A 57,671-nucleotide genomic window follows, 5' to 3' on the forward strand; every position below is an offset into this window, starting at 1 on the left:
TGCATTAACTGCTTCTTTATTAACTGGGTCAATTTCATCATATACATGTGCTGTTACTTCTTTCGATGTTCCAGCTGCTGTAGCGAATTTTACTTTGTGATCGCCAATTGTTGTTGGCAATACTGATACTACTGTTACAGGTTCATCTGTTGCTGGATTATTATTTAGATTAAATCCTTTTGCTTCTGCTCCTGCAAGTACATTTGTTGCATTAACATCACTTAACTTAATATTAAAGTCATGTGCATTAACTGCTTCTTTATTTGTAGGATCAACTGAATTGTAAACAGTAATTACTAAGGCTTTTGTAACCTCATTATTGTGGGAATCCTTTAATTTGTATGTAATTGTTTGTGATCCCAAGGTGCTTGTATTAATGGTTGAAGGGGAAATTACTACATCATTTGCAGTCAATCCGTCTTCAATATCTGAAGCTGTAGCAATATAATTTTTCAAGTTAACAATTGAATTAATTTCGACCGCTTCATTACTTGAAGTAAGAGTTAGTACAGGAATGTTATTCTTAACAACTTCAACATTAATTGTTTCTGTTGCAACATTTCCATACATGTCTTTAATAGTTACTGTTACTACTGCATTTCCAGGTTTTTTACCTTGAATAACGCCATTCGAAACCGTTACTGTTGAAACATCAGAGCTACTCCATGTAATTGCTCCATCAGTGTCTTTAATTGTATCAAATATACTTGGTGAAATTTTAATTGATGGTGCTAAATCTTTTTCGAAAATATTTGCACCTAATGATTCCAATATTTGTACATTTTTATCGTTAGTTGTTACATCTAACTTAGATACATCATATTTAATGAAACCTACTGTAACTTCTTGACCAGAACTTTGGGTAGAACTAATATTCTTAACAATACCACGATCTGTTCCTACAATTGAAACATCTGAATCCTTCATCGGATCTATTCCAACACCTTTAAATGTAAATTCTTCATCTGCTTTCTTAGCACTATTGAAATCTACGGTGTAGTTTCCATTGTTTAGTCCTGTAAATTTGTAAGAACCATCAGATTGCGTTGTTGTAGTTGAAGTGGATTCACATCCTGTTCCAGAAGCATCAACCTTACATAAATCAACTGTACGTCCAGTCGCTGGTGTATCTCCGGCGTCATAAATACCATTCATGTTCTTGTCTTCAAACACTACACCTGAAACTTCACCAATTACTAATTCTGCTCCTACACGAGTCCCATGTTCAACGCCTTTGTTTCCAGTGTCTTCAAATGAGTAGAATGGACGGAAGTCATTAATTTTACCAACTTTTGTAATATCCGTTTCACTAATTTCGAAGTCAAACTTCAATTCAGCATGCTCTCCCGCCTCAATACTATTACTCGTATTTGTTACTCGAATCATCTTAGTATCTGAGTCAAATGAGTTACCATAAGACGCTGTCTTATAATTTGTTGAATCAATTGCATCACTCGTAAACTCAATAACATAATTTCCTGATTTTACTGCTGTAACATCATTTCCTGCTGCATCAGCCACCTTGATTTTTGGTGAATTTGCCAGAGTCATATCCCATTCGAACTTATTATCTTGGAAATCAACTCCAAGATTCATTCCTGTTTTAGGTACTGGAATATATGTAATAATTTCTTTTACTGTATCTTTTCGATTATTTAAAATATTTACATAGTACGTTGACATTGAACCTGGGATAAAACCGACAGCATTCTGTAGTGTTGCATCATAAGCTGGTTGGCGTGATCCACCTTGTGGAACAATATATGTATCAATCGAAAGTTCCTCTTTTGGAAAAATAATTAATGGGATTTTATGAACAGGCAATAGATGGTCAGTTATCGATCCATCTCTATTTAAATCATCTACGTCATTAATAATTTTAGGATAACCATTAAATTCAACTAATTTTTTTGCGTCTAAAGACCAAAACGCAATTTCTGAATAGTATGAATTTATATTAGCAATTCCAGTTGATTTTAATTCAATATCGACTAAAGCTTTAAGCTGAGCTTTGTCAAAAAACGTCCCAAAATTTCCCTTAATATTTATTTCTACTAAATTGTCAATTCCATTAGGATGTAATCTTCTTTCTACATCAAACGACAAATCTTTTAATTCACCAGTTTTTACATCTTGTGATCTTATTTTAATTTTTTCAAGATCATAGTAATATCCGGCTTTTTCAACCAGCAACAAAGTAGGGTTTTTGGTTGCAGCATTATCTGCATAATAGTAGTGACTATTATCCAATGTAAATCTAACATACTGTGAATCTCCAGCAACCATTGGACTTACCATTACTTCTGGTCGCATCGAACTCTTAGTATCATTCAAATTTTTTCTAGTAACTATTCCTGTCTGTTCAGTAATACTTGATGTATCAATAGTATTGGATGAATTTTTAGAGTATGTTTTTATTTTAACCTTGGCACTAGAAACTCCTGGTTTTAGTTTTGAACTAATTATATTGCTATCGTTTGCTCGTATATAATTAATACTGGAATTAGTTGAATAATTAGGTTTGAAATCACCTAATTCAGCTTCGATAAACGTTATATGTTCGTTTTGTCCTAATCCGAGTGATTTGTTGTTAATTTCAAAATAACTATTTGTTTTAATAATTTGTGGCCCGACGGCTTTTTTAACTGTAGAACCAGAAATATTAGTTCGATAATTTACAAAATTTACACTATTATTTCCAGAAGTTCCAATTGGAATACGAACCTTATCAACAATCAAGTCAGGCTCGATATCTAATGAAATAAATTGGTTTTTAACCTCTTTAGCTTTAGTTTCAAATCTGAATCTTGGTCCAGCTATAGTGTAATTTGGAGAAATATCTGCATATATACCATCGTTAACCACTATATTAAGTGAATTCGGCAATACACTAGTATCAATAATTTTTATATTTTGACGACGATTGATATCAACTGTTTTTTGAGTTCCATCGTGGAAAGTTACCTTAACCTCATTATTATTAGGTGCGAAATGATCGCCTTCAGGTAAATCACGAACATCTACATCAATCCCGACCCATTGATTTCCTTGTGGATTCACCAATTTATACTTAACGAAACCTTGAGCATCATTCACCTCAGTTACTGTCGCTGGATTGCTAGTATCAGTAAACCCAACAAATTTTGCACCGATTGGATAATAACGAGTAAACTCAACTTCATCATAATATTTTATGGTGTTGATAAGTTGATCGCCTTCTTTTCTGGCAATTCGACCAAGCACCTGATATTTACCTAGACTTAATGGATTAGTTTCCCCTAGTGAAGCTTCAATATCATAATATCGATTCCCTTCAAGTGTAGAAATTAAAGTAATAAACTTACCATCCAAATCGACAATTGATTCAACTGAATCAACTTTTACACCAGCTTTACTCAACTCAGCCTCTAGTTTAATATTTAATACATTTTCAGGATTTAGCGTACTAATATGAGGGGCTACTGAAAATTGTATTTCTGCTTTTTCAGTTGTAGGCTTAAATTTATAGGTAATTGTTCCATATGAACCATGAAAATCCATATTTGCGGATTCTGAAGTTTCAACCAAACTATCAAGAACTCCAGACATTGTTTCTTCAATACCATTACTTGGCATTCCCTTCACTGGATATCTCTTATACTCAAATTCTGATGGAATTGTTATTTTTAGGATTTTATCAGAACTTGTTTGATCTTTAAAATCTACATTGATTTTAACATTTTTTTGATCTAGCAGGTTCCATCCTAATGCAGGAGTATAATCTTCAATATCTACAGTTACAGTACCATCAACACCATAAGTGGTGATTCCATCAGCAGAAGCTTTGGGTACATCCACAACATCTTCGTCAGATACTGGTTCTTGAACCTTAGGTTCCTCTGCCTTTGGTTCTTCAACTTTAGGTTCTTCTGCTTTAGCTTCTTCGATTTCAGTTACATTAACTTTAAAGTTATGTTTTTCATCGCGGTTAATTGCTTCAGCTTCACCTTCCGCTGCTTTGACCTCTTTTGAATAGTTCAGTTCAAATTCAACTTCGCCATTCTCAGATACAACCATTTCATACTCATTGGTTTTATCTTTTACAAGATCAAGTTTCTCGTTCTCCTTTCCCTCGTCTTTGAATACTTGTGATAAGTCACTTACTACTTTAGGAGTAGTAGGATTTTTATCTTCAAGTTTGATTTTTAAATCTAATGTAAGATCTTTGGGGTTTAGTTTTTTATTCACTACGATATTGAAGTCATCGTTTCCCAGTGGCGCTTCGTCAGCAAGTGCTGGAGCGATACCGAGTGATGTCATCATCAATACTGCAGATAATAAAGTAACTAAGTGTTTTTTAATACCCTTCATATCTCATCCTCCTTCTAACACACGTTGGGTGTGCTTACAAAAGCATCTTAAATTACGGGGTATATTTCTTGCGCAATTTGTCATAAACAAAAGGGTATATGTTATAAAAAAAATAATGAATTATGTAGATAATTAAGTACACAATTTAAACAATGAGTATTCTAAGAAATCAGTAATAACCACTTTAAAGTGGCTATTATCAATTTTATATAAATATATCAAAATAGAATAAACGAATATTTATCTTCATAATTCACTTAATTATCGACTTTTTCACTTAAAATTCTTATACTAAATTCAAAACCTATTATGGGTTTTAATTATGAGGTTATTGGCTTTTTTGTTCTTCAGTATTTTTCTTATTCGTTAAGAAAACGAGAAATAAACAAAAGAAATGTATTTTATCACTAATAAGAGGTGTTACATTAGCTGAAACTCTTATTAAAGGGAGTGAACCGGTATTGCTTCCATTTCATAAAGCGTTGCTTGTTCCGTAACATAAACCACTATTTCCTTTTCCATCAGATACTCATTTTTAATCATCAACATAATTCAATTTAACTTGATTATTAATTCAAGAATATCTTTGACCTATCTAGCAAGTTCGAACAAATTTTGTAATTTAAGACAATGTTGTAAACGCTAAGTTCGTTCTTACAAAGTTCATCAGTTTAATAATCTGCATTTGTTAATTATCTGTATCAATATTAATCCATCTTTGAAGTCATCAATTGCTTTATCGGTCTAATAAACGTTATGTTATTTTCGCCTACAAGATCTAGCTAATTAATTGAGTTTTTACCTTTAATAACTATTTTATTCTTAGATACTTTTTCAATCCTGATGTTGTACCCCAAAAATGCTGACTTTTTCTTTATTCCTCGCTTCTTCTTTTAGTAAATTACAATTCATGGCTAACTACTTTTTTAGAAAGTAGGTTCGTTTGAGTTCCATTCTTTATATAACTAAAGATTTCTTGATACTCTTCATGTCTAACTTTTTTCAATAGTTTGCAATAACCTATTATCACATTACTATCAAAATGCCGATTCTTACTGCTGACGCAATTATGTAATGTATGGTTCTCTAAATGTCATAAACATATTATATATTTTTCATAAAACACTCTTTTTCATTGTATTTATTTACTTATTACATATTATCAATCCAATGTTTCATCTTTTCTATTTTTTATTACATTTTTGAATATTTATATATCATTTTATAATCATATGTAGAAAATGAAGATAGGATAATCTTAATTATAAAGAGGTGTATTTATGAAAAAAATATTGTTTGTTGAAGATGATGTCGAATATTCAGATTTCTTAAGGGAACGGCTTGAGAAGGTTCCTTATGATGTCGATTGTGTTTATAGTGGAATTGATGCGATGGAAAGTTTAGCATTAAACCATTATGATTTATTATTAACTGATCTTGAATTAGATGTGCTTGATGGTTTACGTCTTGTAGAAGCATCACGAAAAATGTCTCCAGGTACCCGTTCTATTATTTTAACCGGAAAACCAAGCAACAGTACTGAACTTGAATCGCTTAAACTGCACACAGATTTATATATCGAGAAAACAAAAAGTTTGAAACTAATTCTTCAGTATGTAGCCAATATATTAGATCGTGAAGAAGTCCCAATCACTCATATTAAATTTTTAGCCTCAAGTGTTGAAAACATTATGATGGATCTACGTCTTAGAAGTGTCTATAAGGACAATGTTGAATATCATCTAACTCCTACTGAATTTGGTCTTCTTGAATATTTTTTAAGTCACAAGTCTGAATTAATCACGCGCGAAGATTTGCTTAGAGCTGTATGGGCCGAAGAGCCTACTCCTGAAAACATCCGAAAGGTCGATGTACATTTGAAAAATTTGCGTACTAAAATGGGTATTTTTTCAATTGTGACCGTCCGTGGATGTGGTTATAAGTGGAATGAAGCGTAATAAGAAAAGTTTTCTATTCGGAATCGCGCTCTCCTTAGGCTATGTATTAATCGTAGCTTATTATGCAATAAACCTCAGCAACCTTCCTGCTCAATATCGACTTGAAGAGTCAAAAGCTGTTGAAAAGATTGAAGCTGAAGTGAGTAAATCTGTTGATGATTATGCTATAACTAAAGAAAATCGTTTTGATTTTCTTGCTGATCGTTATCCGCTCGATCTTCTTGTAATGGAAGATGGGAAAGTTATTTACCAATCTTCAGGAGCACTCGATGATCAGAATTTCTTTGACATTGTTTCAGCTAAAGCAGTACTCTATGAAGCAAAAGGCAATATGAGTTCTCATGACTCAGATTATCAATTTTTTATACGTTTGTATAATTTCCCTGATGATGTTTATTTAATGCCTTTCCTTGCGAAGCAAATAATTATTTTAAGTTTATCCTTTATCATTATTACATTAGCGTTCTTCTTTATTATGAATTCGCTCTTGCAACCTTTGAAGAAGGCAAAAGTTTCGCTCGAACATCTTCAAAATTATGAATTTGATCAAATCAAAGACAGTGATGATGTGATTAATCAGAAGCTTTCAAACGTATCCTCTCAAATTGATAATGCAATGACACAAGCATCACATCGTTATACTGATTTTGAGAAGGATTTAGAGATTAGTCGACAACGCTTAAACAACTCTTTGGTTGTTTCACGTTCTTTTGTTCATGATCTAAAAACGCCAGTACACCAACAAATTATGATGAATGAATTGGTTCTTGATAACATCGATACAACGGATTCTCCATCATCGGTTGCATCAATGAATATGAAACAAAGTACTAAACTTATGGATCGTATTAATGAAATTTTAAAGGTACTTAACCAAGACAATTTAACACTTGAAAATAATATTTCGAATTTTGATTTAATTGCCCTAACCTACACAACTTTACGCTATTTTGGACAGAGTTTTTCTAAAAGAGGACTTATGGTGGAAGTTGATGGACCTGAATCATTAAATATTAAATCAAACAAAGTAATTCTTCAATTGCTGATCCATAATTTAATGTCAAATATCGGACACTATGCACTTCCTGATTCAACCGTCACGATTTCGATTCACGAACATTCTGATTCGGTTGAAATGGTATATGAAAATGAAAGTAGTCCTAATAATCTCAAACGCATGAAGAAATCCGAATTCTTATTTAATGTCTTAAATGAAGACAAAGAACATCAACATAGTAGTGGAAACGGACTATTTTTAATTAAAGATCTCGCAAATTTGGCTAATGGGTCATATAGCCTTAAAACAAATGATAAGGATGTATTTATTTCAATTGTGCTTCCTAAAGAAACTGGAGAACCTGATGAAGAAACTCACTAAGATATTTACTACAATGATTCTATTAGTAATTACTTTAGTGCCTGTTTTTGCCTTTGAAGATGAAAAGATTTACGATTCGGTTGAACAAATTACTGAACCAGGTCAATATCGAATTCGAATCTACTACATCGATGATAAGGGTTTTGAAAATTCCGATATCATCACATTAACCATAACTGAAGATGATTTGACACAAACATCCAATCCCAGCATAAAGCCTACGTTAGAACTCCAAACTGAAACTCAAGAACTGAGCGATATTACCGAAGTCATTGTTGCTTCTAACATAGAAATTACACAAGGAACATTTGACCGCCTTACTGATCAACGTTTAATTGAATTAGCCCACGCTAAGGCTTGGGTTAAAGAAACCGGCGAAGTCATTCCAATTCTTAAAGTAGTTAAGGAACAAAACGGTGATAGTATTACTGTCACTTTCGAGACAAGTAATCATACGAGCATTAAAGTTAAAGTTTTAGAGGTGAGTGAAAAGAAAGCAACATGGGCCGCTGTGAATCGTGATGTTTCTTCTAATGGTGAAGAGAGTCCATTTCAGACTATAAATGCTACAAGTATCACCATTACTGTAATGGTCTTGCTATTGATACCACTGCTCATTATTATATTAATTTATCTCTACATTCAAAAACAGTTTAAAAATGTCGATGAACTTTTATATCAAGATTCGAAAAAAAATCAGAACCCGTAAGTTCTGATTTTTTAATATTTAAGATGATTAATTTTTACCCTTCGTTGATAATGATCCATCGTCATCCAGTCGAGATGGTGCTCATCAAATTCATTAATAACACCTTTTTCTAAACCGTACAATTGTTTTGTTAAACGGTCGATAATTACAAGTCGTAATCCACTTTCCACGCGCATACGACTGACCAACATGCGTTCATTATAGACGACTGGAATAACATCATCAAACTCGAGAGGAGCCATTTTGTTATTTGAAAAGTCAAAACGATTTAACCAAACGTGCAATCCTTCTCTTAGACCAAAAATACCGTCGTCACCATTAATCGAAACTTCATTATAAAATATTTCAGAATGATGTGTGATGATTTGTTCACTATCGACTGAAAATTCATAAATACCTCGAACAAAGTGAACTTGGTTGGTTGCCTGCATTTTTCCGAAAATAAAGGTACTCTGATAACGCGTTAACTTTCCTGCATTAAGAATCATTTTGAATGTTGTACGCGTTAACGTGCTATAGCGATAAATATCAAATGATCTTGGTTTATGTGTTGTTGCACAGAAGAATAAATCCTTACCAATTAGAACAGCTTGATCTAATAAAGTAACCTCATCACTAAACTCTGGTTTTACGCAATCAATCGTATTTGTATTCATATTGTAAATGAGATAAACATCATCACAATGCTGGTTTTCATATCCATGATCAACAAAGAAAATGAGATTATCTTTGTTACGATCTAGAAATGAAACTTTTGTAATGCAGTTTGATTTAAAAATATCATTTTTTTGATTTGTATTTATGTTAAAACGTACGATGCGACTTTCATGAGTTTGTGGATTTGCCGAACAATAAAATAAATATTGCTCTTGAAGGGTTAACAGTTCAAGAATCTCATGAAGAGGTTCTTGAATATTAAGAAACTCGGTGCATACTTGACTGCTTACTTCTTTGAATAAGGGTTGCGTTTTGTTTTCTTTATATTCAGATAACAATTTCGCATCCACACCCCATTCTTTGAGTAAGTTTGCCACATCTTCTTTTGGTAAATTTTTCATGCCACTAAGTGCCACGGAACGGTTCATACATGGAAGGGCATTTGGAATATCTTGCAATGCATCTTCCACATTTTTATAGTTTCCCCATTTTAGATTGCGATAGTAGTTTGGTGCCTCAATGCGTACATCCCCATATCGTTTTTCGCCCACAACTTCAATTAATTGTGGAAATTGTGCATTTTTATAAGGAATATGTGTCACGACATCTCCCAACATATCGGGATTGTCTAAAGCAGTACAAAATGCGCCATATCCTTGACTTATAATCCATAAGTTAAAGTTTTCAACTACTTTATATTCAACGGATTCATTGATCAGTTGACATAGCATCAGTGGCCAAACACTTTGATTTAAGGCTTCTAAGTAACCATAAAAATACAAGTTAAAGTTTTCTAAATCTTGGGGAGCCATGTTATTTACATTTTTTTGGAAAAGAAAATAAAACAATGCATCATCATTCTGACTTTGATTCCGAATGGATGCGATTATTGCCCAAAAATTATTTTGATTCATACACGTCTCCTATTTTCACGACTTCATCACAATAAATATATAAGATATCAATTTACTTCATGGAAGAATGTTATATAAGTTAGGAGTAATGTAATCAAAATGGGGTTATAACAAAAAAATAGTCTCAAAGGACTATTTTCTAGGGGTTGTACGGTCGTTTAACCAATTAATACTATCTTGGATGACCTCCATCCCGTTTGGTTCATCATAAAGCACGTGGCGCATTCCGGGATATATTTTTAAGGTTTTATCTCTTGATTGAATGCATTCATAAAAAGATTCCGACACATCCTTAGGCACCGTGGGATCTTCTTCCCCTTGCGCAATAAAAGTTGGATAACGATAAAATTCACGGCGACTCATCAAGTCTTCTGCGCCATCAATAAATACAGACCGTGCAAAACGAACGGTAAAGTACGATAAACGCATCGGGTTTTTGCTGGTGTACATATAATCTTTTTCCAGCGTTTCTTTTTTGATTGGATTATTGATTTCCAAGGAATCCTCTGTGAATTTCACGAGCATGTCATCAGCTAATTTGCTTGCCAGTTTGATACCGAGGCGATTAGGTCCTCGAACACCGCTGACATAACCCACAGCAGGTCCAAGAAAAACTTGTCCACTCAAACTGTTTGGGTACTCAATACCATAGAGTGCAGATACAAGACCACCCATACTAAATCCGAGGGTAAATAACGGAATATGAATGTTTTCACGGGTTGCCATACGAACCATGGTGTGTAAATCCGTAATATAGGTCTTATACGAATCAATATCCCCTTTTTCTGAAATCGTCTTGCCGTGACCGCGCATATCGTAACGATATACCGAATAGTTATTCTTATTAAGTTCACGTGCGTAGACATCGTAGTCACCTGAATGATTAGTGAATCCATGACACATGAGCACGACACCACGTGGGTTGGGTACTAAGTCTTTAATGTAAAAAAGAGAATCATCATTGCTTACTTTTAAGTAATCATACATGGCTTATCACTCACTTTCTTGATAATTCTATCATACCATGAAATAAACGATTCGCGGGCAATCTCACGGACCTTTCAATTTTTATTTTATGTTTTATTCTTTGAAATCATCTAAAAAATGATGTTGGGTTTGATCATCAAAATAAGAGATAACTTTGCTAAGATTTACATTCTCAACACTTCTAAAGATATTGGCCTCAATAAATGGGTTCGTGGCTTTGTATGTTTTGATGAATTCCTTCACTTCTTTCCGTTTACTCTGTGTTTCATGATGGAGTTCATCATCGCGCTCTGTGAAACGGCATGCGCATTGTAAGAATTCAAGGCCAGTATAATTAACCCATCTAATTATTGCTGCTTCTCGCACTAAATACAACGGACGAATAAGCTCGATATCTGGATGGCTTGTGGATTTAAGTCGGGGCATCATGGTGCCAAATTGACCCCCATAAAAAAGATTCATCACCGTTGTTTCAATGACATCATCATAATGATGCCCCAAAGCAATTTTATTACAGCCTAATTGTTCTGCAAATTGGTATAGGTGACCCCGACGCATTCGAGCACACAAATAACACGGACTCTTTTCTATTTGATCCACATAGTCAAAGATTTTCGCATCAAACATCTCAATATCGAGATCCAGTTCCTGTGCATTTTGGTAGATGCGTTGACGGTTTTCCTTATTATAACCCGGGTCCATAACGATGTATTTAACGGTAAAAGGAATCTCTGTATGTTGCACAAGGATTTTAAAACACAGTGCCATGAGCATACTGTCTTTGCCACCCGATATGCAAACCCCGATGCAATCATTGGGTTGAATCAGTTGATAATGCGTAATGCCTTTCATAAATTTTGACCAGATATCTTTACGGTAGGTCTTCAGTATTATATTTTGATGTGTTGCCATGAGCGAACTCCTTATTTTTGTATCAAAATTCTAACATAATCGTGCCCAAAGAAACAAATAAAAACCGAGTTTCTTTAACTCGGTTTGATTTATTGTTTACGTTGTTTTTCCACATTCGCACGCAATTGTCCACATGCTGCATCAATTTCGCTTCCTTTTTCACGACGAATGGTACATTGAATCCCATTACGTTTTAAGTAGTCATAAAACTTAGCTGCTTGCTCCGGTTTTGTTTGACGGAACGGATTTTCATCAACTTCATTATAAGGAATCAGATTTACGTATGCATTCATTCCACGAATAAGGGCTACTAATTCTTTTGCTTGAGCGATTTGATCGTTGACATTATCAATCAAAATGTACTCAAACGTCAGACGTCGATTGCTTTTTGATTGGTAGTATTTCAAGGCATCAAACAGTTTTTCAAGATTGAACATTTTATTCACGGGCATGATTTCTGAGCGCAGTGTATCATTTGGCGCATGGAGTGAAATCGCAAGATTCACTTGCGTTTGTTCATCCGCAAATTTTTTAATCACCGGCGCAACACCTGATGTTGAAATTGTAATGTGACGTGCCCCAATCCCCAATCCCTGGTCATGGTTCACCAATGCCCATCACGACAATATGACTCACACGTTTGTCTTGCTCATCTAAATGCCGCTGCACAAACATAATCTGATTTACAACCTCTGCAGCGGTTAGATTGCGTTTTTTCTTTAAAAGTCCTGAAGCACAGAATTTACAACCCATCGCACAACCCACTTGAGATGTAACGCATACACTGTATCCGTAATCATGTTTCATCATGACTGTTTCAATGAGTGCTCCATCGCTACACTCTAATAAGAATTTTGTCGTCTCATCTGAAGCAACTTGTTTCATGACAACTTTAAGCGTATCTAATTCAAAGTCTTGTTTTAATTTTTCACGTAAAGAGATGCTTAAATCACTCATATCATCAAACGATGTAACACGTTTTTGATAGAGCCATTGGAAGAGTTGTTTTGCACGAAAACGCTTCTCACCATAAGATTCAAATAAATCTCCCATTTCATTAAGATCATATCCATATATGGATTTCATATTTATCACCGTATCAAGTCTAGCATGACAACGCACTTTGTCATAGTTCCATCTTGCATAATTAGAACTTTTTTTCACAAAAAAGATGGATTCACCCTAAAGTGAATCCATCTTGTGATAATTGTTAAGGTTCTTCTCAAAATCACAAGTGAAATTATTTAAAATTTCGCTTCTTTTTTTGTTTGCGATTAATCCACAACAACAACCCACCCATTATACTTGGAACAATACCATAGTGCCAAATTCCTTTCGGTGTAATACCGGTAGCGGGAAGTTTTTCACTTGGTACCGATAACTCCGGTTTTTGTGGGTTGTGAGGTGTTTGAGGAGCCTCAGGCGTTATTTTTGTGTTTAAGACATCCATACTCATCGAACGTGTTAATTTTACCGCTACGGGGGCTGTTAAGCGTTGATACCCTTGCGGTGCTTCTAATTCTTCTAACCAATAGGTGTCTTGTGCTAATTTCTCGAATTGAATGGATCCGGATGCATCGCTAATCCACGTTGCGACATCTTTAGACCATGAACCATCCAGTTGGTAATATTCTTTTTGTCCCGCTTGGATACGATAGAGTCCAAACTCAGCACCCTCAAGTGTTTTATGTGTCTGTGCATCACGTTTCACTAAAAGTAAATCATAACGTTGCATTGGTTGCACTTGTTTCGAATTTTTTAAAACAAACGTTGTATCATCTGAGTCCTTAACCACAATGGATACAGGCTGTCCAAGTAATTCATAACCTTTAGGTGCTTTGAGTTCTTCCAGTTCATAAGTTCCTGCCTCAAGTTGAGTAAATTGAATAAATCCTTGAGCATCGGTTTCCAAGACGGTCCCCTCAGAAGGATCAAGGCGCCAAGTCACAAAACCATAGTCATCTTGATGGTAATACCATGTTGTTCCTTGGTCCATACGACTTAAGCGTAATGCGGCACCTTGAAGCAATTTGGTATCATCCACTGCATCAACTTTGTAGATATTAAGTGCGTGATATTGCGTTCCGGGTGTTATCGGATCTGCTTCTTTATGATTTAAAACTTGTCGGGTGATTAGGGCATCATCCTTATCCGTTATCGTTATCGATTCTTTATAGGTTGCCGTTTGATATCCCAGTGGTGCTTGAACTTCTTCAAGTGTGTACGTTCCTGGTTCAAGGTTTTCAAAGTAGAGATGGCCATAACGATCGCTTCGATGGCGCACCTCCGTCATTTCCCATGAAATGATTCCATTTTCTGAATTATAATATTCTTTTTGACCGCCTTGATCACGATATAAGACAAAGATTGCATCGCGTAAGGTGACACGAGGGTTATCCGCATCTAACTTCGTGATTTCCAAGCGATGGTGTTGTGGTGCTTTTAGATTCTTGAAGCGTAAAGGCGTCCCAGAGTCCTTTGTCACTTGAATGGATAACGGTTGAGTTTTCAACTTATATCCTTGTGGTGCTTCAACTTCTTGAATAAAGTAATTTCCTAATGGTACATCATTAAACGTCACTATACCTAACGATGTCGACACACTTGGATCCGCTTGATTGCGGTCTTCAGTCCATGTACCATCACCACGATAATAGGTCCGCGTTCCATTGATCATATTATAGAGTAAAAATGACGCCCCGGACAACGGCTGATCATGTTCATCAACTTTTATAAAACTATAATCACGTGATGTGTGAATTTTTGTATTCGTGACGGTTTTACGTACAACAAGAGGGACAGTTGCTAGCTGCTCATCAAAATCAGCTTTCGTAATCTCCACCGTCGCATTCCCCTCATAACCGTCCGGTGCTTTTACTTCTTGAACTTGATAATCTTGGTTTGGTTCTACCCCAATAAAAACAGCCTTACCCTTCTCGTTTGTTTCCACAATTGCATCAGCCGGTGGAGTTGTACTTTTTATCCATTTGACAGCTTGATCCGCAATCGTGTAGTAGTAGGTATCTCCATGCTCATCGTTTTTTGTTAGAACAAACTGTGCGCTTTGAAGTTTTATTAAAGGGTTTGATGCATCAACTTTTTCAATTGCGACTGTACCATAGATAGTGCGTTCTTTTTTATAGTTTTCAAATTGGTATTCAACCGGCGTCACCGCAGCATTTTCCACCTGGATGATGCGCGGTTGGGTATCCACCACGTAACCTTGAGATGTTTCTACCTCAAGCAAAACATAATCCCCCTTTGGTAATTCTTTAAAAAGAATATCTCCAGTTAAACCGTCCGTTTCAATTATCGCTTCGGGATCCGTTCCTACATTCCATACAACGTTTTGGTCTTTCTCAGCATAATAGCGACCTGTTTGCATGTTGTAGAGCTTAAAGCGGGCCCAAAGTGGTGCTATAAACGATGTGATGCTGCCATCATCTTCAACCCCTACTTTTGTAAGGTGTAACTGATTGTCTGCATCCATTTGTTGATTAAGAATTGTTTCGATATGAGGGTTATCCTGCTCGCTCAGAGTAATCTCCCGTATTGTTGAGTTCAACGCATGACCCTCTGGTGCAATAATTTCTTGAAGATAATACGTTCCAACCTCTAAATTTAAGTCAGTATTAAATCGACCTTGTTCCGTAAACAGCACATTCTTTTCATCAGCTTTTTGTGTCCACACAGTCTCAGTCGATGATGAACTTGTGCTGTAATAAAAACGATGATTATTATCTATTTTGAAGAGTAAGAAACCAGCTTGATCCAATAAATCTCCCTGTTGATTGTGTTTATTGATGTTGAATGGGACTTTGGGTTTAGGCGTCTTTTGGTTATACACGTGAGTTTCAATAACCTTACCTGCCGATTGTGTAATGGTCACTGGTACTCCCTTACGTTGAATGCCAGTATGATCAGGGGCTGCAATCACTTCTTCGTCGATAAAGCCTAAGTCATAACCCGTGGGTGCTTCCATTTCAATCACATAATAAGGACGTGGGCTCGGAATTAATCTTGGAAAGGCAACCAACCCATCTGCTCCCGTCTCAAGAACAGCAGCATCTTGTACATCTTCAACCCAGTCAACAACATTGTTGCGAATACGATAATACTTAAGCTTATTCCCGAAAACCATGCCCACTGTCATTTTCGAACCCGCTAAAACATGGTTCAATTCATCATAATCCGCCTTTTGAACTTGAATGGTGTGTAGATTGTCTGTTTGTGGTGGAATCATGGTGGATAACCACATATTGGGAATATAAACATGGGTATTATTACCACGTTGGTGATAATCAACCGCAAAGATTTGACCATAAACATTTGCACCGCTCAACATGATACTTGCCTTCGGTGCAAAGATTGTGCCAAATACATCATCATAGGAAATGATGTTATTTTCTTTACTGATCTCATCACTGTCTAAATGTAAACTACCATCACTGTCGAGACCATTATGCATCACCGTAATTCCCTGTGGTGCAACGAAATTACCATTTTGATTTTTATCATTATAAAAATCAGTAATTTGGGTTGCCTCGGGCATATAATTGATAATTTTTGCGCCGTGTTCAGAAATCTCCGAACTCCCACTAGGTAGGGTATGTTCCGCCCCGCCTTTATTTGACATAAAATTACTGTGATGGATTACCTTTTTCGCATATTCCGGTTTCCCTTGAACCGTACGGTACGATGTAATAATCACCTGTTCAATATTTTTATTATTAATTACAGATTCATAATCAAAGCCTAGATCCGAAATTAAAACCTCACCCTTATCGTTGGGTTCAATATTAACAACCAAAATTTTGGCGTTTTTTTGTGAAGGTTGAATATCATACTTTACTTGCTTTCCATTGACCCATTTGCCTCCAAGCGTTTTTCCAATGGATTGTCCCAATGATTCCACCAGCGGTTTCATGGTATCAGAGGTAAGTTTTACTTGTTTCTCAAAGCCTAAAAACAACTCCGTAGTTCGAGGTGTCGGCAAATAAGATTTTTGCTCTGTGCCTAAACTTGGTGTACCATCAGCGTTTTTAAATATCTGGTCAGACCATGTGAAATCATCCGTAACTAATTTCGAGTTAATCAGTTTCCCGGAAATATTCGTTTTTTGAATTTGGGGCTGTACGTGTTCATTTAGATTTCGTACCCGACCGCCAATAAGTAACGCGAGTGGTTTCGCATTTTCAACCAATGAAAGCGAGGCTTCCGCACCATAAGTAAAAGACATCAAATTATTTGGCAAACTTGAATCACGACGAACCGCAACAGGTCCCGTTACAAATGATTGTCGCGCTGAGTGATACCCCGACAAAACAATACTGTAATCAAAAGCATCTTTCATCTCATTATATTCTGCTTCTGTGATTTCTGGCGGATTGTCTGCATAAACAGGAGCCATAAATCCCGTTGAAATAAATATCAAAAATGCCAGCAGTGATATACTTAGTTTTTTACCCATATAAAGCCTCCATAATACGTAATCTATGAGTATGTTATCACGGGTCTTTGAACTTTAAATGATAATTGCATTAAATCATTCTCATTTTCAAAAAGTAAAAAAAACCGTCTTACGACGGTTTGAGTAAATTTAAGCTAATTGATTCTTAGATTCGCCTTTTTCAATAAATTCTTGAAGGTTTTCATATGAGTATTCAACCATATTACTTACCGCTTCATCTGTGTATGAACCAACATGTGGTGTTACAAGAACACGTGGGTAAAGATCATTTAAACGAGTTTGTAATTCATCAAATGCTTCCCCTGATAAATCTTTATTAAAGTATTTTGTTTCATTTGCAAGTACATCAGCTGCAAATCCTTGGATTTTTCCTGATTCGACCGCATCAAGAATGTCGTTAATATTTTGAAGTTCACCACGTGATGTGTTCACAACAATAACGCCATCTTTCATTTGAGCAATTTTCTCTGCATTCAAGAATTCATCATTTGAACCCTTGAAATATGGCATATGCATTGAGATAATGTCCGATTCTTTTAGAAGTGTTTCCAAGTCAACTTGAGTACATGTGTCTCCTAAGTAATCTTTTTCAACAACATCATAACCAATTACATTGGCACCGACTCCCTTAAAAATCGTTGCTGCAGTAAAGCCGATTTTACCTAAACCAATAATTCCAACGGTTGATTTACGGATTTCTTTACTAAACATAAAGTCATCAATTTTAAAGTTACCTTTATGAGTATTGTTAGCTGTATATTGAGTATGACGTGCAAGTGTTAATGCAAGTGTCAATGCAAGTTCTGCAATTGCGTTTGGTGAGTAGAAAGGCACATATGCAACTTTCAATCCAAACTCTTTAGCTGCTTCCAAATCAACATGGTTATATCCAACAGTACGTGTTAGAACATACTTAACACCGTAGTTTTTATAGATTTCTAAATTCTGACGATTTCCTGGGCAATTTCCACGAAGCATAACTGCTTCACAGCCTTCTGCCATATGAACTGTTTCGTCATTTAACATTTTTTCTGTTAATACTAAGTCAAAACCAAATTTTTCATTAAGTTCTACGAAAAATTGTTTTTCTACTGGTCGAACACCGTAGCATAATAGTTTCATTTTAAATCTCCTTTTAAATTATTAGATGATTCCAACGCCGTGTAATGCAGTTAGAATTACTAACCATAAAATAATTGCGACAATTGATAATACAGTAGCAACAAGTGATGCATTTGATGAGAAGAGCGCTTCTTTATCAAAGTTAATTGCATAACTTACAGCAACAGTTGCAGGTGGTGTTGCAAGCATGATAATCACACCTGTAATCGCAACATAATCAAGAGGTAAGAATCCAATTTGTTTGAAGATAATCATGATGACTAACATAATTGCTGGAACGATAACAAGTTTTCCAAGTGAGTAGATCCAAACGTTAGCATCTTTTGTTGCATCTTTAAGTGAGATTTTAGCTAATGTCATACCGATTGCTAACCATGCAAGTGGTGATGATAATGAAGCTAAGTAACCAACAGCTTTCATAAACCATGGAAGTGTTACATCTAAACGTAAGAATGCAACAGTCTTAGCAGCTTCGCCAGCACCTACAGTTACTTGAGGTAAGCTTGCTTGGAACATCCAGATAAAGAATCCTAAGAATGTAGCAATGATGATTGGATTAAGTATGATTTGTTTTAAGTTCTTTTTCTCAAATTTTAAACCTGAGAATAGGATGTAACCATATGAGTATAAGAATACTCGGTAAGCTACGTTAAATAAGTTGGCGTAAAGTGCACCTTCGTTACCTAAGAAAGCAGAAATAATAGGAATACCGAAGAATGTTGTGGAACCAAAGATTGTTAGCCCGCGCATTGCATCAAGTTTATCACCTTTATATTTAGCTTTATAAGCAAGTGTAATAAGGATTAATAATACATATGCAACAAATCCAAAGATAAATGAGTTTAAACCAACTGTAAATGTTTCGGGTTTAATATCGGTCATAAACGCTTTGAACGCTAATGCTGGTAACGCAACATTAAGTAATACTGCAGTTAATGCTTTTGATGCATCATCTGTAACTTTATTTGTTTTCTTTAGGTAGTAACCTAATAGGATGATTGATATTGTTGAGAATATCGCACCTAGAAATGCCTGATCTGACAGGACTTGTTTAATAATATCCATTAATTTCTCCTCCGTTAATTGATATTTCAAAAAGCACGTTTGCTTCCCCTGTGCTTCTTGCTATAAACATAATACTCTCATAACGTGGTCTTATGGAGTGATAACAATACATATTTAGAACTTTTTAACATATATATCACATAATCTAAGCAATATATCTATAGTTTGTGAAAAACGATGCGATATTTAACAAAACAAGTGCGTATACAACGATTGAACTCGATGAATTTATCGTTTTTTATCTAATATATTGCTTTTTTCTATACCAAACGATCATTTTCCCATTAATCAAATAAATTTCGTATATTTCCTTATTTAATTCACTAGTAATTAAATCACATATTTACGACTTAGTATGACATAAGCAATACTTATGTTAAATGAACTTCCTATTCTTTGAAATCACTTAATATAATAAATATCACATTTACATCAATGCTCAAACGTTCACGATTCTTCTCAGCTAGAATAAAAATTGTAAATGTATTGTTTATTTATAGATTAACAACTTCATAAATCTGCAATCAATATTTAGTTAAACATTCTTCATAACTTAGTAGATGTAAGTATTACTTTAAATAATATATACGACATAAATTCACTTTGATTTATATTGTATCGTGATTTTTCCCTGGATTAGCAATGCCAAGCAAATTCCTGTTGTTTAATATCTCATTATCATCTTGTCTGTGCAGTGAAAAAATTGTTACGCTACTACACCTATTTTTTATTGTTTCTCTCATAACCGCTAGCATCTTACCTAATCACTATGAGTTATGAATCTTGCTGTTAAATAGTCTAATAGAATGGACGAATAAAAAAAGAAATTTTAGTAAGCGTTGTAATTGAAGTACCACTGCAAACTACTAAAAAAATAAGATAACTGTTATTTCTTTGTACCTGACTATCTTGTTTTTCATTTACAAAGACACCATAATCTAAAGTACTTTAGCAACAATATGGCATCAAATACTATTAGACTACAAATAAAATTCTATTGTAAATTTATCCATTTAAGTATTCCAATGCCATGATGATAGTTAGTAGTGTATGACAAATTAAAAACATCACCACTTTTTCTATGATGATGTTTGGTAGTCTGTAAATAATGATATGCGTTAAAACATTGACTTACACTATTTCTGATTATGTATTTAGTCTTTTCATTTACAATTAAACACTTACAATTCGAGATAAAATATTATTAACTAGTACGAACGAATCACAAGAAAAATCACTGAGTTCTATAAATCAATGATATTATGAGTGACACGATCTTTTTCGTCAGGAATTTTCATATAGTCGCCATAAGCATTTGTTAAAACAAAATCATACTCTTTAAAACAATAAACTTTTATATCTTCAAAATTCCTTAATTCAAGATTATCAAACATATTAATATCCAAAAAATAATTTCTAAACTCTTCATAGTTCCCATTCAAATGAATCGTATAAACGACCGCTAGATGTCCATCTTTATCATACATTCCTTCTAATCTTTGTCGAATTTTCTTTTCATAGAAGCTTAATAGAGGATTATGACTATAAATAGTTTTATTGAAATAAAACACTATAGATTTTATAGTTTTCTTGATGAATCGGTCTTTTTTTGATGGTTTTACCAAAGTCATTATATCAATGTTGCGAATCATTTTGTCAATATAATAAAAATCCTGTTCAATTTCTTTAGGATCTTTGCTCGTAGGAATTGCTGGAAATATATCAATCCACGCACCACGATGTAATTTTATATGACTATTCGAATTTTCAATGTACTCTTTCCCGTTATTATTCCTTAATTTCACATATAAATTGTGATAATTCTTATCTGTATCAGAGTTTTGAAGAAAAAAAGCATCAAAACGTGTTCTGTTTTCGGAAGCTAAAGCTATAAATCTTAAATAATCTTCCCACGGCATAACAACATCAATATCGTCATCCCATGGGATATATCCTTTATGACGTATCGTACCAAGTAGTGTTCCAAATGCAGTAGAATATTTAAGGTTATGTTCTACACAAAATTCATGAAAATCTTTCAAAACACTTAATGAGTCTTTTTGTATATTATTCATATTTCTTCCTCTGCTTCATTATTATTATATTTATTAATAACTACTTTCTGATTAAATTGATCAATAAATTTACTACTAAATATCTCGGGCTGAAATTTTTTACCTACTAATTCCGTAACTTTAACAACAAAAATCACAAACCAAAAACTAGGTTTAAAGATGAAAAACATTATACTCGAAAATGGTTGTCTTGGCAAATAGAATATCGACGATAATATCACTAAAATAAAATAATTCATCATCATATCTTTATTGAATTTGTCTTTCAATAACCGTAACACTACCCCCAAACTTAGATTAATGGTAACAAGTCCCAACATCCCATAAGTCTGAAATACTTCAAGTAGGTATGAAGTTCCAAACCCAAATCCTTTGAGATAACTATGATGGGTAAGGTATGATAACAAATGAGCATACGAATTTCCATATAAGGCTTTTATAGCATTGTTACCCGGTGGAAGAGGTGTTGTATTAAAAAGTTTTAAACTTAAAGGGTTATATTTTAAATAATTGATAATTTCTCCAAACATAAAATTCTTTTTCGGTGAAATTCTATAAATCCTAGAGCTGTTTTCCACGCCAGTTGCTAATGTATCAAATGAAACACCCTGTTTATGCAAGAATATTTTGAACGAAGATAATATACCCTCAAATGAGAAAGTTTTCCCGTGACGTCCTTCATTAATGTAGATCATCAAGACAACTAAAATTGGAACTCCAAATATAATAAGATATTTTTCATATTTACCAAACCATACTTGCTCTTTGTCGGTCAATTGTTTGATCAAATAATAGACTAAAGAAAAAAGCAAGGCAAGAATAAATGAACCTCTCTGACCTATAATCAGAGACGGTAATGTTGTTATTATATTGATTAACAATACAGAAAACGCGACTTTTTTCTTCAACTGAAAAGCAAGAATGCTACATAAAACATAAAAATTTAAATCTGCCAAAAATTTTAAAACTAAACTATAATTCGGATTATAGTTTAAATAGAACTCTTCATAATTTTTGCCTATCATGAATACAAGTTTATCAATTTCAATATACATTTTTGCTACTGTTGATACCAAGAGGAGAATAAAAAGGATCAATAAGATTGTTTTTTGTGCAGTAGAGTGATTTTTATATGAAAGCACTCTTTTTTTCTCGTTCTTAACGAAACTCACTTTGCTATAAATTTTTGAGTGTGTGAATTTATTAATTAATATGGGATATACCTTGCTACCACAATAGAGCGTAAAGACAGAAAGGTATAATATGGTCATAGTAGTTTTGAGTCCGTAATGATCCCATCTTGAAACCCAATCAAACCCATCAAGATAATCTATTAACGATCTATTGAGTAGAAAAATAAAAAATGTTGAATAAAAAATATAAAGAAAAATATTATCTTTATCATAATTTACGAGTATTCCTATCACTAGCAAATATGATGAAATAATCATAAGATTAAATGCACTATTTCGAAATGCGTAGAAGAACAGTACAGCAGATAATATCATTATTGAAAATGAAATTTCTACTTTATTTTTCTTAAACCGTGTTCTCATACTATCCATTTGATTCCCCTAATAAGATTTTTTTCCAATCTTTCATTATAGATTCTTTCGAAAATTTCGATCGCGACAAAGCAATAGTATTTGATAATTTAATCATTGTATTCTTATCTTCTAATAATAGCTTAATTTCATCTGCCATTTTTTTGGTATCGTAAGGTTCAACTAAAATACCATCCACTCCGTGATTCACTATTTCTTTTGGACCCGTTGGGCAATTAAAAGAAACAATTGGTAAATTATGATTTCGTGCCTCTAGAAATGATAGTGGCAAACCCTCAAAAAATGATGTGGAAACGAACAGGCAATAATCACTAAGCACGGAATCCACATTAGTAATAGCACCCTTAATAAAAACATGAGATTCCAGGTCGTAATCTATGATTTTATTAGAAATGCTTTCTCTCTCAGGACCATCTCCATAAATGTCCCAAGAAAAAGAACAATTTTCTTTTAAGTATTTCGCAACTTCCAAAAGATGGTCATATCCTTTAACTTTAACCAATCTACCCACAGAAACAATTTTATTATTTGGAATATATGCAGACTCTTTCTCAATAGGCTCTATCCAATTATATATTTTTATTGCTTTTTGATCGCTAATTTTAAACTTGTTGATAAATTCATCTCGATCATCTGATGTAAGCGAAACTACATAATTAAAATACTTCGCGCCCAAAAACTGTCTAAATTTATGTTTAAATCCATAATGATTATTTAATAAGTTTGAGTGTTCTGCGTATACTTTATTTACATTCAAACCTAGTGCTGAACTTAAAATAATTGAATTCATACCTGCAGTAATTCCCAAGATAGACGTAGGAGAAAACTTTTTTACATAACTTCTTAATTTCCTCGAAAAATAGAAGTGATGCAAGGTTAATGACCTTGGTTTATCTGATAAGTATATAACATTAACACTTTCGTCTACCTCACTCATTGGTGATTTATTTTTATTGAAAAATGATATTAGATATACATTACTTATTTTAGCGAATTCATTAGCCATATTGATAGCAACTTTTTCAGCTCCACCAATTAAAGTGATATCGTACACTAGTATAAAAATCGTTTTCATTTAACCGCCTCTTTCTGAGTAAATTCGAGTATTGCACTTGTAATCCTCTTGGAATTATTTTTATCTCTGTAACAAAAGAAATCATCAATTCTGTCTATATATATTTTTTCGAGTTCGCAATTGTTTTCAATAATCTTGTTAAGACTAGAAAATACATTTTCTTTATGCGTAACAACTGGTCCAAATCCATTTTTTTCGTAATTGAAATATCCTTCTTGGTACTGTTTCTCCCTGAATTCACGTTGATCAAATTGATAATAGATAACTGGCTTATTCATATAGGAAAAATCTAGAAATACACTTGAATAATCAGTTAAGAGAATTCTATTTGATTTTAATTCTTCCTGTATATCGTAATCTCTCCAATCACACATCGTAATACCGTTGTTATTCTCAAAAGCAGATAAAAATGGTTGTATATTTCTATGCGGGAAAAATTTAATTTCAATCCCTTGATCCAAATAATATTTCAGGCGTTCGTCATTTAAAAATTGATTCCACTTTTTATAGAATTCCGATTCAATAAATTTTTTTGTTTCTTTTTCTGAAACTGATTCTACATCCGGATTCTTTATTAACCAATTTCTCCAACTCGGCATGATGAGAATCGACATATCTTTATTATTACTATGTTGACGTGGTAGTGTATCAAAACGACTAAAACCTAGCAATTTTAGATTATCTTTAGGATATCCAAATTTTTCTTCAATAAATTTAAATTCAGCTTTAGAGGCACAAATAAACATTGACATATTTGTATTCTTGTAATATAACCATTTAGCATCAGAGAGTGTTATTCCATGTTGAAGGAAAATTCTATTGTTTGACATTTTTAATTTAACTTCTAAGATATAGCAAACTGCGGCATTTGGTTTACCACCTTTATGAGTACTAATATTTGCGATAGCAGTAAGATAAAAAATCCAATGTTTTAATGTAAAAGGCTCAATTGTCTTACCAATTTGATTGACTCTCTCATAATCAGGTGACCTCTCACTAATAACAAAGACCGTATCTAGTTCTAGATTTTCATTCGTATATTTGAATAACCAGTAAGCATTATCTCTGCCTTCTAACCCATTTTCGCAAAACAGCCACAAGTCCTTCCTAAATAATTTATATATTTTACTTATTGGATACGCTAACAGAAATTTAAAAATTGCTAAAATATCTTTAAGCCTAATTTTTCTTATTTTTTTCATTTTTTACTCCTTAATTTGGCGACTAAACGTTTATATTATTGTTAATTCATCCTAAAGAATTTGTTACACTATTTAGAAAGATTGCACAATCAAATCTTAAAGAGTTTGCTTAACCCTCTATAGCTCACATGTGCTTATATTCTTAATTAAAATCAATTTACTTAACCTCTTGCATTCGTTTATATTTAAATAATGCATTAATCACATAGAACATTTGAAAATATAATGACTGAATAACATTTAGTTTTAGATGTTTTCGATATATAGAATATTGCCATTTTGCTGCTTTGATTTTATTTGAACTTTGAGTATTATTATGAACTCTATAATAGGCTAAACATTCATCAAGTGGTGTTGCTGGCCCATGTTTTTTTAGTATTCTTTGCCACGTTAAGTAATCTTCATGACCAATTGAAGGCATGATAATATCTTCTTGAACAACTTTTCGATCAATTAAAACCGTAAGACAACCGATACGACTACCCTTCAATTGTGTAAAATAATCAACTTTCGATCCAACACTCATTAATTTATTTAATTTATTAGAGTTCGAATCAATAACTTCGTATGATGTTATTGAAAAATATCCAGCAGTTTCTTTTAGGCTTTGTAACTGCTTCTCAATTTTTTCTTTGTGCCACAGATCATCTGAATCCAAGAATGCAATATATTCTCCCTGCACGGCGCGGAATCCCGTATTTCGTGCTTCTGCAACACCTTCGTTTATAGATTTTTTTATATAATTTATTTTTTTATCAGGATACTGCTTGATGATATCATTCACTATAGCATCTGTATCATCTGTCGATTTATCATTAATGAGAATCAATTCAATATTCTTATAAGTTTGATTTACTACTGATAACATGGATGCTTCAATCGTTTTTTCAGCATTAAAAGCTGGCATAATCACAGATACCATGCCTGTGCACAAATTATTATTTTTATTCGTTTTCATTTATATAAGTTCCCCTTTTTATATTAACATCTTCAACATCACATTATTTAAGAAGTAAATGACTTAATGCCAATCGTATCCTAAAATAATATGATAATATCATCGTAAGTTTTGCTCGTATACAAGTCTAAATCATGAAATATTTTATCTTCTCTTTACCAACTTCGGACATTGCACATTAAAAAATATTGATATACAATTATTCACACTTTAAAACATATTATAACAAATAACACATGAAAAGTGTAGTTGCTAAAGAGCAATTCATATGAATGGAACGATTAGCATAATTATACTTCTAGATTCTTTTATGAGCTATGCAAATATGTATCAAAAGTTATCCTTATCTAACACTTCTTGTTTTCTTAACTATATTTCAGAGTGCTTTACTTATTTTTTTGTACAAATAAGGTGATATTCCTTCAATTAGTCTTAATTTATAACGAAAGTTACAATACAAATCTAAAATTATAATAACAATAATTAACAGTTGTTTTCCATTTGTTTTTTGTTCATATAGAAATAAAGTGAAATACCATTTAACACAAGCGCAATCAAAGCACACCCTGTCGTTAGAGAAATCAACATTGGCATTACATCCATCATTGCAATCCAATCATTCAGATTGATATAATCCAGAATCATCATGTATTCACAAAGTAGAAAAAAGATTGTACATGCAAACGAAAGAATATGGTATACATACCAATGTTTAAAGTTACCGGTAAGACTTCGATATAGATTTAATAATACAAAAAGTGCCGCTAAAATTCCAAAAATTATCCACATTAAAGACATCATTCATCCTCCGTATTTTATAACTATAGCGTACCATACTTCCTTCTAAGATATCTCTGTTAAATACAACTCAGCATTTTCAACTACGTTTCCACTAAAAAAAGCCGAATTCTCGGCTTTAATTCTTACGTTTTTTCCAACTATCCCAAGTGAACACGATGCCGATCATCACTAATACATAAGGATATTTTAGCGGTGATACACCTGTTTGTGGCAGGGTTTCCGGTTTGTTTAAAATTGTTTTATCCCCTTCACTGGGTTTTTCGTTCGGCTCATTCTCAATCGGTTTCTCGGGGATATCATCCGGTGTGATAATACCTGTATGGACTGCAACTTTTAAGGGTTCAATCGTTGGATTCCCATTGATTGCCACCGCAAACGAGTTCCATGCAGTCATTTGTGGAATTGTCTTTAATTGTTCTTTGACCTGTTCCGGTTCAGTAATTTGTGCGTGAAAGATAAATTCAAAGTCTTTCAGGATTGCAATCTGTTTTCCAGCTTTGAGTGTGATTTTAAAACTTGAGATGCTGGACCAGTCTTTAACATCATCACCGTTCACCCAATTTGGTGCTTCAACATCGTGGTCTACAATCGGTCCAAACCCTTCTGTCGTCAAGTTATGGTTTAAATCCTCGCGACTTGGTTTTTTGGATGTACTATAGTAAACATCAAACATTTCTGTATCAACTTGAATGGGGCCACTAAGCGTAACATTAAATTCAGTGTTTCGAGGTGTAAAGTCTGTAATCCCACGATCATCCACACTGGGTAAAAGATCCATTAAGACAAAAGAATCAATTGCACGTCCAGTTTGATTGCTTAGACTTAATTTATAATCGATTGTGTCCTCTACATCAATACGCGCTTCGCTATGATAAACAGGATCTTTTGCCCCCTTAACCCATTTTTTAATTTTAAGTTGATAGTCCGATATCATTTGGTAATGATTTAGACTTTGAAGCATCTGGGTTGAGCTAAACGGAGTCCTTGTTGTATCAATATCATGTTTAATGATGAGGGTATCTTGGATGGTTGGATTGTCTACTTGCAATGTTTCATATGTTTCGTTATTCTCCAAGATAGTATAAAGTTTTAAATTTAAATCCTGCAAGGTTCCCGCTACATCCACATCGAATTGATGACTTATACTCTCATAAGGTGCCAATTGTGTCAGATTCCATACTAGGTGATAAATATCATAATTCGCTTGATCTGCTTCAATTTTTTGTATCGACTTGAGGGAACCGTTCACCGATAAATCAGTGAATTGAATGCTTTTCGGTAGGTAAATAATAGAATGAACATTGTCCCTAATCGCCCCTACTGAAGAGGGCTCATTCACAATTTCTACGTTTAATTTATTGGGACCTTGATAAACTTGACCTTTATATTGATCCATCAATGCAATGGTATTGGTCACTGTAGGATGATATGCCGCCTCAGTTTCCACAACATTGGCCCACCGAGGGGCAGAGAGGACGTAAAATCCTTCATACCATGCTTCTTTGCGACCATCAGGGAAACTGATGTGGTAATCGTTTTCCGTATCTTCTTTAAAATCATATAATTCACGTACGAGGGACGTGCTACTTCCGTAGGCATAGGCCGTTTCAATATCCATTTCGTTTTTTAATGCAGTTACTCCATCGTGCGCATCTTCACGCCACGTATCGTGAATGCTGAAGGTATATGTAGCCATCCTTGATAATCCATTATGTTTTTGCGGCAAGGGGTCATCAATCATCATACCCGGAACCGTTTTTTCGAAGTCATATTGGATTTGATGAATCTGTGTTGAATCTGGTAATTGTTGTTGGGCTAATATTTCTGAACGCGTAATAATTTGATCGTGTTCTACATGCTTAAAGACAGCAATAAGATTCTGTTGATCGTCATATACATGTGCATTGAGAATAGGTTGTTCATACAACGGAGTTGCATCACCATGCTCACGGTTTGGTCGATAATCAAAACGACCCGGTGCTTTAAACGATTCTAGTTTTAAATGTTGGTTGATATAGTAGTTCCATTTATACTCAACATAACGGTCATTTTCGCCATGTTCCAAAGCAGTCATTTGGTGTGCATACGTCAAAGTAGCCCACGGATAGACTGTAGGACGTTTATTTAGCGCATCAAAGTCTGTAGAGTGATTTCCAAAAGCATCAATAGGACTAAAATGTCCGGGAACATACCAGCTTCCATAGACCTCTGGCGTTTCCGTCTCTGATGGGTATAGACTTGTTTCCGCATAATCTGAATCCGTTATCGTTACATCATCAACATTGGTAAAGCTCATTGATGTCTCCACCCCAACTCCGGGGATAACAGCATCCAGAGACCCTGGCTTTGCTTGATAGTTCACTTTTAGATGTTTTTTAAACAATGCTTGTTCTGATTGATCTTGAACGGCATAACTTGGGGCTTCAAAATACCAGATAAGTTTTCGTTGGCTTGGGTCCACAACATCCGGCTCTGGTCCTTCCAGCATCCCCTGATATACAAGTAACTCATTATAAGTTTCCGTAATCATAATTTTACTTGCTTCTTTGATATAGAGTTGACCTTGATCTTGACGATCAATTTGAGCTTTTGTAATCCAAACGCTATCCATCCCAGGACTTAATCCCAATGAGCCATTGTACTTCGGATCTTTAAGACCATCGTAAGCTTTGCTCACTTTAAGTGGACTGCTGGCTGAGATTATGGTGTCTAAAACCTGGACTGGTTTTGTTAATTGATCGGTTGTGACACTGAGTTGAAATAACAGTGCGGCTTTTGTTGGGGTAACCCCGTTAGGTACTGTAAAGATCAACGGAAGTTCCAGATACGTTCCTGATTCAAAAACAGCTTTCGTAATTGATACCCCTTGATTATTACGAACCACAGTATAGTCTGGTCCAAGCGCATTTTTAATTGAGGTTATATCCATTTGCACAAATTCAGGCATCAATACTTCTACCTTCAAATTTGTAAAGGTTGTATGGGCACCAGTTGCTTTAAGTTTAAATTCAATACTGTTTTTCTCACCACTATTGAATGAATCATAAGTCATGTATGCATGACTCTCTAAATTAAACGCTTCAAAATTGGCGCTTAACGGAATTATAGATAGAATTAATAAAAAACTCGACAATACAATCATCAATTTCTTTTTCATCATAACGCTCCTTTGTTTCATTATTATAACGGAACATAGAAGGTGTCTGACATTCACGATTTACAGTGGTTTTGTAGAAGTTGGGCGTTCTCAATTGTGATGAAAATCACATCAAAAAAATAGTTTTTCGAGGATAGTGATATATTGTTTTTGTGTTGGATAATCATCAATTAAGATGACATCATCAAAGCTAGGGGTATTGCCGATGCATAAATCATAATCCATTGAATTCAGTTCAAAATAACTGATACAGTCTATTTTAATTTGCATCGGATCAAGCTGAAAACGACTCATCAAATCATCACGGATGTATGATGCATGTTGGGTTCCTAAATCAGAATAGATGAGAACCCGTTTGATGCGAGGTGTTCGTTCTAAAATTTCAGGACAATTCATAATCGTCCAATACAAGAAATCATCAAGATATAAATTGGGGTCAAGTGAAATCATGGAATTCGTTGATATCAGTGCTTGGTAAACATCCTTACGTAATTGAGGGTGTTCGGCATTGAACGCTTTCATAAATTCCGCAATTCGGTCGATAAACAAGGAGGTTTTAAAAGGATATAAAGTGTAATTATTCAATAAGGTTCGATGAATCAAGCTCATAAATGCTTGAGTATTCGAACTTAATGCATAATGGTGTGTCTGCATGAGTTCAATAAGAAAAGCATCTGTAAACTGTTTGGTCACATTTGGTTCTAGGACGTGTGTGTGATAATACATCACTTCAGACAAACTCTTCATACAACGCTTCACCTCATAATCGCGATGACCTTTAAAGACATCGGAGAAATCTACAGACTCAACCAAGGTTGCGGGTGTGATCACGAGGTTACTGTGGAAACCTTGTTGTTCCCGCAGTTCGGAAATTACAAATAAAATAACACTGAAAACAAGTGTTAGACTATCATGGTAAATCCCTTTTTGGTCAAAAACATTACAAATCATCGTTTTTGCTGCTTCGGTATTAATTTGTAAGATATCATCCAAATTTTCAGTACCATAAAGTTCTAACACCAAACAGGTTACGAATTTACGAATATAATGTTCTTGATCTGAAATGATGCTTACAGGACGATTACCATTGCGTTGAAACTGAATGGCACTTGAGGCAAATTCTTGGTTCATCGTACGCAAAGTCCGATAAAACGTCGATTCACTGATGTAGAACTGTGTCATGCGGTCTTCATTCGATGTCTTTGGATGTTTTATAATATCTATAAAAAGTGAAATCGCGAGTGATCGCATTAAAAAAGTTCGCAGTACTTGCTCGTTAATTTTTTGATTATAAGCATTGACGTAATAACGACCATTGTCTTTTTCAATAATCAAAAGCGGTTCCCACTCTTGCGCAATTTGGTCAAGATAGGTATAAATGGTTTTTTCAGAACATTTGCAGTGTTTGGACAAATCAGCAATTGAAGCATGCGGTTTTTGATCACTATTGAGGTAAGTAATGAGATGATAATGATTGCGGTCTAACGTATTCAATAAATTTAACATATTTCCCTCCATAATATTATGATTAAAGTTCTTAAATTATAACATTCTGTTAAGATAAATTAATTCATAATACATAAAAAATGCAACCCAAGGGTTGCATGTACATACTCGTAAAAATAATTAAAGGTTCTCCAAAAAATGAATTCGCTGAGTATGTCTTAAAATAGATATAGGCATGATTGATTCCTAATAAATTGCATGATAAATAGTTGCGAAGATATTATTCATAAGACTCAGATTTCGTCTTAAATATGCTTGAGTGTGCCGTCAATCATCTCGTAGGTTTCATCGCAATCCTCGATCATACGAAGATCGTGTGTCACCATAATTACCGAAGTGTTATATTCACTGGTAATGCGTTTCAACAGTTTAATAACATCAAATGCACGCTCAGTGTCTAAACTTGCGGTTGGTTCATCAGCGAGAATAATACTTGGTTTTAAGATTAAAGCAAGACCAATTGCGACCCGTTGGCGTTCACCGCCCGAGAGGCTTTCAGGATATTGATCACGAAGTTTTTCAATATCAAGCGATACCAGAAGGTTTTGAATATCACGGTCAGATATAGCTTGATTTGATTGTCTTACTTTAAACTCAAAATGTTCATAAACAGTAAAAAACGGAATAAGATTAGACGTTTGCAGGATAAATCCGAGTGTATTAAACCGCAACGTAGAGCGTTCATTTTCTGTTAATTGAGAAAGTTGGTGATCATCAATGACGACACTCCCTTGGGACGGTTTTTGTAAAGCTCCCATGATCGTTAAGAGGGTCGATTTTCCAGAACCACTGGGACCTACAATCGCAATAAACGAACCACGGGGAACATGCAAGGTCACAGGATGTAGCACCTCAACGGATTTTTTACCATCAGCAAACGATTTTGTAACAGAATCTAAATATATCATAACATACCTCCTATAATGACTTGAGTGGATCAATCTTAAGAATGATTCGTGACGAAAATAGTGATCCTAAAAGTGAAAAACCTATCATTGCGATTGTTACCCCTAATGAGAGCGGCACATACGTAGCAACTGGAACCACACTTTTTAGAGCGATACATGTAAGTTCGGACAAGATAAACCCAAGTCCAAGTCCGACCACAGTTAAGATCAGTGTCTGAATTATAATTGAACTTATAATCGTTTTATTTTTAAAACCTTGAACTTTTAAGATACCAAAAATCGGTTTCTTTTGCATCGTCAAAATATACATAAATACGCCTATAATAAGCGCAGATATTACAGATAATGCCCCAATCATTAAGCCAAACGTTAAAATTTGTGCCTTATAGCCGGGCAAATTGTTGATGAGTTCGGCTTTGGTGAGTATTTCAAATTCATCATCGATATTTGAGTCCATAATCATACTATATGGTTCTCCTGCTTCCAACTGGGAACCATCGAGACTTGTATAAAAAACCGGTCGGGTATTATAATTTGATGACTGTGTAATCCCACTAATTTGATAATCACCATACTTCGAAATCGATAATGCATCTCCCACGTTCAATTGGTTTTCAGCACGAATATCCTCGGTGATGAGAATTTCGTTATCTGTTTGGGGATAATGACCTTCCTTCAAGGTGACAATTTTAGAATAACGCGATGCCGCTGCACCCATTAAAATTGCATCGTTTTGTTCATCTTTAAGGGTTAAAGTGATTCCACGAATTCTTAATGCGTCATCTTTGTCCCAATCCATATCCTCAAGTTGTTGTTTTGAGATAAAGGAAGCGAGTGCATTTTGATTCGCATCTTTATTTAAAATTACCGAATCCACTTGCCATTGATCAATTGCGGTTCGATTAAGAGATGCCAAACCGTATGCAAGACTCGACAAGAAGAATACTAAATAAGCAATGAATGCCATAACGAGAATAATCATTGCGAAACGTCCTTTTTCCTTTTTTATTTCTTTAATAGCTAAATACATAATGCCTCCTTATCAAGTGATAAGACCATTCTAGCAAATCCCTTATCGCTTGATAAGTAATCTGCTTAAAGATTGTAATTTGTGCTTATTTTTGCTTTAATTATGGAAAAGGTGATTATATGAAATCGATAAGAACACGCGTCCTTGAAACCGCACATTGGCATTTCATGAAATTTGGATATGATAAGACCTCAACCCGTGATATTGCTCGCGAACTGAAAATAACCCAGCCGGCCCTTTATCACTATTTCAAAAATAAAGAAGCACTTTATTTTGAGGTTTTGCAGACTTTCGCAACAGAAATCGGCAAAGATTTAAAAACCATTGTTGCCAATGATTCGTTTGATTTGCATTCTCACTTAAAAACAATGAGTTTGTTTATTCAAGAAAAACATCCCATGAATTTTAATATGTTAATTCACGATATGAATGCTATCAAATCCCAAACTTTGCGTACGGAATTATATTTGGTTTGGAAAGAGAACTACTTTCAGCCATTTTTCGACTTATTTCAAATGCATACTGAGCGGATTCGTGATGATCTCCATACAGATCAAATTGTGCTCCAATTTTTAAGAGTTCTTTCCGTCTATATCACGTCAAACCCAACTCAGAGCGACCACGAGAATCTCAGTGGGATGATTGATATTTTTGTTAGAGGGATTTCATTGAATTAAATTACATTTAAATAGTTGTCCCATTCCTTTCAATCATACAAAAAACCGCCCCTCTATAATAGTGGGCGGTTTTTTTATGAATAATTACTTTTTAGATTTCGTTTGTTTGCGACGTTTATGTTCATAAATCATTAAGAGTGAACCAATCGCAATCACACCGGACGCATTCGCTACGTTTGTGGGTGTGATTCCTGTTTTAGGAAGGACTTCAATTCGTTTGTTGATAACGCTGAATTCATAGTCCACAGGTTTACCTGCAAAGCTGCTTACAACCTCAAAGTCGTGCGTATCGCTTACGCCTTCGTAACCCTCAAGCGAAGCGGTTTCGGTTAACGAATACGAACCAGGTCCAATATTTTCAAAAATTGCAACCCCTTCCGAATTCGTTTGAGCAAAAGTGTCTACATCGTTGCGAGTTAATGCAAATGTAACACCTTCTAAAGCGACTTGATGTTCATCTGTTTTATGAATCAGAACACGTGTTTGATAGTTTGAATGGGTTATTGGTTCCAAGACTACAAATGGGAATACTCCTTCAGTATTGATTGAAGCATTTTCCAATCCCCCTACTGTTTTCGGTAATACGAAAGTTTCGGTATTTTCTAGATTTAGAATGTAATCCGTTGCCGCTTCACTTTGAACCAGTGTATGTTCGCCTGGACCCAAGCGATTAAGTTTGAGCGTACCCTGTTCATCCACATCAAGCGTAGAATCATCCACATGATAACGTCCAGAGGATAAGGGCATCAATGTATCCCCATCAACTAAATGAAGTGCAAGATGACCATACACGACGCGTACCGTTGCCGTTTGGTTAATTCCCGTATCATTATGTGCTTCTGAAGGAATTTGGGTATCGACTTCCTCGTCATACACTATCGCATCTGTTGCTTCCGTAAATGTGAGTGTATGATTTCCAGGTTTAAGGTTGTCGAGTGATAAGATCCCATCCGCGCTCGTTATCGGTGTCTTTTGATCACCGTAGGTACCCACCACTTCATGAGGGTAAGGTCCCGTTTCATCAACAAACGCAATGGACAGACTCCCTTGATAGTTTATATAATCATCCAACGCAATAACAACACGTTTTTCTTCATGTGAAGGTTTAAAGGTTGGAATTTCAAATACATATTCATACGTATTACGTATGGTTTGGCCCGGTGCTTGGGTTTGAACTAACTTATATTCTCCCGGTTTAATTCCTCGAATCTCAAAGTTTTCTTTCCCGGTTTCTACTGTGAAATCGGTATAATTAGGGAATGCTTGCCACCCTGAATCCGTTTTTTCTAACAGATTGAAGTGTCCTGTTGTATAGTTTTCCACCTGCGTAGGGTCGGTATTTTTAAAGATAGCATTGGCATAATAATTCTTAACACCAAGCTCTTGGATTGCATATACACCCGCATTTTCTGACGCAATGCTAAATGTATAATGTTGATCAGAAATGGTGTGCTGACCATCCCCTGCCGTTTCCACAAAATAATAATTTCCTGGCGCCAACGACTCAACATCAATCATCCCTTGAGCATTTGTTTTCAAGCTTTCAATCAATAATTTATCGTCTTTATACAGATCAAAGACAACACCTTCAAGGACGGTATCGTCCTCACCTGATGTTTTAGCCAGTGCTACTTTACCTCGATAGTTTTCAAAGGTTTGAAGATCATAGAACCAATATCCAACTGTTTGATCCGTTTGGTTTATTGCAACCTCACTCGGCTTAATACTTTCAGGTACCGTCACCGTTCGATGAATATCAGTATTTAATCCATACCCATTCGGTGCTTGGGTTTGATTCACCACATACGTTCCTGGCTCAATGTGTTTAAATGTTTGATCAGTATTTTCGGTCACGCTTTGCTTTGTGGTGTTTGTTAGGGTGAAGTGTCCATCGGTGAGCAATTCCGCAGTATTATCATCTCCATCGCGATTGGTATACGTCATCGTTGCTTGCGTTCCATAAATCGCAACAGTTTGAATAAGTTCTTCGGGCTCTTGATAGGTAGCTGGAATATCAAACTTCGGCTCTGTATCAACGTAGATCCATTTTGAACCCAGCACAACATCATCAATGGTATATGATCCCAGATTTAAGTCTGTTCGTTGTCCCTTTGGCAATGAGCCTTCCGGACCGTTAAGGGTCAGCTGTTCGATATCAATTGATGAGCCGAGTGGACCATGCGACTTTACATCAACCGAACCTAAGTGGTTCATAAATACAAATTCAAACGTTGTCTCGTCTCCTTGCTCTTGTGCAATCTCGAACGATTCAGTCTTTGTATTTAATGGACGGTTGGCCGTGGTCTTAGTCTGCGTTAACGTATATTTTCCAGGGCCGAGTGGTAGCGTATGTCCCACCGCTTCATCTGAAATCGTAAACGTTTCAACATCCACACCATCTTTTTTGAGACTAAATTCTGAACCAGCAATAAAGTGGTCCCCAATTTTATTTAAAATCGTTACTTCCATGGGAATATTATCAAATTGAAGTGCCATTGGTTCGGGCTTACCTTCATAACTTGTAATTAATGCATCCGGTCCATATGCAAAGAACATCAGCGGTTCCGTATTGAGTAAGTATTTTCCATCAACCGATACCTGTTTTAATTGATATGCTCCCGACTCCAAATTATAAAATACTGCCTTACCATCTTTAACTTCATAAATGTCCTGTGTCTTTGTACCTGAAAAAATCGTTTCATACGGTACCCACGCCTTATTTTCATCTTGTTTAAACAACTTAAAAGCACTGGTTTCGATTGGATCGTTCGTGTTACGTTTTACGACACTCAATTCAGCGGTAGTCATGTAGTTTTGATAGGTTGCGTTTTTTGTCGTTGCATCCACAGTTCCATTAGGATTTGACTTAATGGTATGTGCGATGACTTCTGAATTATGTAAGTAACCCTCTAAATTCTGGTGTGGCTGCGAGATTTGATATTCACCGAAATCAATCGGCTGATCTCCAACATTAACGGTTCCTACTTTAAAAATCCCCACATCATCTGAAGTATATTGTTGGTCACCAATTGTGGCACCCGATACATTCATCGCAACCTTCGCAAAAGGAAGTTCTGTAGACTTCAACGCTGCATCCGTCTGAATCGCATTGTTTTGGACTTCAAAAACGGGGGTAGTATTATAAATTGCGAAATCTCGTTTTTCAACTTCTGCATCGCCACGTAAACGATTCAGGAAGCTTGATTTTTTCTTGAGACTAACCGTCACCAGTTTTTGAGATTGGATTTGACTACCGCCAATCACCTCAGAATGATCTTTCGTTTTATCTCGGTTTTTACTTACAAATCCCAATGAATTCGGAACTGAGTATCCCTTTGCCGTCCCAAATTGTTTGACCACATAATCCCCTTCTTCAAGATCTTTAAACTCGATATATCCATTTTGGTCTGTTCGACCGAGGCGATAAATATGGTTGTTTTCAGGGAGTCCTGCTTGGTAACGGTAAAGTAAGATGATCGCACTTTGCACACTCTCACCCGTAATCGCAGTCCCTTCATCCAATTCAGTTGGATCTGTTTGTTGATTTTCATTGTAGCGTAAGGATAAGCCTAAATCCATACGATTATCATCATAGGATTCACTTTTGTTATTAATATTAAAATTGACTTCTGCTTGCACCTTATGATTAACGGTTTTCCCACCATTGGATTGATAACTTATGTCTGCATAATTAATAAGTGGTAGTTCTTTATCGGAAACTACTTGTCCATATGTAGCATAGGTCAAACGAATTGGGTCGGTAATCGTTTCTGAGAAGGTCATAATAAAACCACTCTCACCCGTAATCCAATCATCTAATAGATCAGTTTCCCCTTTTAGATTGGTTAACGTATATCCATAGTCTGCCGGAGTAACACTACGCCAAGATCCAGACTGGAAGATTTCCATTTTAAATCCACTAAGTTCTGCTTTACCATGATTTAATTTTTCAAGTTCACTATCGTTGTCAACAAATGCGAAAGTATGCATTTTTTCAAGATTATCTTTAATTGTAATCTGTGACATTGATTCATAAGTTTCGTTAAGCGTTAAGCTCCACTTAATTTGTTGTCGATAACCGGATTGCGGATCATGGATTCCTTCTTTTTTAACACGTGTGATGTGATCAAAGGTGACGTTTGCCTCCGCCTCTCCAACATCACCTTGTAGCGGTCCATCCGGAATTAAGGCACGGTCATAGGCAACCTTATTCGTAAAGTTTCCATTCATTCCGACTTCCGATTGATTTTGATTAACTGTTTGATCCGGTGCATCGTCAGTATCAACAAACGTTATAAGCTTAAATTGATAAACATATTTAGGATTCATTTCTTTGGTAAGATGGTACGCAATAGTGTTGGCATCTTCTGTTATCTTCAACTCATCGCTGCCTACAAGCGCTTCTTTGATGATGGGTTTACCCGCATCATCTTTTGCTTCCGTTAAGTGCCCTTCTTTATCGACTTCAAACGCTTTAAATTCAAGTTTATCAATCTTTTCTAATGTTAATTGAGCATTTTGAAGGTTTTCTTGACCTGTCGATATAAAGGTTTTATCAATCGTATCTTGAACATCCATTTTCACACGGTCAATACGACGGAAATCGATATCGTAGTTAAAGTTAATCGTCCATTCAACCCCAAGTCGATTTCGACCGGTTTCATGGTCATTAACAACTTTAAAAACACCTTCTTTTTTAGGGATGGTATTATACTTCGCTACTTCGCCCAAATCTTGATTGGCAACATGCCCTCCACCTTTCCAGGTGATTTTATTACTTTCTCCAGGAACCCAAGAAGCAAAAATAAGTTGACCAAGATTGGATACTTTATCTAACGGTTTATCACTATGAAGTTTGGTTTTATACATTATAAAATACGTATTTGCATCCCCTTCACCATTTCCGATTGCCTTATCGGAGGCGACGAAGTCTACGCGTAAATCCGCATCTTTCGTGAGGTCATTTTTAGTAATGTCTGATTGATGGGCTTCGTCACTGTCACCATTAATAACGATACCTTTTAGTTTTTCTACGTAGCCAGGATTTGCTTTAGGACGCGAGACAATATAGTCTTTATCCGTCAAGGTTTCTTTAGCCTGAGAAGCATAACCCATCGCATCCACCGCAATCAATTCCGCTACTTCTCCATAGGTTTTAGATTTATTGGTCTCATCCCCCATCGGTTCATCAAGTAGTTTTAACACGGCATCATAGATATGAATCGATTCCAACTCGGAATCATCCATCAATTTTTGGACTTCCTTGCGGAACTGATCATACTCTCGGTACGAATTTTTCTCGGGATCCACTTTAAACAACAACAGTTTATGACCTTTATCCATGGGTTCAAACTCTAAACCTTCTCCAAACTTATCCATATACGATAATCCAGGTAATCCAACACGGTGTGCCGTCGTAGTATTTATGGATGCAGCCCAAATAACTTCTTTCGTACGGTAATCAATCATAATTGGTTTTTTATCAAGTAAGATGAGATAATTAGATGCTTTTCGCGTTTCTAATTCTTCTTCTGTTGGTTTTGGTGCAGGAATCAACGTGCCATTTGTGTAGGAATCAACTTCTGCATCACCCTCAAACATCAAACTCGGTGAAGTCATGAGTTCATCACGAATGCTTTTCCCCGGTTGATATTCATGTTTGATATCATTTTCAAAGATAATACTTAGTACTACCGGTTCGGAAAGTTTTTGTCCCGGTTTGAGACGGACTTGGGCATCAGTACCTTCTGCATTCCAAGTAACCTCAAAACGACCATCTTTTTCAATGGCTTTGTTATTTACCAGTACGGTACGCTTAAATTTCATGGATTCGTAGCTCACCGGAATTTCAACATACGCTCCCGAACTGTCATCACTATACGTTTTGAATGTATCTGGATTGATTCTAAAATCAAAACCATCATTTTCATTGCGCACTAATTCATTATTATTGTACTTAATATTCCAAATCAGACTGGTCGGCATTGCCTCTTCACGTTTATATCCTGAAATTAAAATCGAACGTGGATACATTTTTTCATTATCCGCAGAGCGTACCAGTTGTTTATTTTCAAGGGAAGCGGTCAATCTTCCTAATTGTCGTCCCTCAATTTCCAATTGAAGATTCGTATTGGTAAAGGTTTGTTTTACATTATATTTCACAACAAGATTTTCTTCAAACAAAGGAATCTTAATATCCTCAATCTTGGTTGACGATGCATTCACCAAATGATGCGTTTCAGATGGATACTTCGTATCCGATTCAAGAGACCCATCATTTTTCACATTGAAATAACTTACTTCAACATCTGTATTGATTGACCAATTTGAGAAACCTGAATCCTGGACAATCTTTGGACTTATAAACGACAGTTCTAACGCGTTCATGGTGTGATTTCTACTTGTATTGAGAACTCCATCCCATGTAAGTTCAAATCCACCACTAATTTCATTAAATCCAGATTGCTCCAGTTTATGATCTTCACCACCTAAGGGTTGAACGGGAAATGTCTCTTTTATGTGATTATCGGGTGCAATGAAGTCTTGGATAATAAGTGGATAATCTTCAAGTTTTTCTAGTTTTGCTTTATCCATTTGTTTATAAGCATAACCTGCAAAAGGGTATTCATCAGTCGCAAATTCAAAACCTTCTTGAAGCGTCTCTTTAATTGTTTCAAGTGAAGTCCCTTTTTCCGTTTCCGTTGCAATATATTCATTAATCTTAAATGCAATCAAATCTTGGAAGCGATATTGATCTTTAATGCCCGCTTCCTCATTGGACACAAAAAGCTCATCAACAACAAGTTTAAAAGTTCCATCATTTGAAGTAGGATCGATACGCACAATTTTTGAAGAACTGTAGTCTTTTAATTTATCACTAATAACAAACTGTTCTTGCGTTGCGGTAAATAGCGTCATCTCTTTGGGGAAATCATATTCGTATTGGTAAATGGCCCGTTCCCCATCCTTCATATAATGAAAATCATAAATAAGGTCATCCGCGGTTATTTTATCAAGTGATGCCTGGTCTAATTTAAGCTTATAGCTTATTTCCACAAAATCATTATCGTCCGTAAAAACATCAACACTAAATTGGGTTGATTCATCGGTGTATTCGTCCATTTTGACGGGATTGCTGGCATCGATCAACTGCTTCTTATATCTCAGATTGGCATGGGGTTTCCCTCTAAGATTCAACTCGATTGCACCCGTTAGATGTTCCTTTGTTGCATCGGACACACTAGGTTTATCAGCAGTTTCTTTTTCTTCGGGGATTTGTTCCACTTCCTCAGTTAAGTTCGTTTCGGGTTCGGTTTGCGTTGCTAGATCATCCATTTTATCGATGAGTTCTTGCATTACAATCCCGATAGCCGGAAATGCTTTAGCATCAATTTCTCTTACATCACCAATGATATCCACGGTGTAGACAAGCTTAAAGGTCTTCGGATTTAATTCGACATTTTCAAAATCTAAACTAAATCCATCCGTTTCCATTTCGGCTTTAATCTGCGTGAGATCTTGGATTCCATCAGATTTTAAGTCTTTTTCCGTATGTGTTGGTGCATCAAGCTGGGTCAGTGTAACCTGTTCTGGTAACTTAAACAAAAGCGGGTTAAATTCCTCTTTGATGCGCACCCATAGTGCATCACTAATATTAAACTCAAGTTCTACGCGAGCTTTATAAGGTTGCGTCGGTGATTCAATCATCACTTTGGATTGTTTAGCATCAAGAACCAACGCCAAGACTTCATCGTTTGTGAACGCCTTTTCAGTTAGATTCGCAGAAATGGTTAATTGCGAAACGATTAATACGAGTACTAACGCGACAATACTTAGGGGTCGCATCTTATGGCTTTTTGAAAATAACATCGTGTCTCCTCTTTTCTCAGTTGTTTAGAAAGTATTAGCCAGCATAAAATCCAGTAAAAATGCCACGTCAAAAATGTACAGATGAAATCGGTACTTTATCGTATCCTATCATTAACAACACCACTCTTTGTGATTTATATTTCACATTGTGATTATCAATCACATAAAACCGTTCTAAAAACCACTGTTTAAGTATCAAACTGTATTCTTATCATGGCATCGTGAAACATTCGTGAGAAGCATTGAAAGACCCTTTACATCGAGAAAGTTTAATATCGTTTTAACTCATTTTGAAAAGAGTATAGCCCCTTCCTGCTTAAGTACTTCAATAGGAATCGGCATAAACACTTGCTATGATATGAGAACAAAGTCAACGAGACCAAGGAGGTGTATATCACTGATGAATCTCTTACATCTATAGATTAATCTGTTATTATCTGGAATCAATACGTTACCACCCTATGGTATCCCCAATGCAAATCAATATATTGCAATCGCATTTTTTGTAGTAGGTTTACTTATTGTTTCAAACCAACATCGGCTTAAAAAATGTATTAAACCACACAAAAAAGATAGACTTTAAGGAAGTCTATCTTTTTTTAATACGCTATTTAAAATCTCATTTACTTTTTTATCCTTAAAACTCTATTGAAACGAATCTCAAAAATACCGTTGAAAAATAATCACTACAAACCCAACGTGAAATAGCTTTAGGGATTCAATATCCAATTACTCCCTTTTACGTTCTGCCAAGATGGGCTCTATCCATGTTAGCGAGCTTCATAAGCTTCCGACTGTTCTAAGAAAAGCTTGGTATATTTATAATAATTCTCAAAAAAGTCCCCTACATCAGTTCCGTTATTTTCTTGGAAAATTGCCCAATTCATCCAGTAGAAACCTGTTACCGCAAAATATCCAATGAAATGACGAAGGTCTTTTTCAGCCATAGTTCCGCCCGCATATGCATGCAGTACTTGAATGATTTCTTCAAAGTTATAAGGTGAACACACAATAAATGTCGCAAGATCGACGGCAGGATCTGCTACCATCGCAAATTCCCAGTCAATGAGATAAAACGTTTCGCCCTGAAATAAGATATTCGTAGTATAGATGTCATTATGGCAGAGGGTCTTTGGATAGCCTTCTTGGGATACACGTTCGTATACAAGTGCGACCCGTTCACGGATATCATCATAATCTTCAAAATGTTTTCGTCCTACGTCACCAATTTGACGTTCAAAATCAAGCGTTTTATTCCAGAGATCAAACTCCCATGGACCTTGAATGTTTTGTTCATGTAAGTATTTAACTTTCGAAAGAACTACTGATACATCGTGTGCGTTCCGATAATCAAAGTAACGTGCATCTTCAATAAAATGAGAAATCTTCCAACCTTCCTGTTGATTCATAAAAACAAGACTGTTATCCAAACCCAATTCTTTGGCTTTAGTTTGAGCGTAAAACTCACTCTCTCGATTGATATAGGCATCCGTATCCAAACCCGGTTCGCGGTAAACATATTTTTGTTTATCTACTTCAAACGTATACGAATGATTGGTTAATCCCCCAAAGAGCGGTTCAAAACTTGTAATCTCCTCTAATTCGCATTGAAATGTATTCATGATGTTTTGTAAGTATTGATTATAGTTTGTAGCATTTGTCATCAGTTAGTACCTCCGTTTTCTATATCCTTATTATATCGGTTTCCTGTGATAATTCATATCAATAAAAAAACAGACTCATAATTGAGTCTGTTTTTTTAAAGCAACGACTCCGATTACTCAGCGTCTTCTAATTGATTTAAACCGTAAAATTGAAGGACATCTTTAATTTTGTCATCCACGTCTTGAGTGGTTTCGGTAACAGGATGACGAGCCGGTCCAACTGGTGCAATTCCCGCTAACTCTACAGCACGTTTCATAATTGATGGTACGGTTCCATATTTTAATACTCCACGTAAAACATCAATATCTTTTTGTAATTGATCGGCGCGTTCGTCGTCACCGTTTCGAAGCGCATGGTCTAACTCAACAATCACATCTGTAATTACATTACTTGTTCCTGCGATTGCTCCTGTGGCACCCATACGGTATCCTTCTGATATTTTTGAATCAGATCCCACTAATACATTCATATGGGTCCCTTCCGTTGCCTCAATATAACCTTTAAGATTATCCATATCGCCACTGCTATCTTTAATACCACGAATATTCTTAATCTTCGCTAGGCGTGCAACAACTTCTTTTGGAATATTGCATCCAGTTGCCTTGGGAATGTTATAAAGAATAATAGGGATACGAACAGAGTCCGCAACATCTTTGAAATACTGATACAACTCTTCATCCGTAGGTTTTAGGAAATAAGGTGTAATCACCGATAGAGCATCTGCGCCCATTTTTTCCATTTCTTTTGAAAGACGAATTGTTTCCCGTGTTGAACAGCTTCCGGTACCAACAAAAACTGGGACACGTCCACCTACAATTTCGATGACACGTTTTGGAAGAATGATTTTTTCAATTTCATCCATGACGTGAAACTCACCATTACTTCCCATGACAAAGATGCCATCAACCCCTTTACGAATCAGGTGTTCAATAAGGGGTTCTAGTGCTTCATAATTAATTGATTCTTCTGCATCGCGATTAAACGGTGTAACGATTGGGGTAATAATTCCTTTAAACATGTTTATTCTCCTTCTTTTCGTTTAAAAATTCCGTACTCTTTGGCATCAAGAGGCGCAGTTTGAAAATAAAGTTTCGTATTATAATTTTGAATTCTACGAATATCGATAATCTCGGTATCGTTGAAATAATCCGGTAATTTCTTAATCATCATACGGCTTGCAGGGTAAGGCAGTTGAATTTCATCCACCTTGAGTCCCATCTCTACCGCTTCCCGTGCCGTTTTTAAATCTTTAAAAATCAACATAATATTTCGGGTTTCATATGTTTGTTCATTTACAAATTCTATAAGTTGTGGAACGTTAAATATTTTGACACGCATATACTTTGGTAAACAAAGTTGCATAACATTTTCGATAAAAGAATCTCCCACATAGGTAGGATCAACGACGATTGCGAAGTTTGCATTCACAAACGGTGCCCAGTTTACCGCTACAGTTGCATGTAAGAGTCTCTTATCGATTCGAACAAGTTTTACTTTTGTACTCATATGATCTCACCTACTTGCTTTTGCTCTTGAATTTCTCTTAATGCATTACTGATTAGCACCAAAAGCACTTTCCCATGAAAACTTCCTCGGATATCGATATTCAGAATTGATTCAAATCGCTTAATTTTATAGATTAACGTATTTTTATGAATATACAAATCGTCTGCTGTTTGGGTTATATTAAAATTATTTTGATACAATCGATTGCTAATATCTACAAATTCATCAAGATCAAATCCTTTTGCTTGTTCAACATAGAAGTCAAAATAACTTCGAACCTCATCCACCGGAATCTTTGAAATCAGAAAATCCGTCAAATAGTCCGTAAAAAACTCAACTTCTGATATTGTGCAATGATGATTGTTTTTTAACCATACACAACTGTCATAACTTTTTTTATAATTAACGAGCCGATTTTGTATTGTACCAACATAATAGGAGCTATTGTGAAGACCCCAGTTTTGTAGACTTACAATATACGCTCTAATTTCTTTCTGAATATCTTCTTCGTTCTCACAGTTGATAATGTCTTTGAAGAGAATAAGACGCTTTTGATCAAAAAGTGAATAAATGAGTTCGTTACTGTCCTCTTTAAGTTTTAAGCGAACAATTTCACTGGGATCATAACCCTCCTCATTGTAGGCGAGAATTGCAATACGTGGTATATCTTGATTTATCTCAAGTTCTTCCACAAGTTCTAAAATTTTATTACGTTCTAAGTCCTGATTACCAATTAAAAGTTTAATCAACTGGTCATCTTTTGTACTTTCTTTAAATAATTTTTGTTCATTCATTTCATACATCACACGCGTCGTTAAAGATTCTAGAAGCAAACTGCTCATCATCTTTAAACTTTCTTCTCCATTGACCCATAGAGATCCGACTGTAACACCGTGTATCTCAATAGCTGAGATTGTATTTGATTTATTTGAAGGAATCACCGAACTGTTTTTACCTATAAAATCTTTATTGCTGCACGCAACAATAAAACCATCTTGGTCAATAAGACCGATGATATATTTCTGGTTCTCTTGCACGACGGATACAAACTCATCGAAAATGCTGCATATAAGTTCCATATTTAGATTTTCAAATCCTTTCGGTAAAACGTACATAATCGATCCCTTTCATTTTTCTAAAATCATATCATAAACTTTTGATTTTAAAGTGTGGTATTTGTGTGAGTGCCACTCTCTTGGAGTGTCGTTAAACATTTTTCTGGAAGGTGATCAAGATCAATCGTTTCACCTCGCGTACTTAAATACAAATCAATGAGAACCGGTAAGTTCACTCCGGTTATTACCGCCTGATTATACTTCTTACTTAAAACCGTGAACACATTACTTGGTGTACCACCAAAAATATCCACCAATGCGATAATTGGACCATCACATTGACTTAAAGTTTCATCAACCTTCTTCATATAGTCTTCAAAAGAGTATTCTGGTAAGAGCGATACTGCATGAACATGCTCCAGTTTACCTGCAATCATTTCCGCCGACTTGATGAGTTCTTCCCCAAAACGACCGTGTGTTCCAATAATAATCGATAAATTACTCATGATGTGTTTCCTTTTCTTTTTCTAAACGTAACGATGCCCCAAGACTTCCTCCTGGATGCCAATTAAGATATGACTCGAGGGTTAGCCCCTTCTTTTCCTGCAACGCTACAGAGAGGCATTGCAGAACCATTATTTCAGCGAGAATCGAATTACGTGGTGCCTTATTTAAGCGATCCCCTTCGGCATCAACTCCTGCAACAAGGCAAACTTCTGAGTGTTTTGATAACCATGAAGCTTTATTTCCGGTACAACTAATGATTCGAGCCCCATTATGTATGAGTGTCTCAATAGTTGCCTTTAATTCTTCCGTTTCACCACTGTTTGAAATCGCAATCACCACATCACCGGGCTTCACTTGTCCCGAAGAACCGTGAACTGCCTCAGTTCCGTGAAGCTCATATGCACTCGTTCCAGTACTGGATAAAAGCGAAGCGGCATAGCCCGCAACATGACCTGGCTTACCAATCCCTGTAACATGAACACGATTTCCGTGTGTCTCTTGTTCAATAATGATTGCAGCTGCTTTCGCAACATCGTTTGTATCAATATCATTGAGATAATTTCCAAATACTTCTTTGGTATTCTCAATAAATTGTGTAATGCTGTCTGTCATTTTATAAAATCTCCAATTCTCTCATTACGATCTCTGTTGATATTTCACATGTGCGAGTTTCTGACTCATAAGTACGTGAAGCCGTATGAGGTGTCAGTAAGAAATTATCCAATGCCAATAATTTTTCATCGTGTTTTGGAGGTTCTACACTAAATACATCAAAACATGCGGAACGAATAACACCTTCATGTAAGGCTTCATAAAGTGCCCCTTCATCCACAATACCTCCACGTGCAGCATTCACAAGACATGCATTGGGTTTCATCATTTTAAATTCTTCTGTCGAAATCATATTGGCTGTATCATCTGTCAAAGGGATGTGTAATGAAATATAATCACATGTTCGCAAGATATCCTCGAATGTAGCAATCTCAGCGTGATATGCTTCAGCGACATCTGTATCTATTGTGAATGCATCAAAAGCTTTAATACTCATACCGAGTCCATGTGCCATATCTGCAACATGTTTCCCAATTGCTCCAAATCCTATAATACCAATTTGTTTGCCGGTAATTTCATAACCTGTTGGTTTATCCCATTTACCCGCTTTACAGTCTCGTACAGTTTCATAAATGTTTTTAGCTTCCGTAAACATCATTGCGATTACGTGCTCTGCTACTGACCTTGAATTAGAACCAATTGTTTTTCCAACATAAATATTACGTTCTTTACATACATCAAGATCGATATTATCCGTACCAACACCAAATTTACAGATTACTTTAAGATGCGGACATTGTTCAATCATTGCTTTGTCCATTCGATCAACTCCGACAATAATTGCATCGGCATCTTTCGCATAAGATACGAATTCTTCGTGGGTATAAGGAATTCCTGTATCATTATAATGAACATCAAGTCCTGCTTTACGCATCCGTTCTACTTCGTGTAAACCTGCTTTTTGAAAACCTCTAGGGGTTATTAAAACTTTCATATATACTCCTTTATGATGAATAATACTTAGACAACCCTATGATTATCTAAGTATTATTTTTTTATAGATTAGATAATTCCAAAGAATGTAAGTGCAATCGCAATAATCATCGTATATGCAATTAAACGTAGGTATTTAGGACCACGTTTTGTAATGTAAAGATACATTGCCATAACTACTGTGAATGGTAAGAGTTTTGGTAAGATTCCATCAAGAATGCTTTGTAAAGCAACTGTTGATGTAGAACTTGTGAATTCAAGAATTGTCTCAACCTTAACAAATGAAGCGGATAAACACCCGATCATAAATAGTCCAACAATACTTGCGATATCAATAACTTTCTTAATCTTACCGGAATGCAAGATTTCAAGTACTGAGTTTTTACCTAATTTGTAACCTTTTTGGAATAAGAACCATGAGAATCCGTATGACCATACAAGATAAATGATTCCTGGAATGAATGCTGCAACAATTGAGCCTTCTAATGCCATTGGCACGAAAATTGCAAGTGGGATTGTAGCAACAATACCTTGGTCAACACTATCACCAATACCAGCCAACGGTCCCATCAATCCAATTTTAAGAGATTGAATAATTTCAGGCGTAATTTCTTTATTACCTAAAGCACGTTGTTCTTCAAGTGAAATGGTAATTCCGTGGATAATACTTCCCCAGTCACAGTTGGTATTAAACATTGTGACATGACGACGCATTGCCTCTTGAAGTTCTTCTGGATCGTCCTTATAGATTTTTCGAAGTACATTGTTTAATGAATAGCCGAACGCAAGAGCTTGCATACGGTCAAAGCTAACTGGAACTTCAACGGCACGGCACCATTTCCACCAAGCGCCAAGAAGGTCTTTCTTTGTAACGATTGTTTGTTTTGCTTCTACTGCTACTTCACTCATGCGATACCTCCTTCTTCATTATTTTGTTTAAATAACGATGTAATCAATGCAAAGCATAGCGCAAAGACTGCTCCTGTTAACATTGAGAATCCTAAGACTGCATACATAAAGAATCCAAGTACAAAGAATGGTAAGTATTGTTTTTTACCCATTACAACAAGGGTTAGCGCGAATCCAAGAGCTGGTAACATCGCACCCGCATTAGCAAGACCGGTCATGAGCCATTGTGGAATTACATTAATAAAGGCTTCAACCACAGAAGGACCAAAGAGTGTTGCGATAAATACCGGTGTGAAATAAAGAACCCCACCTGTTAACCAAGGTAAAAGGAATGAGAAGCGTGAAAGATTATCGTATTCACGTTTTTCAATGTATTCATCTGCTTTTTTATTGTAAAATGAGTTAATTGTACGACGTACATTATTAATAAGAACGCCAAGTACTCCAAATGGAACTGCAATCGCTACAGCGGTTCCAGGGTCTAAGTTATTTACAATTGCGGCAGGAATTGCAATACAGGCAGCAAGGGCTTGATCACTTGGAATATTTCCCCCTGCTTCAATTCCTCCCATGTACATTAATTGAATGGTTGCCCCATAGAGAAGTCCTGTACGAACATCTCCGAATACCAACCCAATAAATACACCGAGTACTACTGGTTTACGGAATGCGAATGAGAAGAAATACTGTGCTCGTCCCATTGATATCCAGTAGATTAAACCAACTAATATCGCTTTAATTACCATATATTTTCTCCTTATAATTTAGCTACTGCTTTTTGTAGTGTTTCAGATGGATAATCAGGAGTCGTTTGTAAATAAATATTAATTCCTGATGCCTCCAACTCGAGTAGTGTATCGGCGTCTGTTCGATCAAGTGTAATAGCATTATTGACAGCCTTACGACCTGGTCCCCCTCCCAGTCCACCGATTTGTACCTCTTCCAATTTTAAACCTGCTTTCACAGCTTTATCTAATTCTTGAACGTTTTTGAAAAGCATCATAACACGACGTTTTTCAAAATCGCCACTTTCTTGTGCTGCAATGGCTTCATCCACAGAAAGAATGCGAATGCCAACTCCTTGAGGAGCAGCCATTTTGAATACTTCTTGCATAAACTCATCGTTTCGCAAATCAGTATCGACGGTTACAATTTCATTTACTTGCATTTGAGGTAGCCAACGTGTGATTACCTGTCCATGAATGAGTCTGAAATCAACCCTTGTTAATACTATGCTCATAACTCTTACCTCCTAAATATATTATAATGTAACCGATTTCATATTCGTATGTGTGTTCATAACAAAAATTGAACGTCCTATTTAGTTCAAAGGAACAAAGATTTAAAAAGACATGTTTATTCATACCATCAACATCTTTTTTAATAAAACAAAAAAACCCGAGTGGGATGTATTAACCGTCGGGTTTTTATTATTATTATTTATTACGTTTGAGATCTACTATCTTACGAATTTGTGCAGCATTTTTAGCAATGTCCTCTGATGAACCTTTTGTGAGTAGTCCACCAAAACCACAAACATCAACACCACAATCCATCCAGGTGCCTAAATTTTCCAAGTTAATACCACCACTTGCTAAGATTGGCATATCTGGAATCGGTGTTTTAAAAACTTGTGCTAACTTAGGTCCATAAAAGTCAGAGATAGGAAATGCCTTGATGAATGTTGCCCCAGCACTCATTGCATCAACAGATTCGGAGAGTGTCGTACATCCAGGTGCATAAGGAATTTGGTATCGATTGCACATCTTTGCAACATCTTCGGAGAAATTCGGTGCAATAATGAATTCAGCACCATTAAGAATTGCATGACGTGCAGTTTCGGAATCTAATACCGTACCCGCACCGACACATAAACGATCACCATATTTTTTCTTTAGTTCATGAATGATCTCCCCAGCATTATTTAGGGTAAAACTCATTTCCATTACTGGAACACCTCCTGCAATACATCCATCCGCAATTTCGCTAGCGCGTTCAATTGTTTCAGCACGTACAATTGCAAGTGCTCCCGTATCATATATACGTTTTGTGATATCTAATTTTTTCATGTGTTTTCACCTCGTACTTTAATCTTACTCCTAATGAAAACGATATCAATTGGATTTAGAGCCAATTATTTCTTGGATTTTTGTGTTGTTGTCTATGCGTGGTTAAAGGAGTCCCTTCTTTCTACATGATTCAACAATCGATAAAAAAAGTACAGAATGTTCGTTCTGTACTTCAAGTCTTAATTAACGCGGTATGCACTATCGCCAGTTCTGATGATCTCTAAAGTAGCATCAAGTGCATATTGAGTCATATTCCGAATGGACGTTTCCGTATAGTATGCACAATGATGGTAGAAAATAACATCTTCATGGTTTAAAAGGCGTAAGAACACTTCATCTTCAATCGTAGCATCCGTGAACTTACCGGGTATATAAGGTGCTTCGTATTCATATACATCCAAAGCCGCCCCCGCAATGATGTTTTGATCCACGGCATCGAGCAAGGCTTCTGTATCCACTAGCGTGCCACGTCCACAGTTAATGAGGTAAGCATCATCGTTCATACGTTCAAACATCACCGCATCAAAAAGATGGTAGTTATCTGCAAAAGCAGGCATGTGTAACGATACAATATCTGCTTGCGCTACCGCTTCTTCAACACTTGCCACAAAGGTAATGACATCCTCAATTCCTTGTTTAGGGTAAGGGTCATAGCCAATAACTTGAGCACCAAAACCTTTAAACAGTTTTGCGACTTCGTATCCTATCTTTCCAACACCAATAATCGCTACCGTTGATTCCCCCATTAGCTTCGCACGAATTTCCGGCATCCAACGGAAATCACGAGCTTCAACCTGACGATCAAGTTTATGGGACCTACGCATCAGTTGTAGGGCGAGCATCAATGTATATTCCGCAATTGATTCGGGGGAATAGTTACCAACATTGGTTACAATAATATTAGCTTCTTGAGCTGCTTTGAGATCGAAAATTTCATAACCTGCAGTACGTTGCGCAATTTGTTTAATCCCTCTCGCTTCCAAAGCTTTAAAGATTTTTGGGTCAAACGTACCCACTTGCGCAACCGTTATACCATCATAGCCACTAACACAATCCACATTGTCCATTGTTAACGACTCTGTACAAAAATCCACAATGACATCATGTTCTTTTGCCCACGCTTCCGCAAAAGGAATACGTTCATCATTCATATTAAAACATAGTATTTTTGTCATAATACCCTCCTATATTGTTGAGATGAAATCTTCATCTTTGATGATTTTAAAGACATCACGCGAAAGTTTATAAGTCCCCCAGCAAATAATGAATGGTAGGACAAAATAAACACTGATAATAATAATGAAATTAATAAGAGGACTGTTTTGTAAATAACCATAAGCAACAATAGGACCAACTAGACCTGCAAAACCGAATCCCGCGGATGCTGGTGTTCCTTGAATGTTTAAAATTGGTGCAAGCATACCAAGCAAACCCGATACAATTGCTACTGGAATCGCAATTTTAATGTTCTTAAAGAAGTTTGGCATCATCGTCTTCACTCCACCTAAGACGATAGAAACCGTAATCCCTTTTTCATTTTTTGCATAGTGGGAACCCATTGCCATAAAGACAACGACTGCAACGAGACCCAAGTTTGCTGCACCAGACCCAATACCGTCTAAGGAGATTGCGAATGCAATTGCGACCACACTAATCGGTGTAAGAATTAGGAGTGCGAAGATAACCGCGATGATAATACTCATTAAGATTGGTTGTAATGTTGTCGCTTCCGCTACAATACTTCCGATTAAGCGTGTGATAGACGAAACGTATGGTAGTGTTAGAAGACCAATTGCTCCTGCCCCGAATCCTACAATACTTGGATAGGCAATTGTGACAAAAGCTTTAACCTTGTCCTTAATTAAGAATACAAGTGCAACAGCAATTCCTGACACGAGCATGGCATTAACGGTGTCACCAATACCAGCAACAATCCAAGCACCATTGACCATCGATACACTGCCACTTCCAATATAAGCAGCAGCTCCGACTGACATGGATGGGATTAAATCAAGATCAAACTGACGTGCTACCCCGATACCAATGAGTACCGGCATTAATAGTTGAATAATTTGAACACATTGTTGTAAAACCGCAAATCCTTCCCAAACTGGAATTAAATTTAAAAACAACTGACCAAAGATTGCATTGGGGATTACCGCAACAATAATTCCACTTGCTGCTCCACCAATAACCTTCATGATAAACTGAAGAATCGAGTTTGATTCTTTACTTCCTTTTTGACTCATGCGTCTCCTCCTGAATTTCGGAACGTGTTCCGTTATTTGTATGCTAACACTCTCACGTTGGTTTTGCAATATCTTGCTATACAATTAACAAACTTATTTTGATTTGATATTGTAGACTTTGTTTAATATAGGAATGAAACAACAATTTTGATATACTATGTGTTAGATAGATGTATAAATTCACAAAGAAAGGAATTTTTACTATGACTGAAAAAAACGAGAAAAGCCCGATTATCGGTAATATTGTGGATGCGTTTGATATCCTGGATTTACTCTCTCAACAGGAAACCTTAGGCATCTCAAGCATTGCTACCGCATTAAACCTCCCCAAAACTAGAGTCTTTCGTATTGTTAAATCATTAGAGCATGTTCATGCCATCAAGCAAGCTGACGATACACGTTATGCATTGGATATGCACATGTTGAAGTATGCGCGCGGTGCACATATCAGCGGCAATATTATTGATGTTGCCGAGCCCTTTATTAAAGAGGCAGTGGAAAAAACGGGAGAGTCCATCAACTTAGGAATGGCTCATAACGACGATCTTGTGATTATTCGACGCGTTCACGGTGAGTACTATCAATTACAAACGCAACTGCGCCCGATTGGTGAACTCTATTGCTCTGGAATGGGAAAAATATTTCTTGCTTACCGTGATGAAGCATCCCTTCGTCAATATTACGAGAATCTTCCCGCACGCACGGTTCATACCATTAATACCTATGATAAGTTTTTAAAAGAGCAACAATCAATCTTGGAAAATAATATCTCTGCAGACCGTGAAGAATTTGAATACGGTTTAAGTTGTTACGCTGTCCCTATCTTTAATAAAGAAGGCATCCCTGAGTATGCACTCAGTATCTCTGGACCTTCAACACGTCTTGAATATAAAAATGTTGAGCACTTACTCGATATTCTAAAACAATGTGCCGAAAAAATACAAAATTCATTTTATATCTAAAAAATAGCAATCAATGATACCACTTCTTAACACACTTATGTATTTGCATTGTTAAAAAAAACACCGCCACAATATTATGGAGGTGTTTTTTTACTTTTTATTATTCATTTACTGATAGAAATCATCTCGTTAAACAAGTTAGCAATTCACTACTTCTGAACGATATACCAGATATCATCCCCTTTAAAACCACATTTCCGATATAGTTGTTCAGGATTATTAGGATTATCAACATTCCCCGATACAGTGACGAAACGGGCATATTTTTTTAAGCGAATCAAGAGTTCGCTGACTACAATAAATCCCAATCCTTGTTTTCGATAGTTTTCACTTACCTGAATCCACTCGATGACACCTTCCTGTGTTTCATTGTCGTACTCAGCGATACCACTCGCTATAATTGCTTGCTTATCTTTATCAATGACTGCAAGCCATAAATCTTCACGATAGACACTCGACTTCAAATACTTTAGTATATCTGCATCACTTATCGTTATGTCATTGTAACAAGTATTAATATGATTTTTAAGTTCTTCAGCAGTAGGCGTGATGATTTCATATCCTTTGGATAGAGATACAGAAGGAATGACCTCTAAGTCATGACAGATTCGAAAGTATCGATCATAGACATGGGTCTTTAAATCAATCGTTTCGATATCTCGCCCATGAATAATATCGACACGGTCTGCGAGTTTATAATAATCTCGTTGTTTTGTTTTCCAACGTGGTAATGATAATGATCCACATGGATTCAATAAATACGCCTGAAGGTCAGAATCTTTTTTTCGTTCTATACTATTCACCATATGAAAGCACTCTCCAATCATCGAGGCATTTAAGCTATAAATTATTTCTATTAAAACTTTTTCTACTTTTTTTATCTTCTTCTATTATAGTCCTTTCTTTAAATAATTCAGAACTAAAATATAATTTTTTATCGTTTTGATGATGAGAAACTTAAATGTTTGATTACTCATCACTCAAAAAAGTGATATTAATAACTCCTAAAATCAATTATAAAAGGACATCGTCTTCTAAAATTCAAAGATAATGTCCTTCTATTTAATCATTCAATTTGTAGTCAAGTAGCTCATACTATTATGGATGTTTTATTGACTATTGTCATATAACATCTCATTAAATAAGCAACTTTTAAATTACTAGCTTCAATTGCTACTCGATACAAAAAGCGCACTCACATCTGGACACTTAATTTCCTCAATTAGATGTCCCGTTTTCAGGTCATAAACATACATACTGTAGTATGGGTTTGATTCATAATTTCCTAAAATAACGAGTCTTTCGCTATCAGATTCATACCAGTGTTGCGACCAATAATGGTACTGCGCTGCGTTACTTATTTCATCTAACTTCACATCTTTGTTTTCCAAAGTATTCAAATTAATTGCTCGTAATTCATGACGTTCACTTTTAATATAGAGTGTATTATTAATAATATGGTTCTGAATATCACTAATAAAGGATGGACCAAATCGTTCGTATTCGGATACAGATTCAATTTCCATGTTTTTGTCAAGAACAATGAGGCGATCTTCAAGATTTTCGGTGTTACCTGGGGTGGGTACATTATCGGCCATATATAAATAGAGATATAACTTCCCTGCATTAGTTATTAATGTCGATGAATAGTGACTCGAATCAATAGAATGCTCCATTTTATCAATCTGTTGATTCTCTGTATTATATCGATAGATATTTCGAACAATACCTCGTTCCGGTTCTTTTCGATTATGGTTATTCTCTGTTAACACATAAATATATTGATCCACAACTACGAGTGACGTTGCTTGGTCATCAATAATATCAAACTGTTTTTCATTGTTCTTATAGATTGTCGTGAGATAATTCATGGGTTCAGGTCTAAATCCTTGGTTATCAATAGAATACAAATCACCTTCATGAAGATAAATTTTTGAGTCGATTGCGTTTAATTGCGGATCAAAATTGTACGCTTCTTCAGTTTGATCTGTTAAACTTCCCTTTATTATTTTTTCTGATGAAACCAAGTAATAATAATTTTTATCCACCTTAACTTTATAATAATTTTCATGGTAATTTTTAGAGCCTAAAAGATTACCATTTTTATCCAGAAACTTAATCTCCGTATTATTAAGTATTTTTAGAGCATCCGGTGCTTTGAGTTTGCGTCGATTATCAGTTCCTAAAACAATAGTTTTAGAATCTTTAAGCACATTTTCCGATTGATTTGAAGAACATCCTGAAATCAAAAGCATAATTAGAATACCACATAGATTTTTTTTCATACTAACTAATACCTTGTTCTCATAAAATAACCGCTATTTAAAATATCTTTTGGTGAAACAAATTTACCTCCACTCGAATCCACATCATAGCCTGGCCATTGATACGCGCACCAAACTAATTGTGAACAATTAACAACGCCATCCCAACATTTCTTATTGTTTAGACTACTATTGTAAGGTAACTCCACCAATCGCTCGGCACCCTTTAGTGCGCCTCTTTTCGCATCAAAAGATCCAGTAAACGCTAAGTATGTATCATGTAAATTGACGATAAGCCCACTATTTTCTCGACTGATTTTTCTTGATAGCTGGCCTCTACCAGGAGCCTCAATAATCGTATCAGAATCTCCAAAAAAACCTACATGTCCGTGGTTCCATCCTGAACTCACCGCTTGAATAAAATATGCATTTCCAAAAGAAGCAGGTGGTAATAAATATCCCGACTTTTCACGAGGCGTAGACCGCTTAATTCTGGACTGAGACTCATTTCCATTCTCCTCACCGGATTGTTCTATTTCTTTATAAAATACATCCACCATTTCTTCAAGTTCTAAACTGTATTCATTTGCGGCAT

The 57,671-nt window shown here is 35.6% G+C and carries 39 protein-coding genes and 1 pseudogene (1 of these 40 running past the window's edge); 5 read left to right on the forward strand and 35 right to left on the reverse strand.

The features are described from left to right. Positions 1 to 4,350: SdrD B-like domain-containing protein (locus B096_RS0107640; RefSeq protein WP_018580154.1), on the reverse strand; the 4,350-nt coding region annotated here is incomplete at its 3' end. Between the two features lie 1,280 nt (positions 4,351 to 5,630). On the opposite strand from B096_RS0107640, the gene B096_RS0107650 reads away from it, so the two are divergent. The 3 genes from B096_RS0107650 to B096_RS0107660 are packed head-to-tail and all read left to right on the forward strand — an operon-like array spanning position 5,631 to position 8,395. After that, positions 5,631 to 6,308 (forward strand): response regulator transcription factor, encoded by a 678-nt coding sequence (locus B096_RS0107650; RefSeq protein ID WP_018580155.1) that lies wholly within the window; start codon positions 5,631 to 5,633, stop codon positions 6,306 to 6,308. After that, on the forward strand, positions 6,298 to 7,686 hold the full coding sequence (locus B096_RS0107655) for a sensor histidine kinase (RefSeq protein WP_018580156.1): 1,389 nt from the start codon (positions 6,298 to 6,300) through the stop codon (positions 7,684 to 7,686). Before B096_RS0107650 ends, B096_RS0107655 begins: the two co-directional genes overlap by 11 nt. Continuing rightward, positions 7,670 to 8,395, forward strand: a complete 726-nt coding sequence (locus B096_RS0107660; protein WP_018580157.1) for a hypothetical protein — start codon at positions 7,670 to 7,672, stop codon at positions 8,393 to 8,395. Before B096_RS0107655 ends, B096_RS0107660 begins: the two co-directional genes overlap by 17 nt. Before the next feature lie 11 nt (positions 8,396 to 8,406). Here B096_RS0107660 and B096_RS0107665 read toward each other — a convergent pair whose 3' ends face one another. The 17 genes and pseudogenes from B096_RS0107665 to B096_RS0107750 all read right to left on the reverse strand — a co-directional run bounded on the left by B096_RS0107665 (position 8,407) and on the right by B096_RS0107750 (position 33,799). Further along, positions 8,407 to 9,966, reverse strand: coding sequence for a DUF4240 domain-containing protein (locus B096_RS0107665; protein ID WP_018580158.1), 1,560 nt, complete (start codon positions 9,964 to 9,966; stop codon positions 8,407 to 8,409). 132 nt (positions 9,967 to 10,098) lie between these two features. Then, positions 10,099 to 10,953 (reverse strand): alpha/beta hydrolase, encoded by an 855-nt coding sequence (locus B096_RS0107670; protein ID WP_018580159.1) that lies wholly within the window; start codon positions 10,951 to 10,953, stop codon positions 10,099 to 10,101. 93 nt (positions 10,954 to 11,046) lie between these two features. Next, the gene (locus B096_RS0107675) at positions 11,047 to 11,865 is read right to left on the reverse strand and encodes a tRNA 2-thiocytidine biosynthesis TtcA family protein (protein ID WP_018580160.1); all 819 of its coding nucleotides are present in this window, start codon (positions 11,863 to 11,865) and stop codon (positions 11,047 to 11,049) included. A gap of 89 nt (positions 11,866 to 11,954) precedes the next feature. Further along, positions 11,955 to 12,951 (reverse strand): annotated as a pseudogene (gene rlmN / locus B096_RS09685) (dual-specificity RNA methyltransferase RlmN). Positions 12,952 to 13,105: 154 nt separating this feature from the next. Continuing rightward, positions 13,106 to 17,335: a SpaA isopeptide-forming pilin-related protein gene (locus B096_RS0107685; protein WP_018580161.1), complete on the reverse strand. Its 4,230-nt coding sequence runs from the start codon at positions 17,333 to 17,335 to the stop codon at positions 13,106 to 13,108. A 129-nt stretch (positions 17,336 to 17,464) separates the two neighbouring features. Continuing rightward, positions 17,465 to 18,457: a 2-hydroxyacid dehydrogenase gene (locus B096_RS0107690; RefSeq protein ID WP_018580162.1), complete on the reverse strand. Its 993-nt coding sequence runs from the start codon at positions 18,455 to 18,457 to the stop codon at positions 17,465 to 17,467. 21 nt (positions 18,458 to 18,478) lie between these two features. After that, a complete protein-coding gene (locus B096_RS0107695; protein WP_018580163.1) occupies positions 18,479 to 19,522 on the reverse strand; it encodes an AEC family transporter in 1,044 nt (347 codons plus the stop codon). A gap of 1,244 nt (positions 19,523 to 20,766) precedes the next feature. Continuing rightward, on the reverse strand, positions 20,767 to 21,597 hold the full coding sequence (locus tag B096_RS0107705) for a LicD family protein (protein WP_018580164.1): 831 nt from the start codon (positions 21,595 to 21,597) through the stop codon (positions 20,767 to 20,769). After that, a complete protein-coding gene (locus B096_RS0107710) occupies positions 21,594 to 23,162 on the reverse strand; it encodes an O-antigen polysaccharide polymerase Wzy family protein (RefSeq protein ID WP_018580165.1) in 1,569 nt (522 codons plus the stop codon). The genes B096_RS0107705 and B096_RS0107710 overlap by 4 nt, the downstream gene beginning before the upstream one ends. After that, positions 23,155 to 24,237 carry a glycosyltransferase family 4 protein gene (locus tag B096_RS0107715; RefSeq protein ID WP_018580166.1) on the reverse strand — a complete coding sequence of 361 codons (1,083 nt, stop codon included), beginning with the start codon at positions 24,235 to 24,237 and terminating at the stop codon, positions 23,155 to 23,157. Before B096_RS0107715 ends, B096_RS0107710 begins: the two co-directional genes overlap by 8 nt. After that, positions 24,234 to 25,439 carry a CDP-glycerol glycerophosphotransferase family protein gene (locus tag B096_RS0107720; RefSeq protein WP_018580167.1) on the reverse strand — a complete coding sequence of 402 codons (1,206 nt, stop codon included), beginning with the start codon at positions 25,437 to 25,439 and terminating at the stop codon, positions 24,234 to 24,236. The genes B096_RS0107715 and B096_RS0107720 overlap by 4 nt, the downstream gene beginning before the upstream one ends. A 157-nt stretch (positions 25,440 to 25,596) precedes the next feature. After that, positions 25,597 to 26,397: a glycosyltransferase family 2 protein gene (locus B096_RS0107725; protein ID WP_018580168.1), complete on the reverse strand. Its 801-nt coding sequence runs from the start codon at positions 26,395 to 26,397 to the stop codon at positions 25,597 to 25,599. Between the two features lie 483 nt (positions 26,398 to 26,880). Then, positions 26,881 to 27,198, reverse strand: coding sequence for a hypothetical protein (locus B096_RS0107730; RefSeq protein ID WP_244264589.1), 318 nt, complete (start codon positions 27,196 to 27,198; stop codon positions 26,881 to 26,883). A gap of 115 nt (positions 27,199 to 27,313) precedes the next feature. Then, positions 27,314 to 30,355 (reverse strand): hypothetical protein, encoded by a 3,042-nt coding sequence (locus B096_RS0107735; RefSeq protein WP_018580170.1) that lies wholly within the window; start codon positions 30,353 to 30,355, stop codon positions 27,314 to 27,316. A 111-nt stretch (positions 30,356 to 30,466) separates the two neighbouring features. Further along, on the reverse strand, positions 30,467 to 31,861 hold the full coding sequence (locus B096_RS0107740; protein ID WP_018580171.1) for an AcpB/EbpR/MafR family transcriptional regulator: 1,395 nt from the start codon (positions 31,859 to 31,861) through the stop codon (positions 30,467 to 30,469). A gap of 245 nt (positions 31,862 to 32,106) precedes the next feature. After that, a complete protein-coding gene (locus B096_RS0107745; RefSeq protein WP_018580172.1) occupies positions 32,107 to 32,769 on the reverse strand; it encodes an ABC transporter ATP-binding protein in 663 nt (220 codons plus the stop codon). A gap of 10 nt (positions 32,770 to 32,779) precedes the next feature. After that, positions 32,780 to 33,799, reverse strand: a complete 1,020-nt coding sequence (locus B096_RS0107750) for an ABC transporter permease (protein WP_018580173.1) — start codon at positions 33,797 to 33,799, stop codon at positions 32,780 to 32,782. A 119-nt stretch (positions 33,800 to 33,918) separates the two neighbouring features. On the opposite strand from B096_RS0107750, the gene B096_RS0107755 reads away from it, so the two are divergent. After that, a complete protein-coding gene (locus B096_RS0107755; protein ID WP_018580174.1) occupies positions 33,919 to 34,476 on the forward strand; it encodes a TetR/AcrR family transcriptional regulator in 558 nt (185 codons plus the stop codon). An 84-nt stretch (positions 34,477 to 34,560) separates the two neighbouring features. Here the strand turns inward: B096_RS0107755 and B096_RS10085 are convergent, their stop codons facing one another. From B096_RS10085 to B096_RS0107835, 14 genes are all read right to left on the reverse strand, one after another. After that, positions 34,561 to 42,345 carry a SpaA isopeptide-forming pilin-related protein gene (locus B096_RS10085; RefSeq protein ID WP_018580175.1) on the reverse strand — a complete coding sequence of 2,595 codons (7,785 nt, stop codon included), beginning with the start codon at positions 42,343 to 42,345 and terminating at the stop codon, positions 34,561 to 34,563. A 770-nt stretch (positions 42,346 to 43,115) separates the two neighbouring features. Continuing rightward, a complete protein-coding gene (locus B096_RS0107775; protein ID WP_018580176.1) occupies positions 43,116 to 44,009 on the reverse strand; it encodes a phosphotransferase in 894 nt (297 codons plus the stop codon). Between the two features lie 113 nt (positions 44,010 to 44,122). After that, positions 44,123 to 45,028: a 4-hydroxy-tetrahydrodipicolinate synthase gene (gene dapA, locus B096_RS0107780; RefSeq protein ID WP_018580177.1), complete on the reverse strand. Its 906-nt coding sequence runs from the start codon at positions 45,026 to 45,028 to the stop codon at positions 44,123 to 44,125. A gap of 2 nt (positions 45,029 to 45,030) precedes the next feature. After that, entirely contained in the window at positions 45,031 to 45,516 is a 486-nt protein-coding gene (locus B096_RS0107785) for a PTS sugar transporter subunit IIB (RefSeq protein WP_018580178.1), read from the reverse strand. Then, complete coding sequence (locus B096_RS0107790) at positions 45,513 to 46,631, reverse strand: PucR family transcriptional regulator (RefSeq protein ID WP_018580179.1); 1,119 nt, start codon at positions 46,629 to 46,631, stop codon at positions 45,513 to 45,515. Before B096_RS0107790 ends, B096_RS0107785 begins: the two co-directional genes overlap by 4 nt. 47 nt (positions 46,632 to 46,678) lie before the next feature. After that, positions 46,679 to 47,077, reverse strand: a complete 399-nt coding sequence (locus B096_RS0107795) for a PTS sugar transporter subunit IIA (protein ID WP_018580180.1) — start codon at positions 47,075 to 47,077, stop codon at positions 46,679 to 46,681. After that, the gene (locus B096_RS0107800; protein ID WP_018580181.1) at positions 47,070 to 47,690 is read right to left on the reverse strand and encodes an SIS domain-containing protein; all 621 of its coding nucleotides are present in this window, start codon (positions 47,688 to 47,690) and stop codon (positions 47,070 to 47,072) included. The genes B096_RS0107795 and B096_RS0107800 overlap by 8 nt, the downstream gene beginning before the upstream one ends. A 1-nt stretch (position 47,691) precedes the next feature. Further along, positions 47,692 to 48,624, reverse strand: a complete 933-nt coding sequence (locus B096_RS0107805) for a phosphoglycerate dehydrogenase (protein WP_018580182.1) — start codon at positions 48,622 to 48,624, stop codon at positions 47,692 to 47,694. A gap of 68 nt (positions 48,625 to 48,692) precedes the next feature. Further along, positions 48,693 to 49,532 (reverse strand): PTS system mannose/fructose/sorbose family transporter subunit IID, encoded by an 840-nt coding sequence (locus B096_RS0107810; RefSeq protein WP_018580183.1) that lies wholly within the window; start codon positions 49,530 to 49,532, stop codon positions 48,693 to 48,695. Then, on the reverse strand, positions 49,529 to 50,278 hold the full coding sequence (locus B096_RS0107815) for a PTS mannose/fructose/sorbose/N-acetylgalactosamine transporter subunit IIC (protein ID WP_018580184.1): 750 nt from the start codon (positions 50,276 to 50,278) through the stop codon (positions 49,529 to 49,531). The genes B096_RS0107810 and B096_RS0107815 overlap by 4 nt, the downstream gene beginning before the upstream one ends. Positions 50,279 to 50,289: 11 nt before the next feature. Beyond that, positions 50,290 to 50,772: a PTS sugar transporter subunit IIB gene (locus tag B096_RS0107820; RefSeq protein ID WP_018580185.1), complete on the reverse strand. Its 483-nt coding sequence runs from the start codon at positions 50,770 to 50,772 to the stop codon at positions 50,290 to 50,292. Between the two features lie 196 nt (positions 50,773 to 50,968). Beyond that, a complete protein-coding gene (locus B096_RS0107825) occupies positions 50,969 to 51,601 on the reverse strand; it encodes a beta/alpha barrel domain-containing protein (protein WP_018580186.1) in 633 nt (210 codons plus the stop codon). Positions 51,602 to 51,780: 179 nt separating this feature from the next. Further along, the gene (locus tag B096_RS0107830) at positions 51,781 to 52,776 is read right to left on the reverse strand and encodes a D-2-hydroxyacid dehydrogenase (RefSeq protein WP_018580187.1); all 996 of its coding nucleotides are present in this window, start codon (positions 52,774 to 52,776) and stop codon (positions 51,781 to 51,783) included. A 9-nt stretch (positions 52,777 to 52,785) separates the two neighbouring features. Next, complete coding sequence (locus tag B096_RS0107835; RefSeq protein WP_018580188.1) at positions 52,786 to 53,850, reverse strand: PTS sugar transporter subunit IIC; 1,065 nt, start codon at positions 53,848 to 53,850, stop codon at positions 52,786 to 52,788. 203 nt (positions 53,851 to 54,053) lie between these two features. On the opposite strand from B096_RS0107835, the gene B096_RS0107840 reads away from it, so the two are divergent. Further along, entirely contained in the window at positions 54,054 to 54,812 is a 759-nt protein-coding gene (locus B096_RS0107840; RefSeq protein WP_018580189.1) for an IclR family transcriptional regulator, read from the forward strand. A 149-nt stretch (positions 54,813 to 54,961) separates the two neighbouring features. Here the strand turns inward: B096_RS0107840 and B096_RS0107845 are convergent, their stop codons facing one another. The 3 genes from B096_RS0107845 to B096_RS0107855 form a co-directional block, all read right to left on the reverse strand. After that, positions 54,962 to 55,618 (reverse strand): GNAT family N-acetyltransferase, encoded by a 657-nt coding sequence (locus B096_RS0107845; protein WP_018580190.1) that lies wholly within the window; start codon positions 55,616 to 55,618, stop codon positions 54,962 to 54,964. Between the two features lie 360 nt (positions 55,619 to 55,978). Beyond that, positions 55,979 to 57,097, reverse strand: coding sequence for a hypothetical protein (locus B096_RS0107850; protein WP_026254160.1), 1,119 nt, complete (start codon positions 57,095 to 57,097; stop codon positions 55,979 to 55,981). A 5-nt stretch (positions 57,098 to 57,102) separates the two neighbouring features. Next, positions 57,103 to 57,671, reverse strand: the 3' portion of a protein-coding gene (locus tag B096_RS0107855) for a hypothetical protein (RefSeq protein WP_018580192.1). The gene runs 166 nt beyond the window's last position; only the last 569 of its 735 coding nucleotides appear in the window; the start codon falls outside the window, past its right edge; it ends in the stop codon at positions 57,103 to 57,105.

Origin of the sequence: Erysipelothrix tonsillarum DSM 14972 (genome assembly GCF_000373785.1) — a bacterium.
In the GTDB taxonomy this organism is placed as follows: Bacteria; Bacillota_I; Bacilli_A; order Erysipelotrichales; family Erysipelotrichaceae; genus Erysipelothrix; species Erysipelothrix tonsillarum.

Excerpts from the sequence above, each read along its gene's own strand:
- B096_RS0107650 (WP_018580155.1), top strand. The coding sequence starts at position 5,631 with ATGAAAAAAATATTGTTTGTTGAAGATGATGTCGAATATTCAGATTTC.
- B096_RS0107655 (WP_018580156.1), top strand. The coding sequence starts at position 6,298 with ATGAAGCGTAATAAGAAAAGTTTTCTATTCGGAATCGCGCTCTCCTTA.
- B096_RS0107660 (WP_018580157.1), top strand. The coding sequence starts at position 7,670 with ATGAAGAAACTCACTAAGATATTTACTACAATGATTCTATTAGTAATT.
- B096_RS0107665 (WP_018580158.1), bottom strand. The coding sequence starts at position 9,966 with ATGAATCAAAATAATTTTTGGGCAATAATCGCATCCATTCGGAATCAA.
- B096_RS0107670 (WP_018580159.1), bottom strand. The coding sequence starts at position 10,953 with ATGTATGATTACTTAAAAGTAAGCAATGATGATTCTCTTTTTTACATT.
- B096_RS0107675 (WP_018580160.1), bottom strand. The coding sequence starts at position 11,865 with ATGGCAACACATCAAAATATAATACTGAAGACCTACCGTAAAGATATC.
- B096_RS0107685 (WP_018580161.1), bottom strand. The coding sequence starts at position 17,335 with ATGGGTAAAAAACTAAGTATATCACTGCTGGCATTTTTGATATTTATT.
- B096_RS0107690 (WP_018580162.1), bottom strand. The coding sequence starts at position 18,457 with ATGAAACTATTATGCTACGGTGTTCGACCAGTAGAAAAACAATTTTTC.
- B096_RS0107695 (WP_018580163.1), bottom strand. The coding sequence starts at position 19,522 with ATGGATATTATTAAACAAGTCCTGTCAGATCAGGCATTTCTAGGTGCG.
- B096_RS0107705 (WP_018580164.1), bottom strand. The coding sequence starts at position 21,597 with ATGAATAATATACAAAAAGACTCATTAAGTGTTTTGAAAGATTTTCAT.
- B096_RS0107710 (WP_018580165.1), bottom strand. The coding sequence starts at position 23,162 with ATGGATAGTATGAGAACACGGTTTAAGAAAAATAAAGTAGAAATTTCA.
- B096_RS0107715 (WP_018580166.1), bottom strand. The coding sequence starts at position 24,237 with ATGAAAACGATTTTTATACTAGTGTACGATATCACTTTAATTGGTGGA.
- B096_RS0107720 (WP_018580167.1), bottom strand. The coding sequence starts at position 25,439 with ATGAAAAAAATAAGAAAAATTAGGCTTAAAGATATTTTAGCAATTTTT.
- B096_RS0107725 (WP_018580168.1), bottom strand. The coding sequence starts at position 26,397 with ATGAAAACGAATAAAAATAATAATTTGTGCACAGGCATGGTATCTGTG.
- B096_RS0107730 (WP_244264589.1), bottom strand. The coding sequence starts at position 27,198 with ATGATGTCTTTAATGTGGATAATTTTTGGAATTTTAGCGGCACTTTTT.
- B096_RS0107735 (WP_018580170.1), bottom strand. The coding sequence starts at position 30,355 with ATGAAAAAGAAATTGATGATTGTATTGTCGAGTTTTTTATTAATTCTA.
- B096_RS0107740 (WP_018580171.1), bottom strand. The coding sequence starts at position 31,861 with ATGTTAAATTTATTGAATACGTTAGACCGCAATCATTATCATCTCATT.
- B096_RS0107745 (WP_018580172.1), bottom strand. The coding sequence starts at position 32,769 with ATGATATATTTAGATTCTGTTACAAAATCGTTTGCTGATGGTAAAAAA.
- B096_RS0107750 (WP_018580173.1), bottom strand. The coding sequence starts at position 33,799 with ATGTATTTAGCTATTAAAGAAATAAAAAAGGAAAAAGGACGTTTCGCA.
- B096_RS0107755 (WP_018580174.1), top strand. The coding sequence starts at position 33,919 with ATGAAATCGATAAGAACACGCGTCCTTGAAACCGCACATTGGCATTTC.
- B096_RS10085 (WP_018580175.1), bottom strand. The coding sequence starts at position 42,345 with ATGTTATTTTCAAAAAGCCATAAGATGCGACCCCTAAGTATTGTCGCG.
- B096_RS0107775 (WP_018580176.1), bottom strand. The coding sequence starts at position 44,009 with ATGACAAATGCTACAAACTATAATCAATACTTACAAAACATCATGAAT.
- dapA (WP_018580177.1), bottom strand. The coding sequence starts at position 45,028 with ATGTTTAAAGGAATTATTACCCCAATCGTTACACCGTTTAATCGCGAT.
- B096_RS0107785 (WP_018580178.1), bottom strand. The coding sequence starts at position 45,516 with ATGAGTACAAAAGTAAAACTTGTTCGAATCGATAAGAGACTCTTACAT.
- B096_RS0107790 (WP_018580179.1), bottom strand. The coding sequence starts at position 46,631 with ATGTACGTTTTACCGAAAGGATTTGAAAATCTAAATATGGAACTTATA.
- B096_RS0107795 (WP_018580180.1), bottom strand. The coding sequence starts at position 47,077 with ATGAGTAATTTATCGATTATTATTGGAACACACGGTCGTTTTGGGGAA.
- B096_RS0107800 (WP_018580181.1), bottom strand. The coding sequence starts at position 47,690 with ATGACAGACAGCATTACACAATTTATTGAGAATACCAAAGAAGTATTT.
- B096_RS0107805 (WP_018580182.1), bottom strand. The coding sequence starts at position 48,624 with ATGAAAGTTTTAATAACCCCTAGAGGTTTTCAAAAAGCAGGTTTACAC.
- B096_RS0107810 (WP_018580183.1), bottom strand. The coding sequence starts at position 49,532 with ATGAGTGAAGTAGCAGTAGAAGCAAAACAAACAATCGTTACAAAGAAA.
- B096_RS0107815 (WP_018580184.1), bottom strand. The coding sequence starts at position 50,278 with ATGGTAATTAAAGCGATATTAGTTGGTTTAATCTACTGGATATCAATG.
- B096_RS0107820 (WP_018580185.1), bottom strand. The coding sequence starts at position 50,772 with ATGAGCATAGTATTAACAAGGGTTGATTTCAGACTCATTCATGGACAG.
- B096_RS0107825 (WP_018580186.1), bottom strand. The coding sequence starts at position 51,601 with ATGAAAAAATTAGATATCACAAAACGTATATATGATACGGGAGCACTT.
- B096_RS0107830 (WP_018580187.1), bottom strand. The coding sequence starts at position 52,776 with ATGACAAAAATACTATGTTTTAATATGAATGATGAACGTATTCCTTTT.
- B096_RS0107835 (WP_018580188.1), bottom strand. The coding sequence starts at position 53,850 with ATGAGTCAAAAAGGAAGTAAAGAATCAAACTCGATTCTTCAGTTTATC.
- B096_RS0107840 (WP_018580189.1), top strand. The coding sequence starts at position 54,054 with ATGACTGAAAAAAACGAGAAAAGCCCGATTATCGGTAATATTGTGGAT.
- B096_RS0107845 (WP_018580190.1), bottom strand. The coding sequence starts at position 55,618 with ATGGTGAATAGTATAGAACGAAAAAAAGATTCTGACCTTCAGGCGTAT.
- B096_RS0107850 (WP_026254160.1), bottom strand. The coding sequence starts at position 57,097 with ATGAAAAAAAATCTATGTGGTATTCTAATTATGCTTTTGATTTCAGGA.